Below are 57671 nucleotides of genomic sequence, written 5' to 3'. Positions count from 1 at the left end.
CTCATCGCCGGCAAGGGTCACGAGGACTATCAGATTATCGGAGATGTCAAACACCACTTCGACGACCGCGAGGTCGCCGCTGCGGCAATAGAGGAGTTGGAGTCATAGCAATGGATATTTCTGTTTCCGACATTGCCAAGGTCACGGGCGGTGAGTATATCGGTGACGAGACCGCGTTGCGTCGCATCGTCTCGGGGCTGACCTGGGATTCGCGCACCATCATGCCCGATAACATCTTCCTCGCCATGCCCGGCATGCGTGTCGATGGCAACGATTACGTGCGTGCGGCAATCCAGCGCGGAGCGGGTGCCGTCGTCTGCACGCGCATGCCCACCGAGAACGTCATCGCCGTTGCCGGTGAGTTTGCCTGTCCCATGATCGTCGTCGATGATGGCGTCGAGGCACTCGAGAAAATCGCGGGGTCCTGGCGCGACAGACTGCATGCCATCGTCATTGGCGTGACGGGCTCCACGGGCAAGACCTCGACGAAGGATCTCCTGAGCTCCGTGTTCTCCCAGCGTTTCAAGACTACCGCAACGCAAGGCAACCAGAATAACGAGATTGGCGTGCCGGCGACGATACTTGCGGCCGATGAGGATACCGAAGTGCTCATCGTTGAGCTCGGTATGCGCGGCATGCATCAGATCGAGCACCTCTGCACCTTCGTCAAGCCGAGCATCGCCGTTGTGACGAACGTCGGCGTGAGCCATATGGAGTTGCTCGGTAGCCGCGAGAACATCGCACATGCCAAATCGGAGTTGCTTTCGGCTCTACCGGATACGGGATATGCGGTCCTCAATGCCGATGATGAGTATACGCCCCTGCTCGAGAACTTCGCGCATCTCGCGGAACGCGGCGTGACCGTGCATAGCTACGGATTTTCCCCCGAGGCCGAGACGCATGCGCAGAATGTCAGCTACGATGCCGAAGCTTGCGCGAGCTTCGAGATCGTCACGGGCGATGCCGCGCCGGTGCCCGTCACGCTTGGCATGCCGGGCAGGCACAACGTTCTCAACGCGCTTGCAGCCTATGCGGCTGGCATCAACATGGGCATAGCTCCCGATGACATCGCACGAGGCCTTGCCGAGGCAAAGGCAAGCGGGATGCGCATGGAAATCGAGCATACGCCTGACGGCGTGACCATCCTCAACGATGCGTACAACGCCAATCCGGATTCGATGCGCGCCTCGATCAGCACGCTCATGACCCTCGAGGGGGATGGAAGGCGCATCGCGGTCCTGGGCGATATGGGCGAGCTTGGCTCGGATGAGTATCAACTGCACGTTGACGTGGGAACCTTTGCAGCGCAGGCAGACCTTGATATGCTCGTGTGCATTGGAACGCTCAGTGTCGGCATCAAGGCAGGCGCGCTCGCGGCAGACATGGACGCCGCACGCGTCAAGAGCTTCACGGGCGTTGACGAGGCGATCGCGTTTCTCGAAAAGAACGTCCAGGAGGGCGACCTTGTTCTGGTTAAGGCATCGCGTTTCATGGAGTTGGAGCGCATAGTCAAGGGGATAATGCAACGATGATCAGCGTTTTTAGCCAATATCCGACGTATCAGGTCTTCCTTGCCTTCATTTTCTCGATGGCATTGACCATGATCGTCATGCCCTTCTTCATCAAGCTTCTCAAGGTGCGCCAGATTGGCCAGCAGGTACGCGCAGACGGCCCGCAAGGTCATCTCGTCAAGCAAGGTACGCCCACCATGGGCGGTATCGTCATCCTGCTCATGATGACCGCCTCGATCTTCCTCGTGGGCACGCCCGATCCGCCGCTGCTGCTCATCCTGGCGGCAACGCTGCTTACGGGTTTGCTGGGATTCGTTGACGATATCTCCAAGGTCGCCAAGGAGCGCTCGCTCGGACTGCTCCCCTACCAAAAGATGGTTGCGCTCACACTCATATCCGTGAGCTTTTGCCTTATCGCAGTCAACTACCTGGGCATCGAGCCGTACGTGACCATCCCCTTCACGCAGTTCAACCTTGACCTGGGTGTTCTCACGACCGTTCTTCCCTTCGGGGATGGCTTCGAGATTCCCTGGCTTTACGTCATTTTCGTCTTCCTGCTCATGGCCGGTATGGCCAATGCCGTGAACCTCACCGATGGTCTTGACGGCCTTGCCGGTGGCGCGATCATGATTGTCATGCTCATCATGGCGGCCATCGCGTTTCGCACGGGCAAGCTTGACGTCGCGGTGTTCGCGACGGCCGCTGCAGGTGCCTGCGTCGGCTTCCTCTGGTTCAACTGCTATCCCGCGAGCATATTCATGGGAGATACGGGCTCGCTTGCGCTCGGCACGGCGTTTGCCGCCATTGCTGTCATCACCAAGACCGAGCTCTTCAGCATCATCATCGGCGGCCTCTTCGTCGTCGAGGCGCTCTCGGTCATGATCCAGGTGCTGTACTTCAAGCGCACGCGCAAACGCGTCTTCCTCATGGCACCGCTACATCATCACTTCGAGAAAAAGGGCTGGTCCGAGACCAAGGTAGTCATCAGGTTCTGGATCATCACCGGCCTCTGTGCGGGAGTGGGCTTCGCCGTCTACTTCATCGGGTCAATGTAGGGGAGGTGCTGTAACCATGGCTTCCATGCTCGTACTTGGTCTCGGGAAAAGTGGCGTTGCCTCCGCGCGGCATGCGCTGAGCGCCGGCGAGGAACTCACCATTTACGCGGGCACCGCAAATGATGCGACAAAGGCTGCCGCGCGCGAGTTCGAGGAGGCGGGCGTTCCCGTCATCTTCGATGTCGAGGATATCGAGGGCAGCTTCGATACCTGCGTCGTGTCCCCTGGTATTCCGCAAAGCGGGAACTTCTATGCGAGCGCCAAGCGCGCAAGCAAGGAGATTATCAGCGAGCCGGAATATGCCTGGCGTCTCTCGCCCCGGTCCTGGATTGCCGTGACGGGAACGAATGGGAAGACCACGACGACTTCGTTCGTGACGCACCTGCTGAATTGCTATGGCAAATCCGCCTACGCCTGCGGCAATATCGGGATGACCTGCATTGGCGCTGTCGAGCATCGTGGCGAGGACGAGGTTCTCGTTGCCGAGATGTCCTCGTACCAATTGGCGTCGACTGTCGATTTTGCCCCGCAGGTTGCCATTCTGCTCAACATCACGCCCGATCACATCTCCTGGCACGGTAGCTTCGATGCCTACGCGCAGGCAAAGTTCAAGGTTTTCGAGAACATGGAGGCAGGTTCGACGGTTATTGTCGGCGCAAGCGTACTCGATGCCTATCCCGAACTGCACGCGCTGTTAGAGGGACGGGGCGTCAGGCTCGTAACTGTGGGCGTGCGGGTCGATTCGACGTGTGCGTTCGAGGATGCCGAGGGCATGCTCGTCTACCAGGATGAGTCCGGCCAGAGCCATGAGCTCGTCTCGACTCGGGAGCTTGGCATTCAGGGTGCTCACAATGTCGAGAATGCCCTCTGCGCTGCAAGCGCCGCTCTCGCCTGTGGTTGCGAGTTCGCATGTGTCCGGGAGGGTCTCAAGAGCTTCAAGCCGCTCGAGCATCGTCTCGAGCCCTGTGGCAGTGTCGATGGCATCGATTTCTTCAACGATTCGAAGGCAACCAACGTCGATGCTACTCTCAAGGCGCTCACGGCTTTCCCCGATCGCAAGATCGTGCTGCTGCTTGGCGGCAGGGACAAAATGACCGCGCTTGACGAGCTTGTCGAGGCTTGTGCGGACGTTTGCCGTGCTGTCGTCGTATATGGCGAGGCGGGCGAGCGCTTCCACGAGGCCTTTGCGGACAGCCCCGTCGATTCGTATCTCGAGACGGGCATGAAACAGGCGCTCGATTGTGCCTGCGAGGTCGCGCAGCCCGGTGACGCGATCGTGCTCTCGCCTGCATGTGCCTCCTTCGACGAGTTCGACTCGTTCGAGCATCGCGGACAGGTGTTCAAGGAGTGCGTTTCCCTGAGGACGCGGGCATAGGTGCATCATGGCGCGCAAGCAGGTGACATCCAAGACGAAGGCCAGGGCAGGCTCCTCTCGCTTGCTCTCGGAGCCATCTGCCATCATGGCACCGCGCCTGCTTTTCATTCTGAGCGTTGTCGCACTGTGCATACTGGGCATCATCATGGTCTACTCCGCCTCGTCGATAGCGGCCTATAACGAGTTCGGTGACGCCGCGTACTACGTCAAGCGCCAAGCGGTCTTCCTTGTCCTCGGTCTCGTCTTGTGCATCATCTGCTGCCGTGTGCCCTATTCCTTCTGGGGACAGCCGGTTGTCTTCATCGCCTTCTGGCTCGCCACCGTTGCCATGCTCTCGCTGACCGCGTTTGGCATGGGTGTAAGCGCCCTGGGTGCCGAGCGTTCCATCGTCATCGCCGGTTTCAATTTGCAGCCGGCTGAATTCGCCAAGATCACCGTGCTCATGGCCGTGGCTTCCATCGTGCAGATGCGCATGAATGGGGTAGTGAGCGGGCGGCGTTTCATCGTCATCGTGCTCGTGGCCACCATCGTTCCCTTGATCCTGATTTACCGCCAGCCCGATTTGGGCACGGCGATTATCCTTGCCGTCGGACTCATCGCATTGGCCTTGCTCGCGGGAATCTCCTGGAAACTCATCGCGCTGATCTTTGGCGTCGTCATCGCGTATATCGTCGTGGCCTGCATCACGCAGCCCTATCACCTCGATCGTATCGTTTCCATGCTTGACCCCTGGGTCGATCCGCAGGGTGATGGCTATCAGGCGATTCAATCTCTGTACGCTTTTGGAAGCGGCGGCGTCTTCGGTACGGGCCTTGGGCTTTCCCGTCAGAAGTACCTCTATCTGCCTTATGCGCACACCGATTTCATCTATGCGATCGTTGGCGAGGAACTGGGCCTCATCGGTGCCGTTTTCGTGGTGGTGCTTTTCGGACTCTTCATCTTTGCCGGCATGCGCATCTGCCGCAATGCACCGGACATGTTCGGATGCATGCTGGCCGGCTCGTTTACGGTCATGATCGGGTTTCAGGCCTGCGTGAACATGGCCTGCGTCACGGGCATTGCCCCCGTAACCGGCAAGGCGCTTCCGTTTATCAGCTACGGTGGCTCGTCCCTTATCGCGACGATGATCATGATCGGCATCATTCTGTCCGTCTCGCTGCGCTCGAAGGTCGGCATGAGCCACGAGCGCAAACGCGACAACCTCAGGGTCATCGATGGTAGGGACAGGATGCGGAGCGAGGCGCCATCGCCACATGTCGAGCGCGATAACGTCATCCGTCTGCATGATCCTGCCCGCAAGAGAGATGTCGCGGCATCGGGTTCGCGTGCTACTTCAACGCGAAGAGAGGGGCTTCGCTCGGCTCAAGCGGCGAGGAGCACGGGTACGCACGGTGCGGTATCGTCGCAGCGAAGCGGATATGCCGGTTTGGCGAGAAGACGCAGCTCTGGGTATAGGCGCTAGCCGTCTGTCGTGATGCCCTGCTCTGCCAAGGGCCTTGGGTATGGGGTACACTTCTCGCTACGTTTGAAAGGGAGTCTGCCGTGTATTTCGTCATTTCTGCCGGTGGAACCGCCGGCCATATCAATCCGGCGCTTGCCGTTGCCGATGAGCTGCGCCACCGTGGGCATGAGATTCTCTTCGTGGGAACGCCCGACCATATCGAGTCGAGGCTTGCGACGCAGGCCGGCTTCGAGTTTGCGGGCTTCGCGGTAAGTGGCTTTGACAAGGCGCATCCCCTCACCATGCTGACGTCGGGCGTCAAACTCCTCAAGGCAACGCGTTGCGCCAAGAGGCTCTTCGCGCGCAAACGCCCCGACGCCGTCGTCACCTTCGGGGCCTACGTATCCATTCCGGTGGGCAGGGCCGCCTTCGAGATGGATATCCCTCTCGTCATTCACGAGCAGAACTCCGTGACTGGCATGGCAAACGTCTATCTTGCCAAGCACGCCACGGCAATCGCGCTCACCTACGCGGAAAGCGCCAAGGGCATCGAGGGCGCCCATTGCGAGCCAGTCGTTCTTGGCAATCCCGTGCGCGCTTCCTTCGAGAGCTGCACGCGCGAGCAGGCTCGGGCCGCACTCGGCATTTCCGATGATGCGACCGTCTTGCTCGTCATGGGCGGCAGCCTTGGTGCGCAGCATATCAACAAGGCGATTTGCGAGATGAAGGAACGTCTACTTGCCATCGACGGGTTGCATGTCATTCAATCCACGGGCGAGGGCGACTACGAGAACGTGCTCACTCAGCTCAATCTATCCGATGACGAGCGCGAGCGTTGGCGCGTCTCGCCCTATATCGATTCGATGAACGAGGTTCTTGCCGCAAGCGATTTGGTCATCAGCAGGGCCGGTGCGACCTCCCTTGCCGAGATCATGACAGTTGGCGTTCCGGCGGTGCTCGTTCCCTATCCGCACGCCCGTGCAGATCACCAGACGCTCAACGCGCAATCATGTGTGGAGCTTGGTGCCGCACGGCTCGTTCCCGATTCCGAGGTGGAGACGGTAGGCTTTGCTGATTTGGTGATAGGTCTTCTCGACGATACCGCATGTCGTGATACCATGAGGCAAGCTTGTAAGAAACTCTCCGGCTCGGACGCGCGCATGCGTCTTGCCGATATGGTCGAACAATGCGCACGAGGGAACAATGGTGAATAAACCCAAGAAGATACACTTCATCGGCATCGGTGGTGTTGGCATGTCGGGCATAGCGCTCGTCGCCAAGTCTCGTGGCGTGGAGGTGAGCGGCTCGGACATGAAGGAGTCGCGTGCCACCAAGCGTCTGGTGGATGCGGGTGTCGAGGTCATGATCGGGCACGATGCTGCAAATCTCGCGGATGATCTTGACGCGGTCGTTATCTCGAGTGCCATTCCCGAGAGAAACCCCGAGCTCGCTGCGGCACGCAAGCGAGGTATCCCCGTATGGCATCGCTCTCAGGCGCTTGCCTCGCTCGGGGAGGGCAAGAAGACGCTTGCCTGCGCTGGCACGCACGGCAAGACGACCACCTCCTCGATGCTTGCGACGACCATCGATCGCATGGGGCTCGATCCGAGCTTCGTTATCGGTGGCACGGTCGATGGCTACGACACCAATGCCAAGAGCGGCACGGGCGAGTATTACATCGTCGAGGCCGACGAGTCTGATGGCTCCTTCGTGCATCTTTCTCCGCACGTCGCGCTCGTAACAAACATCGAGCCCGACCATCTCGACCATTACGGCAGCCTCGAGGCTATATACGACGCTTTCGCCGATTTTCTCTCGTTGCTGCCTGACGATGGCGCTGCCGTCGTCTGCGCGGACAATCCACGACTTGCACAAGTTGCGCGTGGAGTTGGCAAGCGAACCATCGTTTATGGCGAGAAGGGGAGTGCCGATTGCGACGTCTGCTTCGAGGTTACGGGCAGACGGGGTCTTGGCTATGCCTTCACCGTGAGCTTCCCCGATGGCACGAGTGTCGAGACGGAGATTACGAAGAATCCCGGACGTCACAACGTCCTCAACGCCACGGGCGTGCTTGGCGTCGTGTGGGCTTGCGGTCTCGATGTCGCGCAGGCGGCTCGCGCACTCGCGACCTTCTCTGGCGTGCGTAGGCGCTTCGACCTCGTCGGCGAGGAAGGTGGCGTCGTCGTCGTCGATGACTACGCCCATCATCCCACCGAGATTCGGGCAACCATCGAGGCTGCCTCCAAGCTCGACTTCAATCATGTGCACGTCTTGTTCCAGCCGCATCGCTACTCGCGCACCGAGTCACTCGCGCGTGAGTTCGGCCCGGCTTTCGACGAGGCGGACTCCATTATCGTCATGGATGTGTATCCAGCTGGCGAGACACCCATCCCGGGGATCACCGGCAAGACGGTCATCGATTCCATCTTGCGACATAACCCCCGTCAGCAGGTTGCCTGGTTGCCCCATCGCCCCGAGATTATTCCCTTCCTGCTACAAAGGCTCTCGGCGGGCGACCTCATCATCACGATGGGCGCGGGGGATGTCACGGCGATGGCACCGCTGCTCACGCATGCATTGGCCGGGGAGTAGAATTGCTCATACGTCGCGCGTGATCGCGTGAAGGAGTGCTATGGCATCAGCCTCTCGCTCGAGGTCAGATTCCTCGAGCTCCCGCTCGAGGCGGGGCAGAAAGCAGAATACGGGAGCTAACTCGCGGGCACGACGCTCGTCGGTCAAGGCTCACCAGAACAAGAAATCCGCACGCCTGCAGCGCACCAACAAGGCGCGCCAATCATCCGAGAACGCCCAGAAGCAGGCTAACGAGTCCAAGAGGAAGGCCCTCGACAAGGGCAGGCGTGCCGGCGATATCCGTGCCGAGCAGCGCGCCAAGCGTCAACGCTGGCAGTACCTACGCTATATCGCCCGCATCGCCATTGTTATCGCGGTCATCCTCCTCATCATCTTCGGAAGCATCTTCATCTATCGCTCCGACCTCTTCCATGTCAACAACGTGCAGGTCAACGGTTCGGCTCATCTTACGAGCCAGGAGATTACGAGCATTGCCGCCGTGTCCGATGACTCGACGCTGTTGCGTCTCGATTCCAAGGGCATCAAGGAGCGTCTCGAGGACAATGCCTGGGTGCAGAATGCGGCCATTCACCGCGTCTTTCCCGATACCATCGTGATCGACATCACCGAGCGCGAGCCGGGTGCCGTCGTCAAGATCAACGATCGCTCGAATTGGGTCATCTCGACGGATGGCGCATGGCTCTCCGCTGCCACGACCGACGACTGGGAAAACGCGATGAAGATCATCGACGTGTCACCGTCCATGCCGGCACCCATTTCGGGTGCCATGTGCGCGGATGGTGGTATCAACAACGCGCTCGATATCCTCAATTCCATCAGCGGTGACCTGCGCTCGCGCATCGTGAGCATCTCGGCCGAGTCCTCCATCAAGACCTCGCTCAATCTGGTTGATGGCGTGACGGTTGCCTTTGGCGATTCGAGCGACATCGAGGTCAAGGAAGCGGTCATCAACTCGCTGCTCAACGAATACGAGGGGAGGATCTCCTACATCAACGTCCGCGTTCCGACGCGTCCCACCTATCGCATGCTCGAAGGGGAGTAGGAGCAATCCGCAACCTGGCTTTCCGTCAATCGTCTAGAATTATCAGGACCCGGGTGTTCGCATATTGTCATGCGAACATGCAGGTTTTCCGTGCAAACGTATGAAGGGAAAGCGAAATGGATCGTTTGAAGGACAAGGTCGCCATCGTCACGGGGTCGACGAGCGGCATCGGAACGGGAATTGCCAAGATGTACGGCGCCGAGGGCGCGAAGGTCGTCGTGTGCGGTCGTCGCGAGGAACGCGGTCAGGCCGTGGTCGATGCCATTGCCGAGGCAGGTGGCGAGGCGACGTTCCACTTCCTCGATATCACCAAGCCCGAGACCGTGGATGCGCTCTTTGCCGATACCGAGGCTGCCTATGGCAAGATCGACATTCTCGTGAACAACGCTGCGGGCATGGCTCTCAAAGACGGTCGCGTTGACGAGATCTCGCTCGAGGAATGGGATGCCGTGTTTGCGAGCGACATTCGCAGCACCTTCTACTGCACCAAGGTCGCGCTGCCCTACCTGCAGAAGAACGGAGGCGGCTCCATCATCAACATCGGCTCGATGGCGTCGTGCTCAGGTGATTTGGGCACGACAGCGTATGCCTGTGCGAAGGCCGGCGTCGAGATGCTCACCCAATACACCGCACTGCAATACGGCAAGCAGGACATCCGCTGCAACTGCGTGCGCCCCGGTCTCATCGTGACGCCGGAAAACGAGTCGAAGGTCCCCGATGCGCTCAAACAGATCTTCCTGGATAACATCGAGGTGACGCGCTACGGAAGCCCCGAGGACATCGCCGCAATGTGCGTCTACCTCGGCTCTGACGAAAGTGCCTACTTCACCGGTCAGGTCGTCACCGTCGATGGCGGCCTCAACGCGCATGTGCCCACGGTGGCGCAGTTCCGCGCCATGGCATCGCGCACCTGGTAGAAAGCATCTGGCGGCCCGCATGACAATGACATGTGGGCCGCGGGGCATCTTGCGTTTGAATAGCCGAGCGAATGCAACGGTTTGGAGTGATTTCAAGAAACTGGGAATGAGATGATCAACGTTCGTTTCAAAACCGTCGGCGGGAGAATGGTAGTCACATAGGTATGAAAGGGCTTTGTTGATGTAAATTGCTCAAAACGCTAAATTTGACCAGAAATCATAAAGGAAAACACGCAAAATTCACCTAAAAAATGATGGATATCGTGGCGATACTTTGCGCGAAGTGTATACTTGTCTGGACTGATTTTTCTAACATTTGACAGACTAAACGGAGCACAAAAAGGAATCCCGACGGATGACGAGGATTCCTTAAACGTAGGAAGGACTGACATGCCCGAGTACACAGGATCTGACCATCTCGCTGTAATCAAGGTGGTCGGCGTTGGCGGCGGCGGCACGAATGCCGTCAACCGCATGGTTGAGGCCGGCGTCAAGGGTGTCGAGTTCATCGCCATCAATACTGATAGACAAGCACTGCTCATGTCCGATGCAGACCGTACGGTTCACATCGGCGAAGAGCTTACGCGTGGCCTCGGTGCCGGTGCCAACCCCGAGATTGGCGCGCAGGCGGCTGAGGAGTCCCGTGCCGATATCCGCGACGCGCTTGCTGGTGCAGACATGGTCTTCGTCACTGCGGGCGAGGGTGGCGGAACGGGCACGGGTGCCGCTCCCGTCGTGGCAGAGATTGCCATGGAGGAGATTGGCGCTCTTACGGTTGGCGTTGTCACCAAGCCCTTCGGCTTCGAGGGACGCAAGCGCATGAACCAGGCCGAGGAGGGCGTTGCTCTGCTCGCCCAGAAGGTCGACACGCTCATCGTCGTTCCCAACGACCGCCTTCTCCAGGTCATCGAGAAGCGCACCTCCATGCTCGACGCGTTCCGCATCGCGGACGACATCCTGCGTCAGGGTACCCAGGGCATTACGGACCTCATCACGATTCCTGGTCTCATCAACCTCGACTTCGCAGACGTCCGCGCCATCATGAAAGACGCTGGCTCCGCGATGATGGGCATCGGCATTGCCTCGGGCGAGAATCGCGCGGCCGATGCTGCCAAGGAGGCCATCTCCTCGAAGCTCCTCGAGTCCTCCATTGTGGGCGCGGATCGCATCCTGTATTCCATCACGGGTGGTAGCGACATGAGCCTGCAGGAGATCGACGAGGCCTCGCAGATCATCAACTCCGCGGCCGACGAAGACGCGAACATCATCTTCGGTACCGTCATCGACGAGTCCATGGGTGACCAAATCCGCGTCACCGTCATCGCCACGGGTTTCGACGGCACCGAGCAGCAGGCGAGCATGGACCTCGGTGGCAGACCGAGTGTAAGCCAGACCTTTGCGGCATCCGCTCCCGAGGACAACCTTACGCCTGCCTTCGATGACGACATCCCCGACTTCCTCAAGCGCAGCCGTTACTAATGCCTCGCGGGATAGCCAACTCCCACATGCGCGCAACCAAGAATCTCCGCCTCCCGCTTCCGCAGCTGGCGGAGATTCCTTTTTGTGCTGCCGATGCCGAGCTGTGCGTTCTCAGCGACGAAGCGCTCTTCGCGACATGCGGGGCACGCATCGCATTTACGACGCGTGCCGGGGGAGTGAGCGAGGGCTCCTATGCTGGTCTCAATCTTTCGTACAGCGTTGGTGACGATGCAGGGTGTGTCGATACCAATAGAAGATTGCTCTGCGCTGCACTTGATGCTGATAATTGTATAGAAAGTCTAATTTCACCACTTCAAGTGCATGGAAGTGAATTCATCGAAATTAGACAAATTGTCGAATCACAGCAGAAATCCGCTGGTGAGGCTGATGGGGTCGTATGCATGCAGCCAGAGGTGCCTGTTTTGCTCTGCTTCGCGGACTGCGTCCCCGTGATCCTCGTTGCTCCAGATGGATCGTTTGCTGTCATTCACTCTGGCTGGCGTGGCTCCATTGCCGGCATTGCGGGCAAGGGCCTGCGCAAGCTGCAGCTGGCAGCACAGTGCGTTGCGTCGGATATCAACTGCTACATCGGTCCCCACATCGGGTCATGCTGCTACGAAGTATCCGCTGAACTCGTTGGGCAATTTGTTGCCGAATTTGGCGAGAGTTGTGATGCAGGCAACAATCACCTGGATTTATCAGCTGCGGTCATAGCCTCGCTTGCGCGGGCGGGCGCTGCGGAAGATAGAATTGTGGACGCAGGTGTCTGTACGTCATGTCGTCATGACGCGTACTATTCGTATCGAGCTGATGCTGGCGTCACGGGACGTCATGGCGCATTTGCGATTCGAAAAGAGGAATCATGAGTCTGGAACAACGCTGGGAAAGCACCCGTGAGGATGTCGCACGCATATGCGAGAACTGCGGCAGGAATCCGCAAGACGTGAGAATCATCGCCGTGAGCAAGACGGTCGAGCCTCCCGTCGTCGGAGAGGCAATTGCCTGCGGCGTCACGGATTTCGGGGAGAACCGCGACAAACCGTTTAACGAGAAGTGCGCTCTCTACCCAGACGCGCGTTGGCATTTTATCGGGACGCTCCAATCGAACAAGGCACGCCACATCGTTGGCAAGGCCTTTCTCATCCATTCGCTTGACCGTCTCACGCTTCTCGATGCCATCGAGAAGGCGGCCGCGCACGGGGAGTGCGTCCAGGACGTGCTCGTCGAGGTCTCGGTTTCGGGTGAGGAGAGCAAGGGCGGCATCCGCCCTGACAATCTGCCCGCCTTTCTCGAGCGCATCGCGCAATGCGAGCACGTCGCCTGCAAGGGATTGATGACCATGGCTCCCCAAGGTGACATCGACATTGCCCGGAAAACATTTGCCGGGTTGCAAAACTTAAGCCAGATGATGTCAAAATATTGCGATGAGCGTGATAGTATTTCTATGAGCGAACTATCGATGGGCATGTCTGAAGACTATCCCGTGGCAATTGAGGAAGGCGCCACCATGGTTCGCATTGGTAGAAGGATTTTTGACGATAACTTCAAGGCACTCTAGCGTCACCACGAACCTGGGTGCCTGTTTCATATGAGCGAGGCACTGACTATGAGTCTTTTGGGCGGTATGAAGGACCGGCTCGGATTTGGCGGAAAACCTGAGTGGGCTGATGATGACGCCGAGTACTACGAGGACGATGTCGTCTATGACGACGATTACGATGATTACGGAGATACGGGTGTAGAGGAGAGGCGCGGTAGCACGCGTCGCAGCGAGGTCATTTCCTTCGACTCCTACAATCCCAGCAATTTCGAGCACGTGACCCTGTCGTCTGATCGCAAGCCGCGCGTCGCTTCCTACGATAGTCTCGATTCGACGGCACGATCTTCGCGTGGGTACTCCTCACGTTCGTCGTCGAGCTCATATGGTAGGGGCATCGGCAGTTCCTCCTCGCGTCGCGATACATCGCGTTCGGTGGGGGAGCCCACCTGGTCGGCTCCTCAGGATCCGTCCTTTCTGGATTCGCCGGCACCCACGCACACGAGCCGTGACCCATATGCGTCGCTCGGCTCCGATTTTCTCAAGATCAAGGGCAATCCTGCTGGCAGGCTCGAGATCGTCTGCCCCAAGGCATACGCCGACATCGAGAAGGTCGCCAATGCCGCGAAGGCCGGCAAGACGGTCATCCTCAATGTCGTCGACACCAAGGCCTCGCTTGCCAAGCGCATCCTCGACTTCTCCTTCGGTGTCGCAAGTGCTCTCAACCTCAACGTCGGCAAGGCGGCCGAGCGCGTCTTTGTGATTTCGAAGAGCTCCGAGCCTCTAAGCGAGGAAGATCGCGAATATCTCGTTTCGCAGGATGTTCTCAAGATAGAAGACGATAACGCACGATAGGGCAAGATGAAAAACACCATAGCAAACGAACTCCAAAATGTACTCATCGTAGGTGGTGGTCGCATGGGTCAGGCCATTGCCCAGGGCATGCTGCGTATTGATGGCATGTCTGCGGACAACTTGACCATTGCCAATCCCGGGCAGGAAAAGCGCGATCACATCGCGGCCGAGCTCGGTGTGCGTACCGTTGCGAGCGCGGCAGCCGGTATGCCTGCCAGCTGCGTCGTTCTTGCTGTCAAGCCCGCCAAGGTTTTCGAGGTTTGTGCGGAGCTCGTCGATGCGGGCATCGATGCCACGACCCTCGTCATATCCATCGCCGCGGGTGTCTCCACAGATAAAATCGCGAACGTGCTCGGTGCCGGTGTCCCCGTCGTGCGCGTCATGCCCAATACGCCGCTTCTATGCGGCTGCGGCATGTCTGCGGTAAGTGCCGGCAGTGCCGCAAGCGATCAGGATTGCGAGCTTGTACGTGCGCTCTTTGCCAGTATGGGCCAGGCAATCATCGTGGACGAGTCCGAGCAGGATGTCGTCTGCGCCGTGAGCGGTTCGGGTCCTGCCTACTTCGAGCTCTTCGCGGAGGTTATCGCACAGACCGCAGCCAGCCTGGGGATGCGCTACGAGGATGCACGAGAACTCGTCCTGCAGACCATGCTCGGCACCGCGCGTCTGGTCATCGAGACGGGGCAGAGCCTGCCCGATGCCATCGATGCCGTCAGCAGTCCTGGTGGCACGACAGTCGCCGCACTTGACGCCATGCGCACGGCAGGTGTCGAGGAGGCGTTGAAGGATGGTGTCGTCGCAGCGGCGCGTCGATCGAAGGAGCTGGGCGCATGATTTCCTCGACGCTTATATTCCTGCGTTCGCTTTTGCTGGGCATTTGCGACTTATACGTCGCGGTCATCCTCATCTACATTCTCATGAGCTGGCTTCCCAACCACCAATCCGGATGGGTTGGCGACATCTATCGAGCGCTTGGTCGCATTTGCGATCCCTTTCTCAATATCTTTAGGCGTATAATTCCGCCTATTGGCGGTATGCTTGACATAAGCCCGATTTTCGCGATTATCGTCGTGCAGCTGGTGGGCCGGCTCATCGCCGCGCTCCTGTAGGAAAGGAAGATTAAACATGGCCATCACGATGCAGGATATCCAGGACGAGGGGTTCGAGCACGCACTGCGCGGCTATGACGTTGGACAGGTCGACGTCTTCCTCGAGCGCGTCGCCAACGAGGTCGATGCGATGAACAAGCAGATCGAGGAGCTCGAGTCCGAGCTCAAGGAGGCAAAGGACGAGCTCTCCAAGACGCGTGAGGAGCTTGCCGAGGCAAGCGCCGCGTCGCTCACGTCGCCTGCCGAGCTCGAGCAGGCTGGTCTTGTCGAGCGCGAGCTGCGCAGCGAGCTCGAGATCGCCCAGGGCCGCCTCGCTGCCATGACCGTCCGTGCCGAGGAGGCCGAGGCCAAGCTTGAGCCCATGCAGGAGCAGCTCGGCGAGAAGAACAAGCTCGACAATGCCATCGCCGAGGCATTTATATCCGCCCAGCGCAGCGCTGCTCAAATCAAGGAGGACGCGCGCATCGAGGGCGACCGCATCTACCATGAGTCCGAGGCGAAGGCTCGCGAGTTCATCCGCGAGTCCCTGGCCAAGAAGGCCGCCATCGACAACGAGATCAAGGCACTCGACGATTACGCGCAGAAGTTCCGCGAGCAGTATCTCGACATGCTCGAGCGTTTTGCCGCTCATGCCAAGGAGGAGTTCAACAACCTCACCACGCAGGGCGTGACCGAGGCTCAAGTCGAGGCAGAGCTTCCCAAACTCAAGACGCGCGGTGCGCATGACCGCACGGATGGTGTGCCCACCATCGACGAGGACGAGCTACCGCGTCTCACGACCCAGCAGATTCCGCAGATCAACATTCCCTCCATCATGCCCGACGGTGACAAGTAGGGACGTGCTTCATGCGCCTGCCCGTGCATGTCACGCCCAAGTCCGGGCGTGCAGAGGTCATCGGATGGCGTGAAGGGGCGGATGGCCAGCGCGAGCTCGAGGTGAAGGTCAAGGCAGCTCCGGAAAAAGGCAAGGCTACGAAGGAGGCGGTGGCACTCATCGCCTCCTTCTTTGATGTTCCCAAGAGTTCCGTCACCTGCGTACGCGGCGAGACAAGTCGCCACAAGATGTTCGAGGTTCCTGATTCAACAAGCGTGGATATCTGATATATGGGAGATGGGGTGCCATTTTTCCGCTTCGAAACCCAGGCGCTCCAAAATGGCATCGCCACTTCTCGTTCGCTATAATCAAGCGCGCAAAAGTGGGCTGGACGATCGCGGCGCCTTGTGCCCCAGTAAGGGGGCTTAGGGTGATGAGGAAAGTCCGGGCTCCGCAGGGTAGGATGCCGGCTAACGGCCGGGCGGGGTGACCCGACGGATAGTGTCACAGAAAAGAAGACTCCCCGTGTGCGCACGGAGAAAAGCTGAAACGGTGTGGTAAGAGCGCACCAGCGCCGTGGTGACGCGGCGGCTTGACAAACCCCATCCGGAGCAAGGGCAAATAGGGATGCCATGAGTTGACCCGACTCGCATCCGGGTTGCCTGCTGGAGGGTGCTGGTAACGGCACTCCTAGATAAATGATCGTCTTAGAAGACAGAACCCGGCTTACAGGCCCGCTTTTGCATTCAGCTTACTGGATGACCCAAGCGCGTGTAAGGCCTGCCACGACACGTGGCTGGCTCGAGCCCCGGCACTCCCCGTTCCACGATTCGGCAAGGGGGATGCGTGACCCGGCCTTGTAGTTGGCGGGATCGGCGCAGAAGAAGGTGTCGGTCTCCTCGTCGTAGTCCGTCAGAAGAATGGCGTGGGGGACGTTCGGGTCGTATGCGGCGATGCCTTCGGGATGCTCATCGAGGAGCTCACGCAACGCATCGGAGGTACCTGCGACATCGATGACGCCGATATCGTAGCCAGCTGTCTCGAAGTTCCATTTGACACCGGCGGAACACCAGCCATCGGCAGTGACCGAGTCAAGGCCAAGATCTTGCCAATCCGACCTACCATCAAGGAAGGCGGCGCGGCGTACCATCATCGCAACAGATGTGATGGTGCAACGTCCCGATCCGTTTTGTGCGAAATAGAAATCCTCGGCACGAGACTCATCGACGAATGCCTCGCGTTTGGCGCTGCTGAGAGCGTCGGAAAACGCTGCCTCGATGGTCTCCGTGAGAGCCGGGGATTCTCCGGCGACAAGCTTCGTGAGCTTTTGGGAGAAGATGGTCGCCTCGTCTGCATGGGCAGTGGGGGCAAGACAAAGGGTAGCACCCAGAGCGAGTGCGATGCTCAGGAGAAGCGCTGCCAATGCGACACAAGCGCGAGATATGGAGCGTGACATAATCATCCTTCGGCGTGCATGTTCGTAGTTCGATTACCGAATCACCCGAATTGGACGGGTTGCTGCCGTATGTTACTGGTTCATGGGGCGATGCACGCGTTTTTCGCATGCACGACACATCATCTGAACGTTTTCTTAACAGCTTCTTCTCGAAACCTTCACATTAGCGAAGTTCTAGAAGCGCAGTGCGCATACCCAATTTCCGCCGCTACCGTAGCTTACGACGGCTCCCGTATGCGGCGCGTGAATGTAGTTGGTGCCGCCGGTGGAGATAGCGACATGGCCCGGACGCCAGAGGATGTCACCGGGCGCGGCATCGCGTGGATTGAGACGCGCGCGAGCTGCGGCGTACTGCGACCTGTCATAGTGGGGTAGGCTGATGCCAATTTGGCGATAGCACCACATGGTGAGGCCAGAACAGTCAAAGGTGTTGGGTCCCGACGCACCCCAGACGTAGGGGCATCCCAGGCGTGATGCCGCATAGTCGACGACCGATCCATGCGAGGGGATGCTCGAGCCAGAGCTATATCCACCACCCGATGAAGATGATGACGAGGAAGAAGGGCTCGACATGGAGGGCGTGTAAGCGGCGGATGCTGCTGCCTGGCGGCGGGACTCCGCCTCGCGTTCCTGTGCGATGAGCTGCTGGTATTCGGAGCTGAGGCTATTGTACTCGGCCTGGTAGGCAGCTTCCTGGGCTTCGATGGAAGCCTTCAGGTCGGCCTGTGTGTCAAGCTCGGCCTGTGCGGTTTGCTCGTTGGCATCGAGTTCGGCCTTGGCGGCATCGAGCTGCGCCTTCGTTGCCTTGGCATCGTCCACGAGCGAAGCGTCCTCGGCATTGAGCTGGTCGAGCATATCCCAGGTGCTCGCGAAGTCATCGAAGGAGTTCGAACCCATGAGGACGTCCAGATACGAAGTGGCCCCCTCGCGATACATGGCAGTCGCCCTGTTGCCGAGACGGCCTTGTAGGGAGGATATCTTCGCGTTTGCCTCATCGATCTTCACTTGGCATTCGGCGACCTTCGCTGCGGCGGCATCGTATGCGTCCTGTGCGGCGTTGAACTGCGCGACGGTTTGCTCAAGCTGCGATGTCATCGAGTCGAGGCGGGCCTTTGCCGCTTGAACCTCGGCACGCTTTTCGGCGCTCGTGACGGCATGTGCCGAGGGGGTGGCGATAAGGCTTGCGAGCCCGGCTACGCCACCGGCAATGGCGGCGCCGAGGAATGATCTGCGGTTCAATGATTCTTCCATGTTTTTCACCCAACGTTTCGATTAGTGATGTGCGTTCGTCTGCTGAGGTTCGTATTTAAACAGCAACTCATGGGCCTCACAAGGTTTCGGGGCATTCCAGACAATTTCACCATGATTCACGATTGCGGAGGCGCTGGCGCGAGTTTCCCACCCGCTTGTCATAGCATGAGGGGCATGCCGACGAAGCGCCGCGCTGTTGGTATAGAATGAAAGACGCAAAGAAGAATCGCCCCATCGCATGAACGTAGGTGAGAAGATGGATATTGCCAAGCTCCAGGATGCCGGTATCGATTACGAGGACGGGCTTCGTCGCTGTGCTGGTAATGACACGCTCTACGAGCGCCTGCTTGGAATGTTTGCTCAGGATACCAACTACGCCGAGTCCCTCGAGGCCTTCGAGAAACAAGATTGGGACGGCCTCTTCTCGCATATGCACGAGATTAAGGGCATGAGCAGCAACCTCTCCATGACCGAGGTCTACGCGGATGCCGCAGAGATCGTCGCCTTGCTGCGTGCTCAGGATTACGATGCGATTGCTCCGGTTATCGATAGGCTCAGAAAGTCCTATGCCCTTGTGATCGAGGCCATCGGAGCCTGATTCGTCATGAAATCATCGCCCGTGCGGTTCGTGTTGGGACGGAGTGGCCGTGTACGATAAGACTATTCTTATTGCAGACAACTCGATAATCAATCGTATACAAATGGGTGGAATCCTCGCTTCCGAGTACAACATTCTCGAAGCGGACAACGGTCGCGATGCCCTCGACATCATGTGCGAACGCGGTGAGCAGGGCATTGACGTTGTGTTGCTTGATTTGCACATGCCCGGACAAACCGGCTTTGACGTGCTCGCCGAGAAGCAGGCGAATCCCGCCATTGCGGATATTCCCGTTATCGTCATCACGGCAGACAGCGTGACTGCCGCCGAGATACATGCACTTGATGCCGGTGCCTCGGACTTCCTCACTAAGCCCATCGAACCCGAAATCATGCGGCGCCGCATTCACCTTGTCATCAACGCGCGCGAGCTCGAGGAGCAGCGTGTGCGTGTGCGCATGCTCGAGGAGGCGGCTTGGATTACCGACCATGACGATCTGACGGGCCTCTACACGCGAAAGGCCTTCTTGCGGGAGATGCAGGACATGATCGCCGTTCATTCGGAGAAGAGGTATCTGCTCGTCGTCTGGGATTTCGAGAACTTCAAGACCTTCAACGAGCTATTCGGCACCGCTCTGGGCGACAGGATGCTTGTTGCGGCGGCGCATTGCATGAACAGGCTCTTTGCCAATGGCGGCGTCTATGGACGTCTGGGAAATGACAACTTCGCCTTTTGCCTCGAAGAGGGCGAAGCCGATGTCGAAGTCATTATCGAAAGCATCGCCGATGAAATCAGTTCCCTCCTTGCGCAAAGCAACATCGACTTCACGCCCTCGCTTGTTGCCGGCGTCAACCGTATCGAGGATAACGGCGTCGAGGCCAGCGTCATGCTCGATCATGCCATGATGGCGCGCGACACGGTCAAGAGGGATTATGATCGTCATATCGCCTACTACAATTCCGAGCTCACCGAGCGCATGCTCGAAGAACAGGACATCCTCAACAACATGGAGCATGCGCTCGAGAACGGCGAGTTCCATGTCCAGCTTCAGCCCGTCTACGATGTCGCGACAAATCTTCCCGTTAGCGCCGAGGCTCTCGTGCGTTGGCATCGTCCGGGGCATGGCATCGTCTCGCCTGGCATTTTCGTCCCGCTTTTCGAGGAGAACGGCTTCATTTCGAAGATGGACCACAACATCTGGGAGCAGGTCTGCCAGATTCTCGCGAGCCGTCGGGACAGGGGGCTTCCCGAGATTCCCATTTCGGTGAATCTCTCCAGGCGCAGCATCTTCAACGCGTCGCTCTTCGATGAGATCGTCGCCCTTGTCGAGAAATACGATGTTGACCCGAAGCTGTTTCGCATCGAGGTCACGGAGTCGTCATATACCGAGACCGTTGACCTGATCATTTCGATGGTCAAACGGCTGCAAGATTACGGCTTCACCGTCCTCATGGACGATTTCGGCAGCGGGTATTCGTCGTTCAATGCCTTTAGTGACATTCCCGTCAACATACTTAAGGCTGATATGGTCTTCATGCAAAACCTCGAGCGCAATTCGCGCGTTGCGAGCATATTCACTTCCATTGTGAACATGGCCCATGGTCTTGGGATTCCCGTCATTGCAGAAGGCGTGGAGACAGAAGAGCAATACGACTTCCTTCGTTCCGTTGGATGCGACTATGCCCAGGGATACTTCTGCGCTCGCCCCATGGACCCCGAGACCTTCGAGGACCATGTTAACGAGCGGCTTTCGTGAGTTTACCGCCGAGCGCACAACAGCATGCATAGTTCCCCGTTGCGGAAAAGAACGCAGAGCGTCGTTTTGGTGTAGTTCCAAAAAATAATGCGTCAATCGGAATTTTTTCTTGCATACCCCTCATGAAGGTGTATAAAAGTGACCATTACATTCAGAAAGGGAGGAACGCCATGAATCCGAACATCAAGGAAATAAGCAACCGGATTCGCTCGATGCGCGAGGATCTCGATCTGTCGCTCCAGGAAATGGCCGAGGCCACGGGGCGCACGGTTGCCGAGTACGCGGCGCAGGAGTCCGGCGAGGAGGACCTTTCCTTCACCTTCCTATACAAGTGCGCGAACATCTTCGGCGTTGACGTCATCGAGCTTCTCACCGGCGAATCCCCGCATCTGCGCGGCTATTCGCTCGTACGTGCCGGCGAGGGCCTCTCGATCAAGCGCCATGCCGGGTTCGAGTACCTGCACAAGGCACCACATCTCGGCAACAAGCTTGCCGAGCCCTTCCTCGTCACGATTCCCTATGTCGAGGAGGACCAGGACAAGCCCATTCATCTTTCCTATCATAAGGGGCAGGAGCTAGATTACATTATCTCGGGCCACCTTCGGTTTTCGTATGAGGGTCATACCGAAGATTGCGGCCCAGGTGACGTACTCATGTACGACTCGGCGCGAGGTCACGGACTTCTCGCCCTCGATGGCGAGCCGGTCGTACTCTTGGCTGTAGTAATAGAGCCATCTGACAAACAGGTAATCTAGCATTATGAGAAGGAACCATGAGAAACATAAACCTACGCTACGTAGAGGAGACCTACGCAAAAGATAAGACCCTCCAGTCTTTTTCGCTTCACTATCCCGACACCTTCAACTTTGGTTATGACATCGTCGATGATATAGCCATAAACGATTCCGCTCGCCGTGCCATGATCTGGTGCAACCCAGAAGGCGAGGAACACGTCTTCACCTTTGCGGACATGAAAACGTGGTCTGACAAAACGGCAAATTTCCTCAAATCGCTCGGCATTGGCAAGGGCGATATGGTCATGGTCATCGTTCGTCGTCACTACCAGTTCTGGTTCATCGCAACGGCACTCGCCAAGCTTGGTGCCGTCATGGTGCCGGCCACCTTCATGCTCAAGGAGCATGACCTCGAGTATCGTCTCAATAACTCGGAGGCAAAGGCCGTTATCGCGACTTCGGTGGGGGACATCGCCGACATCATCGATAACGTGCGCGAGAGCTGCCCGAGCGTCGAGTCACTCATTCTCGTCAATGGCGCCGGTGGGGGAACGACGAAGTTCACCGAGGAAGGCGAGCTCGACGTCGAGGAAGGTGCGCTCGTCGGCGGCGTGCTCAGTGGCCCCGAGGGTATCTGTGCTGCACCTATCGACCGCGAGGGCTGGATCGACTTCAATACCGGCGTGCGCAACGCGCCGCAAGACTTCGAGCGCGTGCAGACGAACGTCTACGATCCCATGCTCATGTACTTCTCGAGTGGCACGTCGGGCAATCCCAAGATGGTCCTGCACAATTCGACCTACGCGCTCGGGCATATCCCGACCGCAAAGCATTGGCATAACGTGCGGCCCGACGGCATTCACTTCACGATTGCCGACACGGGCTGGGGCAAGGCCGTGTGGGGCAAGTACTATGGCCAGTGGATCATGGAGGCGTGCGTCTTCACATATGACTTCGACCGTTTCCATCCAGCCGAAATCCTCGATCTCATAGACAAGTACCAGATCACCACGCTGTGCTGTCCGCCCACGATGTACCGCCTGATGATGCAGGAGGACTTCGAGCGCTTCGACCTTTCCTCGCTCGAGTACTCCACCACGGCGGGCGAGGCGCTCAATCCCGACCTCTTCGACTTTTGGAAGGCCAATACCGGCCTCACCATCTTCGAGGGCTTTGGCCAGACCGAGACACCGCTTACCTGCGCGAACCTTACCCATTCGGTTCCGCGTCCCGGCTCGATGGGCAAACCAAACCCGCTCTACGAGCTCGAGATAAAGCGCGATGACGGCAGTCGCTGTGACGTTGGCGAGACGGGCGAGATCTGCATCAAGATGGACCCACGTCCCGAAGGCATCATGATGGAGTACTATCGCAACCCGGAGAAGACCGACGATGCCATATATGACGGCTGGTATCACACGGGCGATATGTGCTGGAGCGATGAGGATGGCTTCTTCTGGTACGTTGGTCGTAACGACGACGTCATCAAGTCGAGTGGCTATCGCATCGGCCCCTTCGAAATCGAGAGTGTGCTCCTGGAACATGACGCAGTTCGTGAGTGTGCCGTCACGGGTGTCCCCGATCCGGTTCGTGGCAAGGCCGTGAAGGCGACCGTCGTTCTGGCCGATGGCTACGAGCCCTCCGATGCGCTCACGACCGAGCTGCAGCGCTGGGTGAAGCGCCGCACCGCGCCATATAAGTTCCCGCGTATCGTCGCCTACGTCGACGAACTTCCCAAAACCGTCAACGGCAAGATCCGCCGCGCCGCGATTCGCGATAATGACGAGAACGAGAACAAGGACGGCCTGGTGTGATGTCGCATATGCTGGCATCGCTCGAGTCTGCCCTCGCGCCCATCACGATCGTTGCGGGTCATTACGGCGCGGGCAAGACCAACTTCTCCGTCAATCTCGCGCTTGACCTTGTCGAAGTGGGACGCGAGGTGACGCTTGTGGACCTCGATATCGTCAATCCGTACTTTCGTGCGAGCGAGCAGCGTGCTCTGCTCGAAAGCGCTGGCGTGTGTCTCGTCGCTCCCGTCTTCTCCGAAGCCGGGACAAGTCTCGACGTGCCGAGCCTCACGGGTGCCATCATGCCTACACTTGAGGATGCGAGCGAGGAACATCTCGTCATCGTCGACTTGGGTGGAGACGATGTGGGGGCAGGTTCGCTGGCCCGCTTCTCGACGGCCGTGCGCAGGCAGGACCATGCGGTGCTCTACGTGCTCAACCGCCACCGTAACCTCATGGCAGACCCGCACGATGCGGTCGATAATCTGCGCGAGATCGAGGCGGCGACGCATCTGCAGGTGACGGGCCTCATTGACAACGCACACCTCAAGGACGAGACGGACCTTGATGCTCTGATGGATGCCGATGCCTATGCCCAGACGGTAAGCGAGCTCTGCGACTTGCCGCTCGTGGCAAAAACCATCCCCGAATCGCTCGTTGAAGATGGTAAAGAGGCATTTGCGGGAACCAAGCTTGCCTCGTTGGTCTATCCTATACGTCTATATGTCAGGAACCCCTGGGAATAATCGGGTCGAGAAAGGAGCTTACACATGGCGAAAATGATCGTTGACGATGCATTTTGCAAGGGCTGTGGCCTCTGCGTCGATGCATGTCCCGTGCACATCGTCGAGCTCGACCAGGACAAGATAACGGACAAGGGCTACCATCCGGCGCATTGCATCGATATGGATAGGTGTACGGGATGTTGCTCGTGCGCACTCATGTGCCCCGATGTCGCGATTACGGTCTGGAGGTAGCACGATGTCAGAGAAAGTGCTCATGAAGGGAAACGAGGTCTTGGCAGAAAGCGCCATGCGCGCTGGCTGCAAGCACTTCTTCGGGTATCCCATTACGCCGCAGACGGAGCTGTCCGCCTACATGTCCAAGCACATGCCCAAGATCGGCGGCACCTTCCTGCAGGCCGAGAGTGAGGTCGCGGCCATTAACATGGTCTATGGCGCTGCTGCCGCAGGCGCACGCGCGATGACCTCCTCGTCGTCGCCCGGCATCTCGCTCAAGAGCGAGGGCGTTTCCTACATTGCCGGTGCCGATCTTCCTGCCGTCATCATCAACGTCATGCGTGGTGGTCCGGGTCTCGGTTCCATCCAGCCCTCCCAGTCCGATTACTGGCAGGCTACCAAGGCACTCGGCCATGGCGATTTCCAGATGGTCGTCTACGCACCCTCGACCGTGCAGGAGATGGCCGATTACACCTATAAGGCCTTCGATATCGCCGACGAGTACCGCATGCCCGTCATGATTTTGGCCGACGGCCTGCTTGGCCAGATGATGGAGCCGGTCGAGCTGCGTGATCCCATCGAGAAACTTCCCGAGCGCCCCTGGGCCTGCACGGGACACAACAACGAGCGCGAGCACAACGTCGCGAACTCGCTCTACCTCACGGCCGAGGATCTCGACCGCATCAACCATGAGCGTTTCGAGCGCTATGAGCTCATCAAGGAACGCGAGCAGATTTCGGAAGAGTTCCTCTGCGATGACGCCGACATCATCGTCGTCGCTTTCGGCGCGGCGGCGCGTATTGCGCGTAACGCCGTGCGAGCCGCTCGCGAGCAAGGCATCAAGGCGGGTCTTTTCCGTCCCGTGACGCTTTGGCCGTTCCCGGTCGATGCGCTCGAGAAGACCGTCAGCCATGCCAAGGGCTACCTCACGGTCGAGATGAACATGGGCCAGATGGTCGAGGACGTGCGTCTCGTCGTTGCCGGTCGCGCCCCCGTCGAGTTCTATGGTCGTACGGGTGGCGTTATCCCGACGCCTGATGAGGTGCTCGATGCCATTGTCGCCTTCGATCAGAAAGTGGGTGAGTAGCATGGCGGAAAAAGAGGAGAAGATCGTCTTCGAGCGTCCCAATGCGCTGTTGCCTGTCGTTACCAACTTCTGTCCGGGTTGCACCCACGGCATCGTGCATCGCCTTGTCGCCGAGACCATCGACGAGCTCGGCATCGAGGGCAAGACCGTTGGCGTGACGCCCGTCGGCTGCTCGGTCATGGGCTACAACTTCTTCGGCTGCGATATGGCCGAGGCCGCCCATGGACGTGCTCCCGCGGTGGCAACGGGCATCAAGCGCGTGCTGCCGGATAACGTCGTCTTCGCCTACCAGGGCGATGGTGACCTTGCGTCCATCGGCACGGCCGAGACGGTGCATGCCGCAACGCGCGGTGAGAACATCACCATCATCTTCATCAACAACGCGATCTACGGCATGACCGGCGGCCAGATGGCTCCGACGAGCCTGCCGCACCAGGTCACGCAGACCTCGCCTTACGGACGCGACACTTCGAGCGCAGGCTACCCCGTGCGCATCTGCGAGATGCTCGCCACGCTCGACGGGCCTGCGTATCTGGAGCGTGTCGCCGTGGATACGCCGGCAAACGTGCGCAAGGCCAAGAAGGCCATCAAGAAGGCATTCCAGAACCAGGTGGACGGTGTGGGCTATTCGCTCATCGAGGTCGTTTCGACCTGCCCGACCAACTGGGGTATGACGCCGCAGGATTCCTTCACGTGGATGCGCGAGAACATGCTGCCGTATTATCCGCTCGGCGTGTATCGTGACGTGCTGGCAGAGGGCTACGAGAGCGTTGCCGCTGCTGCAGCCGAGCGCGCCAAGGACAGCAAGATCGTCGCAGAGGGAGGTGCGCAGTGATGAATCAGGAAATGCGTTTCATCCTCTCCGGCTTTGGTGGACAGGGTCTGCTCTTCGGCGGCAAGGTCATTGCGTATGCGGGCCTCATCGAGGATCGTCAGGTTTCGTGGCTGCCCTCGTACGGTCCCGAGATGCGAGGCGGAACCGCGAACTGCTCGGTGACGCTTGCCGACGAGCCCATTGGCTCGCCGCTCATCACCAATCCCACGGCGGTCATCGCCATGAACCAGCCATCGGTCGACAAGTTTGAGGATGCCATCGTGCCCGGCGGCATCATGGTCATCGACAGCGCACTCACCAATAACGGTCCGTCGCGTGGCGACATCACCTCGTTCATGATTCCCGCGACCTCGGCTGCCGAGGAAGAGGGGCTCAAGGGCCTCGCTAATATCGTATGCGTGGGCAAGCTCTGGGCCGAGACGCAGTTCTGCCAGCGCGAGACGCTCGATGCGGCTATCCGCAAGGCCGTCCCCGCACGCAAGGTCGAGATGGTCGATAAAAACCTAGCCGCACTTGAGCTTGGCATAGCTATGTAATGAGCCCGACATGGTCTATTGTGGACGGCTCCTCAATATGGGGAGCCGTTCTTGGATATACATGGTACTGTATGGGATTTACTCGCTTGGATGGCGAGTGAAGGATAGCAAGGATAAGGAGAAAGGCATGAGCGAAGAAGTAAACAACAAGCTGGGAACCAAAATCACGACCCTGCGCGAGGCGCATCACCTTACGCAGCAGGATCTGGCAGACCGCTGCCAGTGCGACATCGAGACCATCGTTGGCCTCGAGAACGGCGAGCTCCCCCCTTCGCTAGCGCCCCTTATCAAGATCACGCGCGCTCTTGGCGTGCGCCTCGGCACGCTCATGGACGACGACGAGGCTTTGGGACCCCTGTACATCTCGTCCGAGCAAATGGAGGAGGTTACGCGCCTCAAGAGTCTCGAGACGAATAACGATGCGGGTGACCTGTCCTACTTCAGCCTGGCTACCGGCAAACCATCGCGTCACATCGATCCCTTCATCATCACCGTCGATCCTTCTGGCGAGACGAGCCACAAGCTCGTCGGTCATGAGGGCGAGGAATGGCTCTATGGCATGGAGGGCGAGATCGAGATCGAGTATGGCAAGGAGCTTTTCGTATTGCATCCCGGTGAGTCCATCTACTACGACTCCATCGTTCCGCATGAGGTTCGTGCCCATGATGGCCAGAAGGCGAAGTTTCTCGCCGTCGTGTACACGCCGGTTTAGAAGGGGGCGCTGCTGACAATGACAAAGGTTATGGAGGAATCTCCCGCCTACATGGCAACGGATCACCTCGTCACGGAAAACGGGTGGACCCAGGAGGAGATTGACTTTCGCCTCGAGCGTGCAGAGGAGATCATGCATCCGTCTGCGCGCGAGGATGGTAGCGTTCCGCAGTTTGGCGATCAGGACTACCCGCTGCTCTCCGAGATGACGCTCGGCGATTACCTGCGCTTCCAGACCGCGATCGATCCCGATCATGAGTTCATGGTCTATCCCGATCGCGCCTTGCGCTGGACCTATGCGGAGTTCAACGATAGGACCGACCGCCTTGCCCGCGGCATGCTCTACATCGGCATGCGTCCGGGCGACCATCTGGGCGTCTGGGCTCGCAATATCCCCGACTGGGTCACCTTCATGTACGCCTGTGCCAAGATCGGCGTCGTCATGGTTACGATGAATCCGGTCTTCAAGTCCAACGAGCTCGATTACGTACTCAAGCAAAGCGATATGAAGGCGCTGTGCATCATCGACCAGTATCGCGACATCGATTACAAGGGAATCATTCGCGACCTCGTGCCGGAATCCCTCACGCAGCAGCGTGGCTATCTCAACACCGAGGAATATCCCTTCCTCAAGAACCTCATTTACATGGGGCCCGAGAAGCATCGCGGTTTCTACAATGTGCCCGAGCTGCTCCTGCTTGGCGAATACGTCGATGCCGAGGAGCTCGTGAAGGTCACCCAGTCCTTCGATAACAACGACTGCTGCATGATGCAGTACACGAGCGGCACGACGGGCTTTCCCAAGGGCGTCATGCTCACGCATCGCAACATCCTCAACGACGGATTCTTCATCGGCGAGGGCATGAAGCTCACGCCCAACGATCGCGTGTGCCTGCCGGTGCCGTACTTCCACTGCTTTGGCTGCGTGCTCGGCATCATGGCCATCCTCACGCATCGCTGCACCATCGTGGGCATCGAGGATTTTGACGCCGAGATGGTCCTGCGCGGCATTGACCGCGAGAAGGCAACCGCGGTGTATGGCGTCCCCACCATGTACATCGCCGAGCTCAACCATCCCGATTTCGAGAAATACGACATGTCGAGCCTGCGCACCGGCATCATGGCCGGCTCGCCTTGCCCTCCCGCGACCATGCAGGAGGTCATCGACAAGATGAACATGCACGACATCACCATCTGCTACGGGCTCACCGAGACGAGCCCGGTGTTCACGCAGACGAGCGTCGATGACGATGTCGAGCACAAGTGCACGACGGTGGGCCGCAAGCACCCGCCGGTATCGGTCAAGGTTGCCGACGTCAACACGGGCGAGCCTCTGGGCCCGGGTCAGCACGGCGAGCTGTGCTGCCGCGGCTACAACGTCATGAAGGGCTACTACAAGATGCCCGAGGAGACGGCCAAGGCCATCGACGAGGAAGGCTACCTGCACTCCGGTGACATGGGTACCATCGACGAGGAGGGCTACTTCCGCGTCACGGGCCGCATCAAGGACATGATCATCCGCGGCGGCGAGAACATCTATCCGCTTGAGGTCGAGAACTTCCTGCTCACGATGCCCGGCGTGCTCGACGCGCAGGTCGTGGGCTGTCCCGACGAGAAGTACGGCGAGGTCGTGACCGCCTTCATCCGCACGCGCGAAGGCTACGAGGACATGACGCAGGAGGACGTGCGCGAGTACGCGATCCCGCGCATCGCGCGTTTCAAGGTGCCCAAGTTCGTGTTCTTCGTCGACGAGTTCCCCATGAACCCGGCCAACAAGATCCAGAAGTTCAAGCTGCGCGAGATGGCCAAGGAGCTCACCGGCCGCACGGACCAAGAGGTCTTTGACGAGGAATAGCGTTTGGGGCGCGTTATTCGCTTCGAGTTGACGAGGAATAGCGTTTGGGGCACGCGCGATGTACCCCAAACGAACATTCCTGCCGCTTTCTGACGAAAAGCAACCGTTTGGGGCACGTTTCATGTGCCCCAAACGGAATGCTTCGTCACGCCGTAGAGGCACGCATGGATTTGGGAGTCATTGGCATCTTCATTATTTATCGCTCCGGTGTCACGTGCATTCCCGTGTCGGAGAAGCCAACACTGATGGCGCCTTGCTTGTCGGTGCGGTAGATGCGCGCTCCGTGGTCTTCGAGCATCTTCACGGTTTCGGTGCTGGGATGTCCGTATTTGTTATTGGCTCCTACGCTGATGAGTGCGATCTCGGGGGAAAGCTCCGCGAGCTGTTCGTCTGTCAGGCCACCCTTGCTGCCGTGGTGGGCGACTTTAAGAAAGTCGATATCGCCTACCTGCGATACGACGCGCTCCAGCGCCTCGCTTTCGGCATCGCCTGTGAGCAGCCCACGTGCGTCGGCATTGCCATCACCGTCCGCATCGAACTCGAGCAATCCGACAAGGCTGTCCTCGTTCTCGCTTGTTCCGCCATCTTGTGGCGCAATGATGCTGAGGGAAAACTGTCCAGCCCGTAAGGTGGTACCAGGGCGCACGCCCTCGCCTTCGCGTCCGCTCGTCACCCAACGTGCGGATTCGAGAACCTTCTCCATGAAAGCCTGGTCGATCAAGTCTGCATGCACGTACACGTGATCGACCACGACGACACCAGCGAGCTTCTTGAGCGCTCCGGCATGGTCGGCGTCCTTGTGACTGATGATGACGGCATCGAGGTGCGTGACGCCCTGCTCGGCAAGTTCGCGCAGGAGCACATCTCCTTGTTCGCCCGTATCCACGAGGATGTTAGCTGCCTTGCTCTGGATAAGGATGCTATCACCTTGTCCCACGTCGAGCATTACCATGCGTGCATCTGACGCTTGCCATGGTCTTGCCGACTGCCCAAAACCCAGAAGGAGAACGAGCGCGATGGGCACTATGAAGGCGCTGCATGTCTTGAGAAGCTTGTTGCGCGATAGGGGAGGGCTCTGCCTTCCTTCGGAATCTACGCTACGTTGAGGAAGTGGCCAAAATACCCACAGCGCGATGAACAGAATGCAGAACAAGGCTGCAATCGCGTGCGTAGCGCTCGAAAGGGGAAGGCAGGCAAGCGGCATATCGGCAAGCATGCGCACGAGCGTGGCGCAGCATGATGCAAAGGTCGCCGCGATTTGCAGCAACAGGAATCCAAGAGGAGCGAAGACGCTGCCGATGACGAGCGCGATGATACCGAGACAGAGCATGCCGGTGACAAGAGGCGCTGCGAGCAGGTTGGCTACAGGTGATATGAGCGGCAACTGCGCGAATTGCGTTACGGTCATCGGGAGCGTGGCAGACGATGCGACGATGGTCGCCGCCACTGATGAGACGAGACTCGGGGGAAGCCGCGGTAGTGCATGCCCGAGCCAGCAATCGGCAAGTCTGGCGAAGATGATGAGTCCGAGCACCGAGAGTACGGAGAGTTGGAATCCGAGGGAGAAGGCTATGGGCGGGGAGAGGCCAAGGAAGACAAGCATGCACAGAGACAGTGCACTCAGTGCCGAAGCACGCGTCTTGAGTGCCCCCAGGACAAGGGCAACCGAGCACATCGTGGCGGCACGCAAGGCTGACGGAGCAAAGCCTGTAATCGCCGCGTAGATAATGAGGCCAATGATAAGCACGGCGCTACGAACCTTGCGTCGCAGGGAGCTTCTCGCAAGCAATGCGGAAAGCAACATCGTCACGATGGCAAGGTGCGTACCCGAGACGGCCATGAGATGTGCAAGCCCCGTTGTCTGGAATGCTTGCTCAAGCTCGGACCCGGCATAGAGCGTTCGGTTTCCGAGCAAAACGCCGGCAAGCAGACCCGCTGCATCGCCTTCAATCGAGGCAACACGCGCGAAGGAGTCGTCACGAAACGAAGTCACGAATCCGCGCAAGCCCGGAGAATATCCAAGCTCTTCGACGTGTGATGCGCGAAGCATACCCGCAAAGCCGTTGCGATGATTCCATCGGCCGCCATCGTCAAGTTTGGGCGATGATATGCTGCCCGTGACGGCGATACGATGTCCCGCAGAGAGCGGCTCGGCACCTTCGGGCCAGATGAGTCGCACGCTGATGCTGCCGGCATTACAGCTTATGCGCGCTGTCGAGATGGTGCCGTAATCCCTGACAGCTGGATCTCCCGTCAAGTCAAGCTCGAGTGTCGGAGTTTGTTCAAAAAGGGTAGGGAGATGCTCGACGTCTTTTGCCCATCCGCCCCACCAGAAAAGCCCGCATATACATACGCTTGTGAAGGCGATGCAGACAACCGCGAATCCATGATGCTTGATGCCAATGACGATCGTGCCGATGACAAGCAGGGCAATAAGGCACATAAGAAGAGCTGCCGCCACGCATGCGTCTGCATAGAGCTGCCAGCATAACTCCTCCGAGAGACAAACTGCAATCCAGGCTGAGAGAGCGGCAAGTAGGAGAGGCGGCAACGATGGACGTGAGGGAAGGCCCCTCTCATGGGAGTTCATACGCAGATCTTGTCCTTGAGGTTTTCGAAGCGGGTCTCGCCAATGCCCGAGACTTCCTTGAGGTCCTCGATTGAGGAGAAGCGTCCCTTCGACTCGCGATAGTCGATGATACGTCCCGAGAGGGCAGGCCCCACGCCCGAGAGCTTCTGTAGCTCTTCGGCGTTCGCCGTGTTGATATTGATCTTCCCGTTTTGCTTCGATGATGGCGTCGTAGCTATAGAGGTGGCATTCGTTGCACCCTGCGCCTCTTCGATGGTGGGGACGAAGATTTGCTCGCCATCGGAGAGTTTCTGCGCGAGGTTGGTTGCTCCTGGCTGAGCATTTGCGGCAAATCCGCCCGCTGCCTCTATAGCCTCGCCTACACGCGAATCAGCTGCAAGCGTATAGAGTCCGGGTGCGTTGACGGCACCCTCGACGTCGATCACGATGTCGACTTGCGTAGAAGCTGATTGCTGCGCGTTTACGTCCGATGTCTGCTGCTCTTGGTTTGCCGTCGCTATATAATCCGCATTTGCCCGAGGCCAGAACTGCCAGATACCGACAAGTACGAGTACGAGCCCGATGATGAGGATGCCTGCAAGAACGGGACGAGGGAGCTCGGCCAGCCCCGCCTGCCTTAGGAGAGAATGGGCTCTGAGCTTTGCTTCCTCGGTATTCATGGCGCCTCCATCATGTTTGCATTGCATGCGTGATGGTAGACGTGGGGCATCCGAGCAAACCACCCTGAGAATCTGAACAAAACCGGACCATATTCGGGGAGAATTCGGACTTGACAGGCATGCCATGATGCCGTCAGGCCAATACCGCAAAATTAATCGAGTCTTTCGCTTGACGTGGCCTGCGCGATTCCGTAATATGCAATCTCGCGCCACACAGGGTTCGGCACTTGTTACTGGGGTGTCGTCTAATGGTAGGACAGCGGATTCTGGTTCCGTCAGTGAGGGTTCGACTCCTTCCACCCCAGCCAATGGCGCATGAAATGGCCCGTTCGTCTAGCGGTTTAGGACGCCGCCCTCTCAAGGCGGAGATCACCGGTTCGAATCCGGTACGGGCTGCCAAGGATGACCGAAGGCCGGGTTTCCCGGCCTTCTTGTTTAGGGGATGTCGTCGATGGCAGACAACGATTTTCTTCCCGTATACCTCATTGTCGGCGCTGACGAGCTCAAGCGCGAGTTTGTCTTCGGTCGTCTTAACGAGCGCATGGCAAAGCTCGGCGACCTTGACTTCAACAAGGATGTCTTCGACGGCGGCGCCCTCACGCCTGATGAGATCACGGGAGCCTGCAACACCTTGCCGTTCATGAGCGAGAAGCGCCTTGTGGTCATTCAGGGTGCCGAGCGTCTCAAGAAGGCGGCGTCAGAGGCCATCGTCTCGTATCTCGAGAATCCCAATGACACGACCGTCCTCGCGCTCATCGCAGAGAAGCTCGCCAAGAACACGCGTCTGTACAAGGCGATTGCCAAGGTCGACAAGAAGGCCGTTATCGATTGCACGCCGCGTAGCGCCCGCGAGCTTCCCCAGCAGGTGCAGCAGTTCGCGCAGAGCAAGGGCGTGACGATTACGCGCCAGGCGGCCGAGGAGCTCATCTCGCTCGTAGGCGAGTCGACCGTCCATCTGGATGGCGAGCTCACGAAGATGGCCATTGCCCTTGGACGCGGGGCACTCATCGATTTGCCCGAGGTTCAAGCCCATGTCGCACGTGTGGCCGAGCCCAAACCATGGCATCTGAGCGACGCGCTTTCGGCACGTGACGCGAAGAAGTGCGCGGTGCTTCTTACGCGTATGAACGCACAGTCCCCCTTTGGCTTGCTTACCATGTGCGTCAACAGGATCCGTGACCTGCTTATCGCAAAGGACTTGCAGGGACAGGGCACGGGTGCTCTTGCATCTGCGCTTAGCAAACCCGATTGGCAGGTCAAGAACTACGCACGCTGGGCTGACGGCTTTTCGCAGGCCGAACTCGAGAAGGCGCTCATCAGCGCCGCAGCGTGCGATCAGGCCATGAAGACAGGGGCGGATAAAGACGCTGTCTTCGAGCGTTGGGTTTTGGACGTCTGCGTGGCCTGAGTTTCAGAATCGATGCGTGACATGACGCGCAACTGTGATATTATCTCGTAGTTTCGTCGCACCCCACTGCGAGAGACAATGGGTTTCATCGAAAGGAAAAGCCGGAAATGGCGAATATCAAAAGTCAGAAGAAGCGTATCAAGACCAACGAAAAGGCCCGTCTGCGCAATCGCGCTGCCAAGGCCGAGATGAAGACCGCCGTGCGCCGCGTGCGCGAGGCTGTCGAGGCCGGCGACAAGGCTCTCGCGACCGAGACTGCCAAGAAGGCCTGCCGCCTGTTTGACAAGGCCGTCAGCAAGGGCATCATCCACAAGAACCAGGCCGCCAATCGCAAGAGCGGCGTCATGGCCTTGGCCAACAGCCTCGACAAGTAGCTTTAGGACTTTTTGGGCTTCTTGAGGAGGCCGCCCTCGCAATGGGCGGTCTCCTTTTTCACGTTGACGTTCCTGCGTTAGAATGGGCTTCATGGATCGCTCGCACATCAGAAACTTCTCGATCATCGCGCATATCGACCACGGCAAGTCGACCATCGCCGATCGCATCCTCGAGATGACGAACACGGTCGCGTCACGTGACATGGTCGAGCAGGTGCTCGACTCGATGGATATCGAGCGTGAGCGTGGCATCACCATCAAGTCGCAGGCCGTTTGCGTGTTCTACGAGGCCGATAACGGCGAGACCTATCAGTTCAATCTCATCGACACGCCGGGCCACGTCGATTTCACGTACGAAGTATCGCGTTCGTTGGCCGCATGCGAGGGCGCTGTGCTCGTCGTCGATTCAACGCAGGGCGTCGAGGCGCAGACAGTTGCCAACGCATTGCTTGCCATGAATGCGGACCTCGAGATCATCCCCGTTATCAACAAGGTCGATCTTCCGGCCGCAGATCCCGAGCGCGTGCGCGCCGAGATCGAGGAGGGCCTTGCGATTCCTGCCGACGATGCAATACTGACCTCGGGCAAGTCGGGTATTGGCGTGCATGACCTGCTCGAGGCTATCGTGGAGCGCATCCCCGCACCGCAAGGTGATGCAGACGCCCCACTCAAGGCGCTCATCTTCGATTCGTACTTCGATGCCTACCGTGGCGTCGTCGCGCTCATCCGCGTTGTCGATGGCTCCATCAAGGCACGTCAGAAGATTCGCTTCATGGCGACGAAGAACGAGTGCGAAGTCGAGGAAGTGGGCGTGCGTCGTCCGGCAGAGACTCCCGTCGACGAGCTCAAGGTCGGCGAGGTTGGCTATCTTGTCACGGGTCTCAAGGATCCGCGCATGGTCAAGGTCGGCGATACGGTCACGCTTGCCAAAAACGGCGCTGACGAGCCCTTGCCTGGATACCGTGACGTCAAGCCGATGGTCTACACGGGTCTCTTTCCCATCGATGCCGATCAGTATCCGGCTCTGCGTGACGCGCTCGACAAGCTCGCGCTCAACGATCCGGCGCTTGTCTACGAGCCCGAGACGAGCCAGGCGCTCGGCTTCGGCTTTCGCGTCGGCTTTTTGGGTCTGCTGCACATGGAGGTCGTCAAGGAGCGCCTCGAGCGCGAGTTCGGCCTTGACCTCATCGCAACGGCGCCTTCGGTCGAGTACCATGCCTACCTCACCGATGGCGAGGAGGTGACCGTGCACTCTCCGCAGGATATGCCCGATCCGTCATCGATCGAGCGCATCGAGGAGCCGTACGTCAAGGCCGACATCATCATCCCGCCTGATTACATCGGCGCGGTCATGGAGCTCTCGACCGAGCGTCGCGGCAACTTCATCGACATGCAGTACCTCTCGACGACCACCGTCGAGCTCAAGTTCGAGATGCCGCTCTCCGAGCTCATCATGGACTATTTCGATTCGCTCAAGAGCCGTACCAAGGGTTATGCCTCGCTCGATTACGACGTGTGCGGCTACCAGGCGAGCAACCTCGTCAAGCTCGAGATCTTGCTCGCGGGCAATCCGGTTGACGCGCTCTCGGCTATCGTGCACAAAGACGCCGCCTACACGCGTGGCAAGGCCCTGTGCGAGAAGCTCAAGGAGATCATCCCGCAGCAGCTCTTCGAAGTGCCCATACAGGCTGCCGTGGGCAGTCGCATCCTGGCACGCCAGACGGTGCGTGCGCGTCGCAAGGACGTGCTCGCCAAGTGCTATGGTGGCGACATCACGCGCAAACGCAAGCTGCTCGAGAAGCAGAAGGCGGGCAAGAAGCGCATGAAGAACATCGGCAACGTCGAGGTGCCTCAGGAGGCCTTCATGGTCATCCTCTCCGTTGACGACGAGTAAGCTCCTCGTGACGCAAATCGAAACATACCTTGCGACGCCCTTGTGGCTTGCGCCCATGGCCGGCGTGACCGATCGGGCCTTTCGCACCCTCTGCATACGCTATGGAGCGGGTTTGACGTTTTCCGAGATGGTGAGCGCCAAGGGCCTCGAGTACAACGGCGTCAAGACCTTCGCCCTGACCGATCCGGCCGAGGAAGAGGCTGTGCTCGCCGTGCAGCTGTTCGGTTCGGAGCCCGATTGCATGGCGCGTCAGGCCGCACGCGTTGCCGAGCGTCTGGGCGATAGGCTCGCGCTCATCGACGTGAACATGGGATGTCCCGTACGCAAGGTCGTGCGACGCGGGGAGGGCTCGGCCCTCATGCAGACCCCCGAGCTGGCGGCCGATATCATACGCAGCATCGTCGATGCCGTTGACGTGCCCGTCACCGCCAAGTTCAGAAGCGGCTGGACGAACGAGGAGAAGAACGCCGTCGACTTCGCCAAGCGTTTAGAGCAGGCGGGCGTCTCGCTTGTGAGCGTGCATGGGCGCAGCGCGCGCCAGATGTATCGCGGCGATGCGGATTGGGATGTGATAGCGCAGGTCAAGGAGGCAGTCGATATTCCCGTCGCGGGCAGCGGTGACGTGTTTTCCCATGACGATGCCCGCCGCATGCGCGAACAGTGCGGTGTGGATGCCGTGCACGTGGCACGTGGCGCGCGCGGCAACCCGTGGATCTTTACGGGACACGAACCGTCGCATGCCGAGCGCGTCGCCGCCATGCACGAGCATTTCGAGCTCTACCTCCATTATGCCGACCCGCTCAAGGCGCGTGACGAGCGTCCCTCGACGAGTGACGAGGCCATACCCGCCCCTCTCGATGCGCCTGCCCCGTACCTGAGTCCGCTGCGCGCGCAGCTTGCCTGGTACGTGCATGGTCTGCCGTCTGCCGCCGCGTTGCGTCGCACTCTCAGCGAGGCGCGAAGCATCGCCGATTTCGAGCGCATCTTCGACGAGGCAGGCAAGCTCGCGGAGGGTGAGCCTCGATGATCGAAGCCCTCTATCTGCACACGCCCTTCTGCGTTTCGCGCTGTGCGTACTGTGACTTTGCGACGAACGCTTGCGCGGACGAGCAACGCATGGATGCGTATGTGGAAGCGCTGTGCCTGCAATTGCGTCGTGCGGCAAAGGCGGGGTTGCTCGGCCAGGTCAAGACGATCTATATCGGCGGCGGCACCCCCACGCATCTTGGCAGCAGGCGTCTCAATACGCTCGTATACACGCTTTCGCTTTCGGTCAATCTCGAGAATGTCGTCGAGTTCACCTGCGAGGTCAACCCCGAATCCATTGACGAGCGCATGGTGGCAGACCTCTTCTCGCTCGGTGTCAACCGCTTCAGCATCGGTGCGCAAAGCTTCGACGATGCGGTTCTCGCGGCCTACGGTCGCATTCACGACGCCGCTGCAATCGATGCGGCTCTCGCCGCCGTTCGCACCCGCACCAACAACATCTCCCTCGACCTCATCTGCGGAGGTCCAGGCCAGAGCATGGAATCATGGACGCAGGATTTGCGCCACGCAATCGATGCCGACGTGCCGCACATCAGTATCTATCCCCTTACTCTCGAGGATGGTACGCCACTGACGCGTCGCGTCGAGGCGGGGGAGTGCGAAGTCGCCGACGAGGACACGCAGACCGACATGATGCTCGAAGCCGAGCATATGCTCACAGCTGCGGGGTTCGAACGCTACGAAGTCGCCTCCTACGCCAAGCCAGGCTCCCCCTCCCACCACAACACGGCGTATTGGACGGGTGCTGAGTACCTGGGGCTAGGTGCGGGTGCTTCGAGCATGCTGTCGGCCGAAACTGCCGAACGGGTGATTGACGCAGGACTGTTCGACATGCCCGACGATGGGGATGACCGATGGATGCACAAAGCGAGTTCCGCACGAGCCGAAAGCGCCAGTGGCGCTTTCGTGCGAGCTCAGGACTGTCCGAGCGACTGCGCCATCGGTCATCCCATAACGGATGATCCGAGCGCCTGCGCCCCCACCCAGCCTTGTGATGCAGATTTCGCCCGTATCCGTATCGCCGCATCATCCGATGATATCGCGTTTGCCGAATCGCTCGGATGTCCTCGTGCCGAAATCGAGTTACTCAGCGCCCGCGAATCCGCCGTCGAAGACCTCATGCTCGGCATGCGCAGGAGCATCGGCGTCGCGCGTGAGCGGGTGCTGGCCGTCGAGGGCGCGCTCGCCGTCTTCGAACGTCTCGAAGCTCTCGGGCTCGTGCGCGAGCGGGGTGCTCGCTTCGTTCCCACGCAGCGTGGGTGGCTGCTTGGAAACGAGGTCTACGGTGCGATTTGGTCGCTGGCTGGCGACAGGTAAACGCTCACGTGTAGCTTGGTGACGAAACGCTTACGGTTCACGCCGTCTCCTGTCTGGTATCCCAAAATACTCGCAGTCCATTTGAGTGCGGGGAGTTATTGCGCATGGCGTATGAGTACTACGAGATTCTTGGCGTTTCGCGCGAGGTCAGCGTAACGGAGATAAAGAAGGCGTTCCGACGCAAGGCCCGCGAGCTGCATCCGGATGTCAACAAGGCGCCTGATGCCGAAGAGCGCTTCAAGGAGCTCAACGAGGCATACGACGTTCTTTCAGACCCCAAGAAGAAGTCGCTGTACGATCGCTATGGCACGCCCGAGGCAGCACAAGGCTTCGGTGGCTATCAGGCCGTCGACATGAGCGACATATTCGGTGGCATGGGTGATATCTTCAGCTCCTTCTTCGGCGGTATGGGCGGACGTGGCGCTCAGCAGATCAGGCGCGATGGCCGCGACATGGGCATTGGCCTGCGTCTTACACTTGAGGAAGTCGCTCGCGGTGCCAAGAAGGACATCGTCTATGACCGTCTCGCGACGTGCGAGGAGTGCGGCGGCAGCGGAGCAGCCGAGGATGGCCATGAGGTCGAGTGCCCCACGTGTCACGGCTCTGGCCATGTCGTGAGCGTGCAGCATACCTTCCTCGGCGATATGCAGACGGCCGTCACCTGCCCGGATTGCGGTGGCGCGGGGCGTACCATCGACAAGCCCTGCCCCGAATGCCAAGGCCAGGGACGTGTTCCCGACCGCGAGCACCTCACGATCGAGATTCCTCTCGGCATACACGATGGCCAGCAGATTCGTGTCCAGGATCGCGGCGAGGCTGGCATGCAAGGTGCACCGGCTGGCGATCTGATCGCAACGGTTCGCATTGATCCGCACGAATACTTCGAGCGCGATGGTGACAATCTCCACACGCGCGCAAACATCACCGTCGTCCAGGCCATGGTCGGCGCAGATATCACCGTCTGTGGCATTCTCGAAGACGAAGAAGTCCCCGTGCACATTCCGGAGGGCTGCCAGCCAGGGCAGACCCTGCGTATCAAGGGCTATGGCCTCCCGATGTTCCGTCGCAACAACAAGCGCGGTGACCTGCTCGTGCACGTGACGGTCGTCGTTCCGCGCAAGCTCTCGCGCAAGGCGAAGAAGACCGCCGAGGAACTCGGCAAGGAGATTGGCGATGAGGTCTCCAAGGAACGTGCCCCACTCATTCAATAACGCCTGAAGAAGAATCTCATGCCTATCAAGATTCCCAATGCCCTTCCCGCAACCGAGGTTTTGGAAGGCGAGAACATTTTCGTCATGACCGAGACCCGCGCCATGACGCAGGACATACGTTCGCTTCATGTCCTCTTGCTCAATCTCATGCCCGACAAAGTAAAGACCGAGACGCAGATTGCGCGCGTGCTCTCTAATTCGCCTCTGCAAGTGGAGCTCGAGCTCATGCATACGAAGAGCCATGCGGCAGCAAACACGTCACCAGACCACATGCTCGCTTTCTACAAGACCTTCGACGAGATACGCGGACGCAAGTTCGATGGCATGATTATCACGGGCGCCCCCGTCGAGGACCTCGATTTCGAGGATGTCGACTACTGGGATGAGCTTTGCGAGATTATGGAATGGAGCAAGGAACACGTCACGAGCACGTTCCACATCTGCTGGGGTGCGCAAGCTGCGCTCTATTACCATTACGGCATTCCCAAGTACCAGCTCGAGCAGCGCGTGCATGGCGTTTTCGAGCATACGGTCGATCGCAAGTCATCGATGCTCCTGCGTGGCGCTGACGACACGTTCTGGGCACCGCATTCCCGCAATACCGAAAACCGTCTCGAAGACATCAAGGCGGTGCCCGAGTTGCGCGTCATCGCGACTTCGCGCGAGGTTGGCCCCTATGCGCTCATGACCGACAACGGCGCGCAGGTCTTCATCATGGGACATCCCGAATACGATGGTCGCACGCTGGGGGAGGAATACCGACGTGATCTTGATGCCGGCAAGAATCCGGCCCTGCCTGCGCACTATTATCCGCACGATGATGTGACCGAGCTGCCCATCAAACGCTGGCGCGCGCATGCCAATCTGCTCTACAGCAATTGGCTCAATTACTACGTCTACCAGACCACGCCCTACGACTTCATCACATTGGGTTAGAGACGCGGCATCGGTCGTGTCCTGTTTGAACAGAATATGATATTCCGCAAGAAATAAAACAATCACTCCACCTTTCAGACGGGAAATGCGTATACTTAGCAGCACATTGCACGGCCAATCCAAAAGGAAAGAGGATTACCATGGATTTGAAGGGCAGCCAGACTGAAATCAACCTGCAGACTGCTTTTGCGGGTGAGTCCCAGGCTCACACCAAGTACGAGTACTACGCCAGCCAGGCGAAGAAGGACGGCTACGAGCAGATCGCGGCCCTGTTCCTCGAGACCTCGCACAACGAGAAGGAGCATGCCAAGATTTGGTTCAAGTATCTCCATGGTGGCGAGATGCCCGAGACGCTTGCCAATCTCGAGGATGCCGCCGCAGGCGAGAACTACGAGTGGACCGACATGTACGCTGGCTTCGCCAAGACCGCTCGTGAGGAGGGCTTCGAGGAGATCGCCCTGCGTTTCGAGATGGTTGGTGCCATCGAGAAGCAGCACGAGGAGCGCTATCGCAAGCTCATCGAGAACATCGAGGACGGTCTGGTCTTCAGCCGCGACGGCGATGCCATCTGGATCTGCCGTAACTGCGGCCATATCGTCATCGGCAAGAACGCTCCCGAGATCTGCCCGGTGTGCTCGCATCCCAAGGCTTTCTTCGAGCTTCGCGCTGAGAACTACTAGTAGCTCGGCTGCACGCAACGCTAACGGGCCATCGGGGTTTCCCGGTGGCCCGTCTTCATTTGTGATGCTATGAAACTTGTCGAAATCACATCATTGGACCAGGGCGAGCTGGATGTGTACGCACGTCTTACCGAGGCTCAGCTACGTAACAGGCTTGAGCCAGAAAAGGGCATCTTCATCGCTGAGTCGCCCAAGGTCATAGTGCGTGCGCTCGATGCCGGCATGCAGCCACTCTCGCTGCTCATGGATCGCTCGCATCTTGATGACTGCGCCGAACTCATCGCGGCTTGTGGCGATATTCCCGTCTACACGGGTCCTGCCGAGGTGCTTGAGTCCCTTACGGGCTTCAGGCTGACGCGCGGTGTGCTCTGCGCCATGCGGCGTCCCCAGCTGCCCGAGGTCGAAGAATTGCTTGCACATGCCAAGCGTGTGGCCGTGCTCGAGGGTATCGTCGATCATACGAACGTGGGTGCCATCTTTCGTTCGGCGGCTGCGCTCGAGGTCGATGCGGTCCTCGTGACGCCGACTTGCTGCGATCCACTCTATCGTCGAGCAGTGCGCGTGTCGATGGGCACGGTCTTCCAGATTCCGTGGACGCGCATCGGGGACGTGGCAGGTGATTGGCCGCAAGCGGGCATGGAACGCTTGCATAAACTTGGGTTCAAGACGGCTGCCTTCGCTTTGAGCGATGAGTCAGTGCCTCTCGACGATGCGGCGCTTAACGCCGAGGGGAAGCTCGCGATGATATTCGGGACCGAAGGTGATGGGCTAGCTCCCGCGACGATCGCGCGCTGCGATTACACGGTGCGTATCCCGATGGCGCATGGCGTCGACTCGCTCAACGTCGCCGCCGCAAGCGCCGTCGCGTTCTGGCAACTCTGCAGGTAGGGAAGTGTGATGAGTGCGTTTTCCGACAAGACCGTTATCGTGCGCGGATGCGACGCGCAGGCAAGCATGGCGCATGCCATCGCCGCTGGCTTTGCGGCGCAAGGCGCTAATATCGTAGCCGTTGGTCCGCATGCGAGCGTGAATGACTTTGCCCGGTCGCTTGCCGATGAGACGGGTACCGAGGTCATGGCATTGCGCGTTGCGCATGAGGACACGCCGGCCGTGCGCAAGGCAACGCAGGACATCGTGGACCGCTTCGGCCGCATCGACGTGCTCGTGAACTGCTCGCTCGTGGCACGCGCCGAGCTCTTGAGCGCGACACGTGACGAAGACCTCGAGCGGACCTTCTCGAACTGCACCGTCGAATCCTTTACCTGGATGCGCGAGTGCCGTCCGCACTTGGCTGCCGTACACGGATCGATTATTAACCTTGGCTCGCGGATGGCGATGCAGGGTCAGCCCGGCCTTGGCATGCTGGCGGCCGCGGTAGAGGCGCTTGCCGGTCTCAGCCGTGTTGCCGCACGGGAATGGCTCGACGATGGCATTACCGTCAACGTCGTTTGCGCTCGGGCGGCGACCGCGCAGTTCGAGCGTTGGGTACGTGAGTTTCCCGATGCGCAGGATGAGGCGCTTTCGTCTCTGGGATGCGATGCGCTCTCCGCGTCATATGATAGTCTCGTGGATACGTGCCTCTTTCTCGCGGATGAGGCGGGACATCATGTCACGGGCCAGGTGCTCGAGGCATCGTAGATTTGAGGGGTTGATTACATGAAGTTCGTGTCGTGGAACGTCAATGGCCTGCGTGCCGTTGCCAAGAAGGGCTTCGACGATATCTTCCGCGCATTTGACGCGGACATCTTCGCCATACAGGAAACCAAGCTCCAGGAGGGGCAATCTCCGCTCGACTACGATGACTACTACGAGTATTGGAGCTATGCGGAAAAGAAGGGCTATTCGGGTACGGCCGTCTTCTCGAAGGTCGAGCCCCTTGCCGTCTCCTACGGTATCGGCGACAGCCGTTTCGACTGCGAGGGACGCAGCATCACGCTCGAATTCGAGAGCTTCTACTTCGTCTGCGTCTACACGCCCAACGCACAGCACGAGCTAGCACGTATCGACTACCGCTGCGATTTCGAGGACTGCTTCCGCGAGTACCTGGCCGGGCTCGCGGCGAAGAAGGGCGTTGTGGTCTGCGGTGACATGAATGTGGCGCACGAGCCCATCGACTTGGCGCGTCCCAAGGAGAATGTCGGCAACGCCGGCTTTTCCGATGAGGAGCGCGGCAAGTTCAACGAGCTTCTGGCAAGCGGCTTCGTCGACACCTTCCGCCTCGTTCATCCCGATACTACGGATGCTTACTCCTGGTGGAGCTATCGCATGAAGGCCCGCGAGCGCAATGTCGGGTGGCGCATCGACTACTTCCTCGTGAGCAGCGGGCTTGCTGATGCCGTGGTCGAGGCGGGCATCGAATCCGATATCTTCGGCAGCGACCATTGCCCCGTGTCGCTCGTACTCGATATTGACGAGTAGGCATCAGCATATGCCTGCGGCCCCGCGGCATTATCTGTCTGCGGTATCATGTGTCCATGGATAGCTCGATGGACACGCTCTTCAGCGAAGTAGATGGGCAGACGCGTTTTGCGGCGGCTCCGCTTGCCGTGCGCATGCGTCCACGCACGCTCAACGAGATTGTCGGCCAGGAAGATGCGGTTGGCAAGGACACCTGGCTCAGACGCGCGATCGCCAACGACACGCTTTCCTCGGTCATCCTCTTCGGGCCTGCGGGCACGGGCAAGACCTCCATCGCGCATGTCATCGCCAATTCCACGAACGCCGCCTTTGTCGAGGTCTCGGCCGTCTCGGGTACGGTGGCAGACCTGCGACGCGAGATCAAGGCGGCAGAGGAGCGGCTCCTTGCCTTCAAGCGTCGCACCATCCTCTTCATCGACGAGATTCATCGCTTCTCGCGCTCGCAACAGGATGCCCTGCTGCACGCCGTCGAAGATCGCATCGTAATCCTGGTCGGCGCGACGACGGAGAATCCCTTCTTCGAGGTCAATTCCGCGCTCATCTCTCGCTCGCGCATCGTCGAGCTCAAGCCCATCGGCAATCACGGCATCAAGATGCTCGTCAAGCGTGCGCTCGAGGACGAGCGTGGCCTTGCCGACGAGTACGAGATTACCGATGACGCGCTCAATGCCATCGTCATCACTGCAGGTGGCGATGCCCGTACGGCGCTCACGACGCTCGAGATCGCGGCCGCCGTCACGGAGCCGGGGGAGAAGATCGATGTCGAGCAGGTTCGCGAGGCATCGCCGCGTCGCCAGCTTCCCTATGACAAGGATGGCGATACGCACTACGATGTCATCTCGGCGTTCATCAAGTCGATGCGTGGCAGCGATCCGGATGCGACCGTCTATTGGCTTGCGCGCATGATCGAGGGCGGAGAGGACCCGCGCTTCATCGCGCGCCGCATCTTCATTCTGGCAAGCGAGGACGTGGGTCTTGCCGACCCGCGCGCGATTACGATCGCCGCGGCGGCATTCAAGTCGGCCGAGAGCATCGGATATCCCGAATGCCGCATCAACCTGGCCGAGGCAGCCATCTACATGGCGCTGGCTCCCAAATCCAATGCGGCCTACCTCGCCATCGACGCCGCGCTCAAGGAGGTGCGCGAAGGCCCGCTGCGCAGCGTTCCGCCGCATCTGCGCGATCGCCACCGTCCCGGTTCCGAAAACTACGGTACCTATCTGTATCCCCATGACTACCCGAATGCCCAGGTGGAACAGCAATACCTTCCCGATGGCCTCGAACGGGGATGCTTCTACAAGCCGACCAGCATCGGTTGGGAAAAGCTCCGCTTCCCGCCAGAGGAGTAGGTTGGCTGCCCGCCTGCACGCATGCCAAGCGGATTCTTTATGCGCAAAAGGGGACATCGCGTTTCGCAAGCGGGGCAAACTGCGCTATCATCTAGGTCTGTATATGCACACGTGAACCCGATACGATTTTGGGGGCTTTCATGGGAGACTTTCTTTCACAGGCATGGCCGTTCGCGGCAGCCGTACTCGTTATTCTGGGCATCGTTGCCCTCGTCTTTCTCATCATCATCCTCTACCGTGCGAGCGTGACGATGAAGTCGGTCCAGAACATCGCAGCTGACGCCGAGAAAGAGGTTGCGCCTGCGCTTACCAAGGTCAATCCCATGGTAGACAAGGCCGAGCTCATGCTCGATACGGTCAATCTCGAGATGCTGCGCGTTGACGCCATACTTGAGGACGTCGAGCAGATCACCGATGTCGCTGGCAAGGCTGCCACTACGGTCGATGCCGTGACCTCCGCACCTGCCGAGGCCGTGACCTCGATCGTCGATCGCATTCGCGGTTCGCTTGGCACCAAGCGCAGCAACAAGGTGAAGCAGGAGCGTCTAGTCTATCCCATCGGTGGTGCGCGCGAGACGGACGAGCAACCCGCGCAAGACGCCCAGTCGCAGACGAGCCCTGCCGATGACGAGGCGATGAAGGCCGCCGCCCAGCAGGCCGCAGATACTGCAGCCGAGGGCGTGGTAGTCGAGGAAGTCGACATCGTCATCGAGGAAAGCGGTCAGGCTGTTCCGCATGCGCCTGCTCAGGAAGAGCATGACGAGGCTGCGGCCACCTCGACCAAAACCGCGTAACACGTATCTCATATCCCTATAGAAGCACGAACAAGCAAGGAGCATCATGGCGTCCAAACCCATCACGTCCGCAGAGATTCGCGAGGCATACCTGAATTTCTTCGAGGAAAAAGGCTGCCAACGCTGGCCGTCTTCCTCGCTCATCCCCGATGACCCATCCTTGCTGCTCACCGTTGCGGGCATGGTGCAGTTCAAGCCCTACTTCCTGCAGCAAAAGCACCTTGATCCCCGCTACGTGGGCACGACCACCGCGCAGAAGTGCGTGCGCACCAATGACATCGACATCATCGGCACGGATGGCCGTCATCTCTCGTTCTTCGAGATGCTCGGCAACTTCAGCTTCGGCGCATACTTCAAGAAGGAAATGTGCGCCTGGGCCTATGAGTTCTCCGTTGACGTGCTCGGCCTCGATCCCGATCGCATCTATGTCACGATATACGAGGAGGACGAGGAGACCGCCGACATCTGGCAGGAAGTCGGCGTCCCGGCAGACCACATCTCGCGCCTTGGCGCTGACGACAACTTCTGGGTCGCCGGTCCCACCGGCCCCTGCGGTCCGTGCTCCGAGCTCTACTACGACCAAGGCGAGGACGTCGGTTGCGGCAGCCCGGATTGCAAACCCGGCTGCGATTGCGATCGCTTCCTCGAGTACTGGAACCTCGTCTTCACGCAGTTTGACCGCCAGGAAGATGGCACGATGATTCCGCTCGAGAAGAAGAACATCGATACGGGCCTCGGTCTCGAGCGCATGGCCGCCATCATGCAGGGCGTGAGCTCCAACTTCGACACCGACATCCTCCATGGCCTCATCGAGGTGGGTGAGCGCCTGAGCGGTCGCCACTATGGCGATGACGAGCTCACGGATCTCTCGTTGCGCATCATGGCCGACCATTCCCGCGCCATCGTCTTCATGATTGGCGACGGCATCCTGCCCTCCAACGAGGGACGCGGATACGTTCTGCGCCGTTTGCTGCGCCGCGCCGTGCGCCATGGTCGTCTCATCGGCATCGAAGGTCCCTTTCTCAAGAGTTTCCTCGATGCCATCTGCACGGAGATGGGCGCGGTATACCCGGAGATCATCGAGAACAAGGCCCTCATCGAGAAGGTTCTGCTTTCCGAGGAGGAGCGCTTCAATCGCACGATCGATACGGGCATGCATTACCTCGAGGAGGCCATCGAGGATATGAGCGAGGGTGACGTGCTCGATGGCGTCGCCGCCTTCACGCTGCATGATACCTACGGCTTCCCCGTCGAGCTCACCGCCGAGATTTGCCTTGAGCACGGGATTAGCGTCGATATGGAGGGCTTCGAGCGCGAGATGACCGCGCAGCGCGAGCGTGCGCGTGCGGCGCGCAACGACGAGGCCTGGGATGGTTTCGGCGACATCTTCACGCACATCCTCGACGTGCATGGGCCAAGCGAGTTCGTGGGCTACAAGGATGACGAGTGCGACGCACGCATCGTCGACATCATCGTCGATGGCGCTATTGTGGATGAGGCCAACGAAGGCGACGAGGTCGCCATCGTGCTCGACAAGACGCCGTTCTATGGCGAGATGGGTGGCCAGGTGGGAGACACCGGCACCATCACGAGCGAGCTCGGCACCATCGTCATCGATGACACGAAGCGCCCGGAGGAGGGCCTGCCCGTCCACTACGGCACGGTCACGTCAGGCTCCTTGCACAAGGATGACGTCGTGCACGCCGCCATCGACAAGCGCCGTCGCGCACTCATCGCCCGCAACCACACGGCGACGCATATCCTGCAGCGCGCGCTCACCGAGGTGCTCGGCGAGCATATCAAGCAGGCCGGTTCGCTCGTCGCACCTGACAGGCTGCGTTTTGACTTCACGCATTTCGAGCCCATGACGCACGAGCAGATCCTCGAGGTCGAGCGCATCTGCAACAACATCATCATGTCCGATCTGCCCGTATACGCCTACGAGACTTCGCTTACCGCCGCACGCGAGGCGGGCGTCCTCGCGCTCTTCGGCGAGAAGTACGGCGAGTTCGTTCGCGTCATCGAGACGGGTACCTTCTCCAAGGAGCTCTGCGGCGGTACGCATGTGGGAAACACGAGCGAGATCGGCCTGTTCAAGATCACGCAGGAGAGCTCGATTGGCGCCAACACGCGCCGTCTCGAGGCCGTGACGAGCATCAAGGCCTACGAGTACATGTCGCGCATGGAGGAAGAGCTGCGCGAGACCGCGCGCTTCCTCAAGGTGCCGCCCCTCGACGTCTCCGAGCGCGTCGCGAAGATGCAGGCGCAGCTCGACGAGCTCGAAAGCATGCGCAAACGCCGCATGAAGGCGGCTGCCGAGGGCAGCGTCACCGATTTCGTCAAGGCAGCGGCTCAGGTCGATGGCTACAAGCTCATCGTTGCCGATTTGGGCGAGTCCGTTGTCCAGGGCATGCGCGAGATGTGGGACATCGTCAAACAACGTGCTGGCGGTGAGCCCTTTGCCGTCGTGCTCTTCGCGCGCAATCCCGAGGGCGGAAACCCGCTCATGTTGGCTGCCGGCACGCAGGATGCCGTCGATGCCGGCTTTAACGCCAAGGACGTTATCGCGAACGTCGCGCCGCTCATCGGTGGCGGTGGCGGCGGCAAGCCCGCGATGGCCCAGGCAGGCGGAAAGAACGCCGAGGGCATACCGGCGGCTATCGAGAAGGCGAAGGAGCTCTTCGGCATCTAGCCGTACGTATGCGAGTCCTGGGGCTTGACATAGGGGAGAAGCGTATCGGCGTTGCCGTTGCCGATACGACGACGGGCCTTGCCATGCCGTTGCGGGTCATGAATGCCCAAGAGGTGATTGACAACGCGCAACCCTGGCGCATGCTCGTGCAGGATAACGAGCCGGACTTGCTCGTCTGCGGTCTTCCCAAGACCATGCGGGGGGCTACGGGCCAGCAAGCGACGCGTATTCGCGAGCTTGCCGAGCGCATCGCGCAAAGCTGCGGCGTGCCGCTCGAGTTTGCCGACGAGCGCCTGAGCAGTGCGGAGGCAAAGCGCGTGCTTCGCGCGCAAGGGCTTTCCGAGCGCGAGATGCGCGGCAAGATCGACAGCGTGGCCGCCTCGCTCTTTCTCGAGACCTGGCTTGCCGCGAATAGTGAGTACAAGATGGAGGAACGATGACCCAGGGTCAGCATTATGCACCGTCAAACTACACGGAGAAGCGCAAGGGAAAGTCGCGCAAGCGTGGACTCATCATCGGCCTGATCGTAGTCATTGTCCTCGCTATCATTGCCGGCTTCTTTGCCTACCAGAACTTCTTTGGCGACAAGACGGGAGAGGTAAAGCAGGGTGAGGAAATCACGGTCGTGATTCCCGCTGGCTCCTCGACCGACAAGATCGCCTCGATACTCGTCGATGATGGCGTCATCGGCTCAGCGAACGCCTTCACGAATCGCGTCAAGCAGCTCAACCAGGCTGCGAGTCTGCAATCGGGCTCCTACGTGATGATTGGCGGCGATGACCTTGACAACATCATCAAGATGCTTGCCAATGGCCAGACGGGCAGGCAGCTTGTTATCCCCGAGGGCTTCAATCTACGTCAGATTGCCGATAAGGTCGAATCGACCTGCGGCATAGACGCCGATGATTTCTACGCGCAGACGCAGAAGGCCTCCGACTACGTTGCCGAGTACCCCTTCCTCGAAGGCGTGTACAACAACTCGATGGAGGGCTTCCTGTACCCGGACACCTATCGCGTCGATCCTTCGGCCACGGCTGACGATATCATCCGCATGATGCTCGACCAGTTTGCCGCGCAGATCGCCACCGTTGACATGAGCTACGCCGCTTCGAAGAACCTCACGCTCTACGATGTGGTGACGCTTGCCTCCATGGTCGAGAAGGAATACCAGGCCGAAAGTGATAAGGCCCCCATTGCCGCCGTCTTCTACAACCGACTGCGCGACGGCATCACCCTGGGCAGTGACGTGACTACCTATTATGCCGTGGGCAAGGACATGACCGAGGAGCTCACTGCCGCCGACCTGGCAAGCGATAGTCCCTACAACACGCGTAACCCAAGCCACTTCGGCTTGCCGGCTGGCCCCATATGCAACCCCTCCGTGTCGACCATCCAGGCCGCGGCAAGTCCCGCCGATGTGAACTACCTGTACTTCTTCTTCTCCAATAGGGAGGGGAAGACGATGTTCTTCGACAATGATGCCGATTTCAACGCCGCCTGGGCGCAGTACGGTGACTAGGCGATGCTGGGCATGAGGCCAGATGCGTATTACGTGTCCGTGCTCGACATCGAGCCGAGCGCGCTTGTCGAGCACGGGTACCGCGCGGTGCTGCTTGACCTCGACAATACCTTGCAGCCACGCGGGGCCGATACGCTGGCGCCTGAGGTTATCGCCTGGGTGCGTTCGCTCGAGGACGCCGGTCTTGGCGTGGCGCTCGTCTCCAACAGCGGGCGCAAGCGCACGCTTGAAGCGGCACGTACGCTCGACGTTCCCCTCGTGCGCAATGCGATGAAGCCCTTCACGCGTGGATACGTGCAGGCTTGCGCGATGCTTGGCGTCGCCTGCAATCAGGCCGTCATGATCGGCGACCAATCGTATACGGATGTCCTGGGGGCGCATCGTGTGGGGATGGATGCCATTCTCGTCGTCCCGCAATCCGGGACAGATCCGCTGCACACGCATCTCTTGCGCATGCTCGACCGTAGGGCCGTGCATGGCATGCGCGCCATCGGGAGCGCTTCATGAGCCCTGAGTTCGTTCTCATAGGCGATCCCGTGGCCCATTCGCTTTCTCCGGCAATGCACAACGCGCTGTACCAGGAGCTCGGCAAGGTGAAGTGGCCCTTCTCGCGCTGGCACTACAGCGCGGTGCGCTGCGAGAACGCGCAAGATGCACGCGAACAGATCAATCTCGTACGCACCGGGCGTTACCGGGGCATGAACATCACGATGCCCTGGAAAAAACTTGCCTTCGATAACGCCGACTTCGCAGATGCCGCCGTCGTCGCGGCAGGTGGCGCAAATGTGCTCGTGCGCGACGAGGATCTCAAACTATGCGCGTACAATACCGACGGCCTTGGCGCCGTGCGTGCCATCGAGCGCGTGACGGGCAAGCCGCTCGCGGATGCCCGTGTGCTCATATGCGGCACGGGCCCGACATCCCTTGCCATTGCCACCGCGTCCGCGCAGGCGGGTGCCGCCGAGGTCACGCTTCTCTCACGCGATGAGGCAAAGGCGCTGTCCTGCGTGAATCGCATGAGGACGAGCGTCGATCCATCCGAGGCTGCCGTGCTGCATGGGAGGGACTACTCGTGCGTCGAGGCACTCGTACCCAAGGCAGATGTCGTCGTCGACGCGACACCGCGCGGTATGGCTCCGGATGACGAGGCGATCATCGACACGAACCTGTTGCACGAAGGGCAGGTCGTGCTCGATACCGTGTACGGACACGGCGAGACGGCGCTTCTTGCTGGTGCTGGGCGTCAGGGTGCAACCTGCATGGATGGCTTGGAGATGCTCGTCGAGCAGGCGGCGCTCTCGGTGGAGATATGGGCCGATGCCATGGCGCTTCCCGTCGAGGTCGATCGCGATATCATGCGCCATGCAGCCTTGCATGCCATTGCGTGACACAGGCACCTGGTACGCTAGTCTATAGATGAGTTTGATGGTTTCACGAGGAAGGCGAATGTGAAATGGCTGCAGGGGATGCTCCTTCGCAAGACAATCTCTTCGATTTGATGAGCGATACGACGGCTGACGCACCGGCAGATGCCGTCGAACGCGTCAACGAGCTGCGCGCGACGCTGCAGAGGGCTCGCGATCAGTACTACCTCGAGGATGCCCCCGAGCTTCCCGATGCGGTCTACGATTCGCTCAATCGCGAGCTTGCCGAGCTCGAGGGACGCTACCCACAGCTGAAGACGGCCGATTCGCCCACCCAGACCGTTGGCGGCGGCGTGGCCGAGCAGTTCACGCCAGCCGAGCATCAGCACCGCATGTACTCGCTCGATGATGCGATGGACCTTGACGAACTCGACGAGTGGCTGCGCCGCACGCGCGAGGCAGTGGGTCATAGCCTTTCCTATTGCTGCGAGCTCAAGATCGATGGCTCCTCCATTGCGCTCACCTACGAGCGCGGCACGCTTGTACGAGCCGCCACCCGTGGCGATGGCAGCGTGGGCGAGAACGTGACGGCAAACATTATGCAGGTAAAGGACGTTCCCAAGCACCTTTCCATCGAGAGTGGCGCCATGGGCTTCTCCCAACCCATCGAGGTGCGCGGCGAGGTCTACATGCCCCGCTCCTCCTTCGAGCGCCTCAACGACGCCATCAGCCTCGAGAACGACGAGATCATGCTCTACAACGCCGAGGTCGACGCCGGTGAGCGCACGGGACGAAAGCTCGCGCTCAAGAAGAGCTTCGCCAACTGTCGTAACGCCGCCGCCGGATCGTTGCGCCAGAAGGACTCCGCCATCACGGCCGAGCGCGATCTGGCCACCTTCATCTACGCCATCGCCGAGGCCACGCAGCTTGACGTGGAAAGCCAGCACGAGTTCCTGGAATGGCTGCGCACGGCGGGATTCACAGTCAATCCCAACATCCGCGTCGTGGACAGCGAAGCCGCGGTGCACGAGTTCTGCAAGAACGCCCTGGAGCATCGCGGCGACCTCGACTACGACATCGATGGTGTCGTCGTGAAGGTCGATGACTTCGCCATCCAGGCCGAGCTCGGCTTCACCGCCAAGGCGCCGCGCTGGGCCATTGCGTTCAAGTTCCCACCCGAGGAGAAGACCACCATCCTGCGCAACGTCGCCGTGCAGGTGGGGCGCACCGGCGTGCTCACGCCCGTGGCGGAGTTCGACCCCACGACGGTGGACGGCTCGGTCGTCTCGCGTGCGACGCTGCACAACTACGACGAGCTCGCCCGCAAGGACGTGCGCATCGGCGACACCATCATCATCCACAAGGCCGGAGACGTCATCCCCGAGGTCGTCGGAGCGGTCATGGATTTGCGCCCGCCCGATGCCCAGGTGCCGCCGGTTCCGAGCGTCTGTCCGAGCTGCGGCTCGCCCGTGTTCCGCGACGGGGCCTTCCTGCGCTGTGACAGCACCGAGTGTCCGGCCCAGCTGCAGACACGTCTGGAACACTGGGTGTCTCGTGGGGCCATGGACATCGATGGTCTGGGCACCAAGATCATTGAGAATCTGGTGGCCTCTGGCCTGCTCAGGGATGTCGTGGACTTCTACAAGCTCGATGCCGATACGCTTGCCGATGTCGCCACGGGCGAGGAGAAGAAGGACGGCTCTCCGCGTGTCTTTGGCCAGAAGAACGCCGCCAAGGCCATCGAGCAGATCGAGGCATCCAAGCAGCGCCCCTTCGAGAACCTGCTCTTCGCCATCGGCATTCGCAATATCGGCAAGACGACAGCCGAAGCCCTGGCCAAGGCGTTCAAAACCATGGACGCGCTCATGAACGCGAGTGTGCCGCAGCTATGCCAGGTAGATGGTATTGGCGAGGTGGTGGCCGAGGGCATCCGCGAGTTCTTCGACACGCAGGATAACCGCGATCTCATCGAGCGCCTGCGCGAGGTGGGCCTGCAGATGGCCATCGACGAAAGCGATGCCAAACCCCAGACGCTTGCCGGTCTCACCTTCGTGCTCACCGGCTCGCTCGAGCGCTACGATCGCACGACGGCCGAGGAGCTGCTGCGCGAGTACGGTGCCAAGACGAGCGGCAGCGTGAGCAAGAAGACCTCGTACGTGGTGGCCGGCCCCGGTGCGGGCAGTAAGCTGCGAAAAGCCGTAGAGCTGGGGATTCCCGTGCTCGACGAGGACGCACTCGTGCAGATCATCGACACCGGTGAGGTCCCGGCGTAGGACTGTCATTTCGAGAGAACGAAGGCAGCCCCTCCCTGTCATTTCGGGCGGAGCCGCCGAAGGCTCCTCAATTGTCATTTCGAGCGGAGCCACCGAAGCGCTACTCCCGTTGTCATTTCGAGCGAAGCAGCCGGAGGCTGCGAAGTCGAGAAATCTCAGCATTCTCATGTTCAAATTACTTCCCGCACGTTCTGTATCCACTCCGAAATCGGTCCGGTTTTGTTCAGGTTCTCGGGGTGGTTCGCTCGGTTCGACCTGTCGCACAATAGCGAAGCACAAAATGCGTGCACGGCTTGCCCGCCGGTAGGACGCGCTGTGCAGGGTGGCGGGCTAAGTAACACCCCGGTTTGGGGGTGATGCCTATGGTTACCTGGATGGAACTCTTGACGTTCTGCCTCGTCATCATCGCGGCTACTTCGCTCTTTAGAGCGAAGTAGCCGCCCCTAGCCAAAGGAGACGGCTACCTCACAGCCCATAAAGCTTTGGGGGTTAGCCCGAACCGCGGCAACGGTGGCCACCCTGTACAGCCCATCTTACCATCGGCAATAGGGTGCGTCCATCTGTCATACAGACGTCTGCGGGTCTTTCCCTTGTGCTCGCGGAGTTGTTCTCGAGAACAATGCATTTTCGGGAGGCTCGCCTGGTCTCTTGGGGCGGTTGTGACGTGGGTGTGCATGCGACTTGTGTTTGCAGCCTTCCGCGCGCAGAAATCGCCAACCTCTAGGGTTCGTTATCTCCGCATGCGCAGAATCCGGGAATGTCTAGCCTTCGCACGTCTCTGGTCCTAGACATCCGCTAAAAATGCGCTGGCTAGCTGTATTCGCGATCCCCCGACCCTAGACTTTCGCCATTTTTGCGTTGCTCTGGTGGCATGTCCTCTGCCGGGACGTTGCACGCGCTGGCGACAAAACCGACGCGATCCCATTGAAACTGGCTAAGAAGGGGGTAGCTTTCTTGGCACCTTTGGTGAGCGGCCCGGAACGGGCCGTGGCTTCTTGGAGGTGCTTCATGCGCAAGGGCAACGGTGTCCTGATCGCCCTTCTTACGCTCGCGTTGACGATGGGGCTATGCCCGGGAGTGGCGCTTGCCGCCTCGTATGGCTACGACGGCACATCGTCGGTAGCGGAGGCTTCTTTGCCGGCAAATGGCATTTGGGGCAGTTGCGCTTGGGATATCGATGACGAGGGTACCCTCACCGTGAATCCGGGTGAGGGCTTCGAAACGGCCGGCGTGTCTCCATGGAAGGGATACGAGACGGTCGTGAAGCGGGTCGTCTTCGTCAAGGGCACGCAAGGCGGTATGGTCATCGCCCCAGCTGAATGCGGTGCGCTTTTCAAGGACTTCGGATTGCTCGAATCTGTCGACTTCTCGGGATTCGATACTTCGCAGGTCATGTACATGGACAAGATGTTTTCCGGCTGCTTGTTGCTCAGAGCCCTCGATCTCTCCGCCTTCGACACCTCGCAGGTGAGAAGCATGAACGGGATGTTTTTCCGTTGCTCGTCGCTTGCCACCCTGAAGCTTGCGGGGCTCGACACGTCGAGCGTCACGGACATGGGAAACATGTTCAGAAGCTGCACGTCACTTGCCTCGCTTGACCTCTCCGGCATCAAGACCTCCCAGGTGAAGAACATGGGCGAGATGTTTTCCGGCTGCTCGTCGCTCGCTTCCCTTGACCTGTCCGGTTTCGACACTTCCATGGTGACGGACATGAACTACATGTTCTACAACTGCTCGTCACTCAGCTCCCTCGACATCTCGGCCTTCGATACGTCCAAGCTGGTGAGCTATTCCCTGATGTTCGAGGGATGCAAGAAGCTTGCGCTTATCAGTGTGTCACCGAAGGCAACGAATATCAGCCTGCCCCGCATCGAGGTGAACGGCCATGCGGACTGGTTCTCCGTGGCCGAGAGAAAGTGGTTCACGGTCGGCGAGATCGAGTCGTCGCGACGCGGCATTGCGGATACATATGCGAAGGAAGAGATCAACATACCCCTCGACACGCTGAGCATCGAGCTGAGCCAGAGCAAGTTTACGTACGATGGGACTGAGAAGAAGCCTGTCGTCACGGTGAAGCATGGTGACAGGACGCTTGTCGAGGGCAGGGACTACTCGATTACCTATCCCGAAAGCTCGGTCAACGTCGGAACCTATAGCGTGACCGTGACCGGTATGGGAACCTACTCGGGCACGAGGGGCCTCTCGTTCGAGATAACGCCAGCTCCCGAGAAACCCGATGACCCCAAGCCTGTGGACCCGGACAATCCATCTCAGCCGTCGAACCCCGATGAGCCGTCCAATCCCACAGGTCCCGATGATCCTTCAGCGCCAAATGATCCGGATGCTACCGATAAGCCGGGTGCTACCGACCCCGAGCCCGACGATGCCGACAAGCCGGGCACGAGCGACCCCGAGCCCGTGGCCACACAGGTGATGTACCGCGCCTACAACCCCAACTCCGGCGAGCACTTCTACACGGCGCACTACGCCGAGGTGGAGAGCATCGTGGCGGCCGGCTGGCGCTACGAGGGCGAGGCGTGGACCGCGCCGGTGACGAGCGCCACGCCGGTCTACCGCCTGTACTCGGGCACCGACCACCACTACACCACGAGCGTCGTCGAGCGCGACCACCTCGTGTCCGTGGGCTGGAGCGACGAGGGCATCGGCTGGTACTCCGACGACAACGAGGCCGTCGGGCTTCACCGCCTGTTCAACCCCAACGTCGATCCCAACGCGCCGACCAACAACTCCGGAAGCCACCACTACACCACGAGCGAGGTCGAGCGTGACCACCTGGTCTCCATCGGCTGGCGCTACGAGGACTTCGGCTGGTACGGGGTCAAGTAACCTGTCATTTCGAGCGGAAGGGCGTAGCTCTCTCATTTCGAGCGGAACGAAGCGCCCTTCCCTGTCATTTCGAGCGGAGCCGCCGAAGGCGGCGGAGTCGAGAAATCTCTCGCCCGCCGCCTCGTAACGCTTCTTTGCCATATCCTCTACCGACTCACTATGCACAGCGGCAATAAATGTGGGAAAGACGTCATTAACGCATCTCGTTAATGACGCTTGACGTTAATAACGTGACGCGTCATTATCATAGTCGACTATCACTAGGGAGAAGACATGGGCCAGTACGACTATGCATACGTGACCATCACGCCGGGCGAGCTTCTCAAGGAAGAGTTCCTCGAGCCTCTCGGCATCTCGCAGTATCGACTTGCGAAGGAAATTGGCGTGCCGGCAGGGCGCATCGGACAGATCGTCGCGGGCAAGCGCGCCATCACCGCTGATACCGACCTACGCCTCTGCCGTTTCTTTGGCTTGTCGAATGGCTATTGGCTGCGTGCCCAGGTAGCATACGATACCAAGGTCGCCGAACATGAGCTTGCCGACGAGCTCGCGAAGATCACTCCGCTGCATAGTGTCGCGTAAACGCGCCCATCGCCTTATAACGCCTCTTTGCCATTTGAGACAGCGTGCCTGGCACGCCGTATCGTCCAAATTGTGGCGAGCACGGTACCTTACGTCGCCTTCATCAAATGCGATGATGACGAAATCGGCAATCCGTACTATATTGGTTCCAGAGATTGATAATGTAGCGCGATGCCAGTCATGCCCTCGGGCACGGGTCATGTAGGAGCCAAGATGGCAGTTTTCTGCACACAGTGTGGCACTCCGCTAGAGGATGGGGATAGGTTCTGCACCAATTGCGGAGCAAGCTGCGTCGACGAAGTGGCGTCGACGGTCCCCGAGGACGTGCCCGCACAGCCCGTAGAGCCCGTCGATCAGACTGATGCGCCTACGCCTGCAGAGGAACCGGCTGAAAGCGCGGCCAAGGGCAACGGTGTCGCCAA

At 59.6% G+C, this 57671-nt stretch carries 54 protein-coding genes, 2 tRNA genes and 1 other RNA gene (1 of these 57 only partly in view); 53 read left to right on the top strand and 4 right to left on the bottom strand.

What is annotated here, in order from left to right:
• The 18 genes from DBY20_04875 to rnpB form a co-directional block, all read left to right on the top strand.
• On the top strand, positions 1-108 hold the 3' portion of the coding sequence (locus tag DBY20_04875) for a UDP-N-acetylmuramoyl-L-alanyl-D-glutamate--2,6-diaminopimelate ligase (GenBank protein ID PWL79207.1). The gene continues 1380 nt to the left of window position 1, outside the view; the window shows 108 of its 1488 coding nt (coding positions 1381-1488); its start codon lies beyond the left edge, outside the window; its stop codon occupies positions 106-108.
• 2 nt (positions 109-110) lie between these two features.
• Complete coding sequence (locus tag DBY20_04870) at positions 111-1532, top strand: UDP-N-acetylmuramoyl-tripeptide--D-alanyl-D-alanine ligase (protein ID PWL79206.1); 1422 nt, start codon at positions 111-113, stop codon at positions 1530-1532.
• Positions 1529-2566, top strand: a complete 1038-nt coding sequence (locus DBY20_04865) for a phospho-N-acetylmuramoyl-pentapeptide-transferase (GenBank protein ID PWL79205.1) — start codon at positions 1529-1531, stop codon at positions 2564-2566. Before DBY20_04870 ends, DBY20_04865 begins: the two co-directional genes overlap by 4 nt.
• Positions 2567-2582: 16 nt before the next feature.
• Complete coding sequence (gene murD, locus DBY20_04860) at positions 2583-3941, top strand: UDP-N-acetylmuramoyl-L-alanine--D-glutamate ligase (protein PWL79204.1); 1359 nt, start codon at positions 2583-2585, stop codon at positions 3939-3941.
• 7 nt (positions 3942-3948) lie between these two features.
• Positions 3949-5403, top strand: coding sequence for a putative lipid II flippase FtsW (gene ftsW, locus DBY20_04855; GenBank protein PWL79203.1), 1455 nt, complete (start codon positions 3949-3951; stop codon positions 5401-5403).
• A gap of 80 nt (positions 5404-5483) precedes the next feature.
• Complete coding sequence (murG, locus tag DBY20_04850; protein ID PWL79202.1) at positions 5484-6596, top strand: undecaprenyldiphospho-muramoylpentapeptide beta-N-acetylglucosaminyltransferase; 1113 nt, start codon at positions 5484-5486, stop codon at positions 6594-6596.
• Positions 6586-7974 carry a UDP-N-acetylmuramate--L-alanine ligase gene (locus DBY20_04845; GenBank protein ID PWL79201.1) on the top strand — a complete coding sequence of 463 codons (1389 nt, stop codon included), beginning with the start codon at positions 6586-6588 and terminating at the stop codon, positions 7972-7974. The genes murG and DBY20_04845 overlap by 11 nt, the downstream gene beginning before the upstream one ends.
• 40 nt (positions 7975-8014) lie before the next feature.
• On the top strand, positions 8015-9016 hold the full coding sequence (locus tag DBY20_04840; GenBank protein ID PWL79200.1) for a hypothetical protein: 1002 nt from the start codon (positions 8015-8017) through the stop codon (positions 9014-9016).
• A gap of 116 nt (positions 9017-9132) precedes the next feature.
• Positions 9133-9933: an NAD(P)-dependent oxidoreductase gene (locus tag DBY20_04835; protein PWL79199.1), complete on the top strand. Its 801-nt coding sequence runs from the start codon at positions 9133-9135 to the stop codon at positions 9931-9933.
• A gap of 390 nt (positions 9934-10323) precedes the next feature.
• A complete protein-coding gene (locus tag DBY20_04830) occupies positions 10324-11412 on the top strand; it encodes a cell division protein FtsZ (GenBank protein PWL79198.1) in 1089 nt (362 codons plus the stop codon).
• On the top strand, positions 11412-12278 hold the full coding sequence (locus tag DBY20_04825; GenBank protein ID PWL79197.1) for a laccase domain-containing protein: 867 nt from the start codon (positions 11412-11414) through the stop codon (positions 12276-12278). Before DBY20_04830 ends, DBY20_04825 begins: the two co-directional genes overlap by 1 nt.
• Positions 12275-12970: a YggS family pyridoxal phosphate-dependent enzyme gene (locus DBY20_04820; GenBank protein PWL79196.1), complete on the top strand. Its 696-nt coding sequence runs from the start codon at positions 12275-12277 to the stop codon at positions 12968-12970. Before DBY20_04825 ends, DBY20_04820 begins: the two co-directional genes overlap by 4 nt.
• Positions 12971-13000: 30 nt before the next feature.
• Positions 13001-13804, top strand: a complete 804-nt coding sequence (locus tag DBY20_04815; GenBank protein ID PWL79195.1) for a hypothetical protein — start codon at positions 13001-13003, stop codon at positions 13802-13804.
• 6 nt (positions 13805-13810) lie between these two features.
• The gene (gene proC, locus DBY20_04810) at positions 13811-14638 is read left to right on the top strand and encodes a pyrroline-5-carboxylate reductase (protein PWL79194.1); all 828 of its coding nucleotides are present in this window, start codon (positions 13811-13813) and stop codon (positions 14636-14638) included.
• On the top strand, positions 14635-14913 hold the full coding sequence (locus tag DBY20_04805) for a YggT family protein (protein PWL79193.1): 279 nt from the start codon (positions 14635-14637) through the stop codon (positions 14911-14913). Before proC ends, DBY20_04805 begins: the two co-directional genes overlap by 4 nt.
• Before the next feature lie 16 nt (positions 14914-14929).
• Positions 14930-15748: a hypothetical protein gene (locus tag DBY20_04800; protein PWL79192.1), complete on the top strand. Its 819-nt coding sequence runs from the start codon at positions 14930-14932 to the stop codon at positions 15746-15748.
• Between the two features lie 11 nt (positions 15749-15759).
• Positions 15760-16014, top strand: a complete 255-nt coding sequence (locus tag DBY20_04795) for a hypothetical protein (GenBank protein PWL79191.1) — start codon at positions 15760-15762, stop codon at positions 16012-16014.
• Positions 16015-16106: 92 nt separating this feature from the next.
• Positions 16107-16472: RNase P RNA component class A (rnpB, locus tag DBY20_04790), an RNA gene on the top strand.
• A 6-nt stretch (positions 16473-16478) separates the two neighbouring features.
• Here the strand turns inward: rnpB and DBY20_04785 are convergent.
• Both DBY20_04785 and DBY20_04780 read right to left on the bottom strand, forming a co-directional pair.
• Positions 16479-17183, bottom strand: coding sequence for a hypothetical protein (locus tag DBY20_04785; GenBank protein PWL79190.1), 705 nt, complete (start codon positions 17181-17183; stop codon positions 16479-16481).
• Positions 17184-17357: 174 nt separating this feature from the next.
• Entirely contained in the window at positions 17358-18434 is a 1077-nt protein-coding gene (locus DBY20_04780; protein ID PWL79189.1) for a hydrolase Nlp/P60, read from the bottom strand.
• Positions 18435-18672: 238 nt separating this feature from the next.
• Between DBY20_04780 and DBY20_04775 the strand changes: the two genes are divergently transcribed.
• The 11 genes from DBY20_04775 (at position 18673) to DBY20_04725 (ending at position 29295) form a co-directional block, all read left to right on the top strand.
• Positions 18673-19032 (top strand): hypothetical protein, encoded by a 360-nt coding sequence (locus DBY20_04775; GenBank protein PWL79188.1) that lies wholly within the window; start codon positions 18673-18675, stop codon positions 19030-19032.
• A 49-nt stretch (positions 19033-19081) separates the two neighbouring features.
• The gene (locus DBY20_04770; GenBank protein ID PWL79187.1) at positions 19082-20788 is read left to right on the top strand and encodes a histidine kinase; all 1707 of its coding nucleotides are present in this window, start codon (positions 19082-19084) and stop codon (positions 20786-20788) included.
• A 170-nt stretch (positions 20789-20958) separates the two neighbouring features.
• Positions 20959-21543, top strand: a complete 585-nt coding sequence (locus DBY20_04765; protein PWL79186.1) for an XRE family transcriptional regulator — start codon at positions 20959-20961, stop codon at positions 21541-21543.
• Positions 21544-21560: 17 nt separating this feature from the next.
• Positions 21561-23336 carry an acetyl-CoA synthetase gene (locus DBY20_04760; GenBank protein PWL79185.1) on the top strand — a complete coding sequence of 592 codons (1776 nt, stop codon included), beginning with the start codon at positions 21561-21563 and terminating at the stop codon, positions 23334-23336.
• Entirely contained in the window at positions 23336-24058 is a 723-nt protein-coding gene (locus tag DBY20_04755) for a hypothetical protein (protein PWL79184.1), read from the top strand. The genes DBY20_04760 and DBY20_04755 overlap by 1 nt, the downstream gene beginning before the upstream one ends.
• A 24-nt stretch (positions 24059-24082) precedes the next feature.
• Positions 24083-24289, top strand: a complete 207-nt coding sequence (locus DBY20_04750) for a 2-oxoacid:acceptor oxidoreductase (GenBank protein PWL79183.1) — start codon at positions 24083-24085, stop codon at positions 24287-24289.
• 4 nt (positions 24290-24293) lie between these two features.
• Positions 24294-25358 (top strand): 3-methyl-2-oxobutanoate dehydrogenase subunit beta, encoded by a 1065-nt coding sequence (locus DBY20_04745; GenBank protein ID PWL79182.1) that lies wholly within the window; start codon positions 24294-24296, stop codon positions 25356-25358.
• Position 25359: 1 nt separating this feature from the next.
• The gene (locus tag DBY20_04740; protein PWL79181.1) at positions 25360-26193 is read left to right on the top strand and encodes a 2-oxoglutarate oxidoreductase; all 834 of its coding nucleotides are present in this window, start codon (positions 25360-25362) and stop codon (positions 26191-26193) included.
• Positions 26193-26729, top strand: coding sequence for a 2-oxoacid:ferredoxin oxidoreductase subunit gamma (locus DBY20_04735; protein ID PWL79180.1), 537 nt, complete (start codon positions 26193-26195; stop codon positions 26727-26729). Before DBY20_04740 ends, DBY20_04735 begins: the two co-directional genes overlap by 1 nt.
• 127 nt (positions 26730-26856) lie before the next feature.
• Positions 26857-27441, top strand: a complete 585-nt coding sequence (locus tag DBY20_04730; protein ID PWL79179.1) for a DNA-binding protein — start codon at positions 26857-26859, stop codon at positions 27439-27441.
• Between the two features lie 132 nt (positions 27442-27573).
• Positions 27574-29295, top strand: a complete 1722-nt coding sequence (locus tag DBY20_04725) for an AMP-binding protein (protein PWL79423.1) — start codon at positions 27574-27576, stop codon at positions 29293-29295.
• Positions 29296-29491: 196 nt separating this feature from the next.
• On the opposite strand, the gene DBY20_04720 is transcribed toward DBY20_04725, so the two are convergent.
• The gene (locus DBY20_04720; GenBank protein PWL79178.1) at positions 29492-31885 is read right to left on the bottom strand and encodes a DNA internalization-related competence protein ComEC/Rec2; all 2394 of its coding nucleotides are present in this window, start codon (positions 31883-31885) and stop codon (positions 29492-29494) included.
• Complete coding sequence (locus DBY20_04715; GenBank protein PWL79177.1) at positions 31882-32670, bottom strand: competence protein ComEA; 789 nt, start codon at positions 32668-32670, stop codon at positions 31882-31884. The genes DBY20_04720 and DBY20_04715 overlap by 4 nt, the downstream gene beginning before the upstream one ends.
• Positions 32671-32778: 108 nt before the next feature.
• Between DBY20_04715 and DBY20_04710 the strand changes: the two genes are divergently transcribed.
• The 24 genes from DBY20_04710 to DBY20_04595 form a co-directional block, all read left to right on the top strand.
• Positions 32779-32852 (top strand) — tRNA-Gln (locus DBY20_04710).
• 14 nt (positions 32853-32866) lie between these two features.
• Positions 32867-32943: transfer RNA gene (locus DBY20_04705), tRNA-Glu, on the top strand.
• Positions 32944-32995: 52 nt separating this feature from the next.
• Complete coding sequence (gene holA / locus DBY20_04700; protein ID PWL79176.1) at positions 32996-33952, top strand: DNA polymerase III subunit delta; 957 nt, start codon at positions 32996-32998, stop codon at positions 33950-33952.
• A gap of 107 nt (positions 33953-34059) precedes the next feature.
• The gene (locus DBY20_04695; GenBank protein ID PWL79175.1) at positions 34060-34326 is read left to right on the top strand and encodes a 30S ribosomal protein S20; all 267 of its coding nucleotides are present in this window, start codon (positions 34060-34062) and stop codon (positions 34324-34326) included.
• 91 nt (positions 34327-34417) lie between these two features.
• Positions 34418-36220, top strand: a complete 1803-nt coding sequence (locus tag DBY20_04690; GenBank protein ID PWL79174.1) for an elongation factor 4 — start codon at positions 34418-34420, stop codon at positions 36218-36220.
• Between the two features lie 55 nt (positions 36221-36275).
• Positions 36276-37247: a tRNA dihydrouridine synthase DusB gene (locus DBY20_04685; GenBank protein ID PWL79422.1), complete on the top strand. Its 972-nt coding sequence runs from the start codon at positions 36276-36278 to the stop codon at positions 37245-37247.
• Positions 37244-38584, top strand: a complete 1341-nt coding sequence (locus DBY20_04680; protein PWL79173.1) for a coproporphyrinogen III oxidase — start codon at positions 37244-37246, stop codon at positions 38582-38584. The genes DBY20_04685 and DBY20_04680 overlap by 4 nt, the downstream gene beginning before the upstream one ends.
• A gap of 104 nt (positions 38585-38688) precedes the next feature.
• On the top strand, positions 38689-39795 hold the full coding sequence (dnaJ, locus tag DBY20_04675) for a molecular chaperone DnaJ (GenBank protein ID PWL79172.1): 1107 nt from the start codon (positions 38689-38691) through the stop codon (positions 39793-39795).
• An 18-nt stretch (positions 39796-39813) separates the two neighbouring features.
• Positions 39814-40731, top strand: a complete 918-nt coding sequence (locus DBY20_04670) for a homoserine O-succinyltransferase (GenBank protein ID PWL79171.1) — start codon at positions 39814-39816, stop codon at positions 40729-40731.
• Between the two features lie 140 nt (positions 40732-40871).
• Positions 40872-41411, top strand: coding sequence for a rubrerythrin family protein (locus DBY20_04665; protein ID PWL79170.1), 540 nt, complete (start codon positions 40872-40874; stop codon positions 41409-41411).
• A 69-nt stretch (positions 41412-41480) separates the two neighbouring features.
• On the top strand, positions 41481-42299 hold the full coding sequence (locus DBY20_04660; GenBank protein ID PWL79169.1) for an rRNA methyltransferase: 819 nt from the start codon (positions 41481-41483) through the stop codon (positions 42297-42299).
• A 9-nt stretch (positions 42300-42308) separates the two neighbouring features.
• Entirely contained in the window at positions 42309-43049 is a 741-nt protein-coding gene (locus DBY20_04655) for a hypothetical protein (protein PWL79168.1), read from the top strand.
• Between the two features lie 18 nt (positions 43050-43067).
• The gene (xth, locus tag DBY20_04650; protein ID PWL79167.1) at positions 43068-43829 is read left to right on the top strand and encodes an exodeoxyribonuclease III; all 762 of its coding nucleotides are present in this window, start codon (positions 43068-43070) and stop codon (positions 43827-43829) included.
• 68 nt (positions 43830-43897) lie between these two features.
• Positions 43898-45178, top strand: a complete 1281-nt coding sequence (locus DBY20_04645; protein PWL79166.1) for an AAA family ATPase — start codon at positions 43898-43900, stop codon at positions 45176-45178.
• Between the two features lie 140 nt (positions 45179-45318).
• The gene (locus DBY20_04640) at positions 45319-45972 is read left to right on the top strand and encodes a hypothetical protein (GenBank protein PWL79165.1); all 654 of its coding nucleotides are present in this window, start codon (positions 45319-45321) and stop codon (positions 45970-45972) included.
• Between the two features lie 46 nt (positions 45973-46018).
• Positions 46019-48664, top strand: a complete 2646-nt coding sequence (locus DBY20_04635; protein PWL79164.1) for an alanine--tRNA ligase — start codon at positions 46019-46021, stop codon at positions 48662-48664.
• 8 nt (positions 48665-48672) lie between these two features.
• Complete coding sequence (locus DBY20_04630) at positions 48673-49104, top strand: Holliday junction resolvase RuvX (protein PWL79163.1); 432 nt, start codon at positions 48673-48675, stop codon at positions 49102-49104.
• Complete coding sequence (gene mltG / locus DBY20_04625; GenBank protein PWL79162.1) at positions 49101-50183, top strand: endolytic transglycosylase MltG; 1083 nt, start codon at positions 49101-49103, stop codon at positions 50181-50183. Before DBY20_04630 ends, mltG begins: the two co-directional genes overlap by 4 nt.
• 3 nt (positions 50184-50186) lie before the next feature.
• A complete protein-coding gene (locus DBY20_04620; protein PWL79161.1) occupies positions 50187-50690 on the top strand; it encodes a YqeG family HAD IIIA-type phosphatase in 504 nt (167 codons plus the stop codon).
• Positions 50687-51571, top strand: coding sequence for a hypothetical protein (locus DBY20_04615; protein ID PWL79160.1), 885 nt, complete (start codon positions 50687-50689; stop codon positions 51569-51571). Before DBY20_04620 ends, DBY20_04615 begins: the two co-directional genes overlap by 4 nt.
• Before the next feature lie 65 nt (positions 51572-51636).
• On the top strand, positions 51637-53820 hold the full coding sequence (locus tag DBY20_04610) for an NAD-dependent DNA ligase LigA (GenBank protein ID PWL79159.1): 2184 nt from the start codon (positions 51637-51639) through the stop codon (positions 53818-53820).
• A gap of 1008 nt (positions 53821-54828) precedes the next feature.
• Positions 54829-56667: a hypothetical protein gene (locus DBY20_04605; protein ID PWL79158.1), complete on the top strand. Its 1839-nt coding sequence runs from the start codon at positions 54829-54831 to the stop codon at positions 56665-56667.
• 273 nt (positions 56668-56940) lie between these two features.
• Positions 56941-57249 carry an addiction module antidote protein, HigA family gene (gene higA / locus DBY20_04600; protein ID PWL79157.1) on the top strand — a complete coding sequence of 103 codons (309 nt, stop codon included), beginning with the start codon at positions 56941-56943 and terminating at the stop codon, positions 57247-57249.
• 171 nt (positions 57250-57420) lie between these two features.
• A partial coding sequence (locus DBY20_04595) for a hypothetical protein (protein PWL79156.1) occupies positions 57421-57671 on the top strand: 251 nt, incomplete at its 3' end.

This window comes from Coriobacteriia bacterium, assembly GCA_003149935.1.
Taxonomy (GTDB): Bacteria; Actinomycetota; Coriobacteriia; order Coriobacteriales; family QAMH01; genus QAMH01.
This window is presented reverse-complemented; position numbering and strand designations above follow the sequence as displayed.

Bases quoted from the DNA above. Each gene is read 5' to 3' on its own strand.
- DBY20_04870 (PWL79206.1), top strand. From the start codon at position 111: ATGGATATTTCTGTTTCCGACATTGCCAAGGTCACGGGCGGTGAGTAT.
- DBY20_04865 (PWL79205.1), top strand. From the start codon at position 1,529: ATGATCAGCGTTTTTAGCCAATATCCGACGTATCAGGTCTTCCTTGCC.
- murD (PWL79204.1), top strand. From the start codon at position 2,583: ATGGCTTCCATGCTCGTACTTGGTCTCGGGAAAAGTGGCGTTGCCTCC.
- ftsW (PWL79203.1), top strand. From the start codon at position 3,949: ATGGCGCGCAAGCAGGTGACATCCAAGACGAAGGCCAGGGCAGGCTCC.
- DBY20_04845 (PWL79201.1), top strand. From the start codon at position 6,586: ATGGTGAATAAACCCAAGAAGATACACTTCATCGGCATCGGTGGTGTT.
- DBY20_04840 (PWL79200.1), top strand. From the start codon at position 8,015: ATGGCATCAGCCTCTCGCTCGAGGTCAGATTCCTCGAGCTCCCGCTCG.
- DBY20_04835 (PWL79199.1), top strand. From the start codon at position 9,133: ATGGATCGTTTGAAGGACAAGGTCGCCATCGTCACGGGGTCGACGAGC.
- DBY20_04830 (PWL79198.1), top strand. From the start codon at position 10,324: ATGCCCGAGTACACAGGATCTGACCATCTCGCTGTAATCAAGGTGGTC.
- DBY20_04825 (PWL79197.1), top strand. From the start codon at position 11,412: ATGCCTCGCGGGATAGCCAACTCCCACATGCGCGCAACCAAGAATCTC.
- DBY20_04820 (PWL79196.1), top strand. From the start codon at position 12,275: ATGAGTCTGGAACAACGCTGGGAAAGCACCCGTGAGGATGTCGCACGC.
- DBY20_04815 (PWL79195.1), top strand. From the start codon at position 13,001: ATGAGCGAGGCACTGACTATGAGTCTTTTGGGCGGTATGAAGGACCGG.
- proC (PWL79194.1), top strand. From the start codon at position 13,811: ATGAAAAACACCATAGCAAACGAACTCCAAAATGTACTCATCGTAGGT.
- DBY20_04805 (PWL79193.1), top strand. From the start codon at position 14,635: ATGATTTCCTCGACGCTTATATTCCTGCGTTCGCTTTTGCTGGGCATT.
- DBY20_04800 (PWL79192.1), top strand. From the start codon at position 14,930: ATGGCCATCACGATGCAGGATATCCAGGACGAGGGGTTCGAGCACGCA.
- DBY20_04795 (PWL79191.1), top strand. From the start codon at position 15,760: ATGCGCCTGCCCGTGCATGTCACGCCCAAGTCCGGGCGTGCAGAGGTC.
- DBY20_04785 (PWL79190.1), bottom strand. From the start codon at position 17,183: ATGTCACGCTCCATATCTCGCGCTTGTGTCGCATTGGCAGCGCTTCTC.
- DBY20_04780 (PWL79189.1), bottom strand. From the start codon at position 18,434: ATGGAAGAATCATTGAACCGCAGATCATTCCTCGGCGCCGCCATTGCC.
- DBY20_04775 (PWL79188.1), top strand. From the start codon at position 18,673: ATGAACGTAGGTGAGAAGATGGATATTGCCAAGCTCCAGGATGCCGGT.
- DBY20_04765 (PWL79186.1), top strand. From the start codon at position 20,959: ATGAATCCGAACATCAAGGAAATAAGCAACCGGATTCGCTCGATGCGC.
- DBY20_04760 (PWL79185.1), top strand. From the start codon at position 21,561: ATGAGAAACATAAACCTACGCTACGTAGAGGAGACCTACGCAAAAGAT.
- DBY20_04755 (PWL79184.1), top strand. From the start codon at position 23,336: ATGTCGCATATGCTGGCATCGCTCGAGTCTGCCCTCGCGCCCATCACG.
- DBY20_04750 (PWL79183.1), top strand. From the start codon at position 24,083: ATGGCGAAAATGATCGTTGACGATGCATTTTGCAAGGGCTGTGGCCTC.
- DBY20_04745 (PWL79182.1), top strand. From the start codon at position 24,294: ATGTCAGAGAAAGTGCTCATGAAGGGAAACGAGGTCTTGGCAGAAAGC.
- DBY20_04740 (PWL79181.1), top strand. From the start codon at position 25,360: ATGGCGGAAAAAGAGGAGAAGATCGTCTTCGAGCGTCCCAATGCGCTG.
- DBY20_04735 (PWL79180.1), top strand. From the start codon at position 26,193: ATGAATCAGGAAATGCGTTTCATCCTCTCCGGCTTTGGTGGACAGGGT.
- DBY20_04730 (PWL79179.1), top strand. From the start codon at position 26,857: ATGAGCGAAGAAGTAAACAACAAGCTGGGAACCAAAATCACGACCCTG.
- DBY20_04725 (PWL79423.1), top strand. From the start codon at position 27,574: ATGCATCCGTCTGCGCGCGAGGATGGTAGCGTTCCGCAGTTTGGCGAT.
- DBY20_04720 (PWL79178.1), bottom strand. From the start codon at position 31,885: ATGAACTCCCATGAGAGGGGCCTTCCCTCACGTCCATCGTTGCCGCCT.
- DBY20_04715 (PWL79177.1), bottom strand. From the start codon at position 32,670: ATGGCATGCCTGTCAAGTCCGAATTCTCCCCGAATATGGTCCGGTTTT.
- holA (PWL79176.1), top strand. From the start codon at position 32,996: ATGGCAGACAACGATTTTCTTCCCGTATACCTCATTGTCGGCGCTGAC.
- DBY20_04695 (PWL79175.1), top strand. From the start codon at position 34,060: ATGGCGAATATCAAAAGTCAGAAGAAGCGTATCAAGACCAACGAAAAG.
- DBY20_04690 (PWL79174.1), top strand. From the start codon at position 34,418: ATGGATCGCTCGCACATCAGAAACTTCTCGATCATCGCGCATATCGAC.
- DBY20_04685 (PWL79422.1), top strand. From the start codon at position 36,276: ATGGCCGGCGTGACCGATCGGGCCTTTCGCACCCTCTGCATACGCTAT.
- DBY20_04680 (PWL79173.1), top strand. From the start codon at position 37,244: ATGATCGAAGCCCTCTATCTGCACACGCCCTTCTGCGTTTCGCGCTGT.
- dnaJ (PWL79172.1), top strand. From the start codon at position 38,689: ATGGCGTATGAGTACTACGAGATTCTTGGCGTTTCGCGCGAGGTCAGC.
- DBY20_04670 (PWL79171.1), top strand. From the start codon at position 39,814: ATGCCTATCAAGATTCCCAATGCCCTTCCCGCAACCGAGGTTTTGGAA.
- DBY20_04665 (PWL79170.1), top strand. From the start codon at position 40,872: ATGGATTTGAAGGGCAGCCAGACTGAAATCAACCTGCAGACTGCTTTT.
- DBY20_04660 (PWL79169.1), top strand. From the start codon at position 41,481: ATGAAACTTGTCGAAATCACATCATTGGACCAGGGCGAGCTGGATGTG.
- DBY20_04655 (PWL79168.1), top strand. From the start codon at position 42,309: ATGAGTGCGTTTTCCGACAAGACCGTTATCGTGCGCGGATGCGACGCG.
- xth (PWL79167.1), top strand. From the start codon at position 43,068: ATGAAGTTCGTGTCGTGGAACGTCAATGGCCTGCGTGCCGTTGCCAAG.
- DBY20_04645 (PWL79166.1), top strand. From the start codon at position 43,898: ATGGACACGCTCTTCAGCGAAGTAGATGGGCAGACGCGTTTTGCGGCG.
- DBY20_04640 (PWL79165.1), top strand. From the start codon at position 45,319: ATGGGAGACTTTCTTTCACAGGCATGGCCGTTCGCGGCAGCCGTACTC.
- DBY20_04635 (PWL79164.1), top strand. From the start codon at position 46,019: ATGGCGTCCAAACCCATCACGTCCGCAGAGATTCGCGAGGCATACCTG.
- DBY20_04630 (PWL79163.1), top strand. From the start codon at position 48,673: ATGCGAGTCCTGGGGCTTGACATAGGGGAGAAGCGTATCGGCGTTGCC.
- mltG (PWL79162.1), top strand. From the start codon at position 49,101: ATGACCCAGGGTCAGCATTATGCACCGTCAAACTACACGGAGAAGCGC.
- DBY20_04620 (PWL79161.1), top strand. From the start codon at position 50,187: ATGCTGGGCATGAGGCCAGATGCGTATTACGTGTCCGTGCTCGACATC.
- DBY20_04615 (PWL79160.1), top strand. From the start codon at position 50,687: ATGAGCCCTGAGTTCGTTCTCATAGGCGATCCCGTGGCCCATTCGCTT.
- DBY20_04610 (PWL79159.1), top strand. From the start codon at position 51,637: ATGGCTGCAGGGGATGCTCCTTCGCAAGACAATCTCTTCGATTTGATG.
- DBY20_04605 (PWL79158.1), top strand. From the start codon at position 54,829: ATGCGCAAGGGCAACGGTGTCCTGATCGCCCTTCTTACGCTCGCGTTG.
- higA (PWL79157.1), top strand. From the start codon at position 56,941: ATGGGCCAGTACGACTATGCATACGTGACCATCACGCCGGGCGAGCTT.